Raw genomic sequence first — 57,671 nt, forward strand, 5'->3', positions numbered from 1 at the left:
AATATGAATTGACCTATTTTGCGTTAAGTTCAAAAATTTCTACAGCAAAAAGCATTCTTTTTCTGTATGAAAACCTATTAAAAAATACAGAAGAACTTCCTGTATTGTCAAAAATTATCAATCCGTATACTAGAGAACGTAAAATAGCCATTACTGATCATGGTTTCTTAAATTATAATCATTTGCATTTAGGACAGATGTCTAACGAGTTTCCTTTATCTGTCAGTCAACGTAAAACATTGTTGTCGTATTTAGTTTCTGAAGAAAATGCAGTTACTGCTGTAAACGGACCTCCTGGAACAGGGAAAACTACCCTTTTGCAAAGCTTAGTTGCTACCGAATTTGTAAGAGCTGCCATTCAAGGAGAAGAGGCTCCTATCATTCTCGCTTGCTCTAACAACAATCAGGCTGTAACAAATATTATTGATAGTTTTATCAATTCTGAAAGCTCTATGGAAGGATTATCAGACCGTTGGATTCCTAATTTCAATGGATACGCAACCTATCTTCCATCCAACTCCAAGAGTGATAAAAACTTAGCTGACATTAATTTTTTAAAAGGAAATTTGTTTGGTCATGAGGGTACTTTGTGTAATTTAGAAGATGAAAAATATGTTTCAGAAGCAGAGTATTACTTTCTAACCAATTATTGTCATTACTTTCATACAGAAACAAACTCGCTAGAAGATGTATGCTATCATTTACAGGAGGAAATCATAGCTATTCAGAATATTTTAGCAGATGGTGTTGAGTTTTCTGGCAATTATATCAACTCGATAAACAACATCAACAACATACTTGCACGCGAAGAAGATTACATTCAAAAAAACACGTTTGAAATCTCTAAACTACAAGAATGGAGAACCATTTTAAACGATTTAAAATCGGCTTCAAAAGATGTAGACTTTATTGATAAAGTGAAACATTATTGTGTTTCAGAATCACAAATTTCAACTACTAACAATCCTTCTGAATATATTTTTAAAGTTGATACCTCTGTACTTTCAGACAATAAAAAAGCAATTGCTTTCATCAAAGAAAGCATTGCGTATATGAATTTATTACTTCAGTCTAATTTAAAACTGAAAAACTGGAAGTTTGAAAATGATATTCAAGGGTTCCCTTTTGTTTCTGAAGAAGAAATGTGGAATAATGAATATGAGAAACTCAAATCTAACGATGCTTCACAACGCTTCTTTTATGATGAGTTAGATATTAATTTACGTCATAAAGCCTTTTTGTTAGCAACTCACTATTGGGAGGCTCGTTGGTTGCTTGAGACCAAAGAAATGCTAGAATATTACACCGAAAAAGGAACAGGTGAAAATGCTATAAAAGCAAGGTGGAAACGAAGAGCGATGCTAACTCCTTGTTTTGTGGCTACTTTTTATATGGCGCCTAGTCATTTTTTATACAGTCAGTTTCAAGGAGAGAACGAAAACGGAAAACCTATTTTCGAATACTTACCACTGTACAACTTTTTAGATTTGTTAATTATTGATGAAGCTGGTCAGGTAACTCCAGAAGTTAGCATTCCTGTATTCTCTCTAGCTCAAAAAGCTTTTGTGATAGGCGATTTAAAACAAATTGAACCTATTTGGTCTATTCCTAAAAAAATTGACCAAGGAAACCTAACAAGCTTAAACATTCTTGAAAACCAAAACGATGAATATCTAGAAGACCTAGGTTTTTTAGCCTCTAGTGGAAGCATTATGAGAATGGCACAAAACGCCTGCGAATTTGAAACTCCGCTGCCTAACAACAACGAACAAGGATTGGTTTTGTTAGAACATAGACGATGTAATGATGAAATTATTAGTTTTTGTAATGAATTGGCATACGATGGTATTTTAAAACCGATGAAAGGAAAAGCTAAAGAAGACCAAGCATTTCCTTCAATGATGGCATACCATATCGAAGGCATTAGTGAGCGTAAGTATAACAGTCGTTGCAATATTACGGAAGTAAAAGCCATTGTATCGTGGCTCCAACAAAACAAAGAAACTATTCAAGAAGCCTATGATGTAACTTCTATTGAAAGTGTATTAGGAATTATCACTCCTTTTGCAAGTCAAAAAGGAGAATTATCTAAAGCCTTAACCGACGCTGGTTATAAAGTAAACGACATCAAACTAGGTACTGTACATGCATTACAAGGTGCAGAACGAAACATCATTTTATTCAGTTCTGTATATTCAAATGAAGATGAAGGCACTTTGTTTTTTGAAAAAGATAACAAACCCAATATGCTAAATGTAGCAGTTTCTAGAGCCAAGGAAAGTTTTATTCTTTTTGGAGACACCCGAATTTTTGATGAAACTAAAAACACACCCTCTGGAATCTTAAAAAAGCATTTGAATATTTATGAAATGGCCAACTAATAAAAAAAGGAGCAATAAATTGCTCCTTTTTTTATCTATTTTTTGAGTTTACTTTTTAAACTCTGTAATCGTTTTCTTAATGATTTCAATACAATCTCTTAATTGCTCTTCGTTCATTACTAATGGTGGCGCAAAACGAATAATATTTCCGTGCGTTGGTTTTGCTAACAATCCATTGTCGCGTAATTTTAAACAGATATTCCAAGCTGTTTCACTTTCTTCAGAATCATTAATTACAACTGCATTTAACAACCCTTTCCCACGAACTAAGGTTACTAACTCATTCTCCCTAGCGAACTCAGATAATTCTTCTCTAAATATCTTACCTAAACGCTCAGCATTCTCTGCTAATTTTTCTTCTTTAACTACCTCTAAAGCTGCAATAGCTACTGCTGCTGCCACTGGATTCCCTCCAAAAGTAGAACCATGATTTCCAGGTCTAATAACATTCATAATGCTATCATTTGCTAATACTGCAGATACTGGATATGCTCCTCCACTTAATGCTTTTCCTAAAATTAAAATATCTGGTTGTACATCTTCATGATTTACCGCTAATAATTTTCCTGTACGAGCAATTCCTGTTTGTACTTCATCTGCAATGAACAATACATTATGCTTTTCACATAAAGCTTTTGCTGCTGCTAAATATCCTTCAGAAGGCACATACACTCCAGCTTCCCCTTGAATTGGCTCCGCCATAAAACCAGCTACATTGTCATTATTCTCTAAAGCCTCTTCTAAAGCCTGTAAGTTATCATACTCAACTTTGATAAATCCTTCAGTAAATGGTCCAAAGTTCTTACGAGCCACTGGATCATTTGAAAATGAAATAATTGTAGTAGTTCTTCCGTGGAAATTGTTTTTACATACAATTATTTGCGCTTTATTCTCATCAATACCTTTTACTTCGTATGCCCATTTTCTACAGATTTTTAAAGCTGTTTCAACAGCTTCTGCCCCAGTATTCATGGGTAACAATTTATCAAAACCAAAGTATTCAGTTGCAAACTTTTCATACTTACCTAACATGTCGTTATAAAAGGCACGAGAAGTTAGCGTTAAAGTTTGCGCTTGATTCACCATTGCACCAACAATTTTTGGGTGACAATGCCCTTGGTTTACTGCAGAATATGCTGATAAAAAGTCATAATACTTTTTACCCTCTACATCCCATACATATACTCCCTCCCCTCTACTCAGTACTACTGGCAATGGATGATAGTTATGTGCTCCGTATTTGTTTTCTAAGTCAATCGCTTGTTGCGAAGTTAATTGGTCTAAAACAGCCATTTTTCTTAATTTTTTAAAATTTATAAAATAACCATTCCTTATCTACCTTTATCCTTTCGAAAAAGAAGTTTCGAAAATTCAGCGTGGGAAAGAAATCATCCCTAAAAACAAAATTATTAAAATTAAGTGACTTTAGCAGAATTAAGGTGTCCAAAAAGTAAACTACTTAACTTTCTCAATCAGTTTTGAAATAAAAACATAGTTAAGTAGTTTTTTTTATCTTTAAAAGAAATTAACTAAATATCATTTTTATGAAAAGAATCTTTTTTTTACTACTGCTTTCAATAGCTGTAATTGGATGTAAATCTACATCTGTTACTAACACTAAACTTGACAACAAAACTGAGAGAATGTTAAAAGGTAATTGGACTATTGCTTCTGTAGATTTTCCTGGATCAGATTACTTAAAAGTAAATTCATTTAATTTAGAGGATTCTAGCTGCTTTATTGGTAGCGATTGGAGTTTTATTTCAAACAATAATAAAGGAGAAATGAGTTTAAACAACCCTAACACTGATTGTAAAGGTTTTAGCTCTCCTATAACTTGGTATGTTAACAAAGATGGAAATTTTGTTTTAAAAATCATTAACAATCATAAAGCAAAAAACGTTAATACTGGGTATATTTTAAAATTAAACAACGTAACCGAAACTAGCTTTGAGTTAATTGACAAAATTAACGTTGCTGGACAAGTTAAAGACATTACATATACATTTCAAAGACAATAAATCAATAAAATATTATGAAAAAAGCAATTATTTATAGTGTATCAATTCTATTTTTAACAGGTACAACTTTATTTACCTCTTGTAAATCTGTTCAAAATGCAAACAACACTCAAAAAGGGGCTGTAATTGGTACAGCAGCTGGGGCTGTGATTGGGGCTGTGATTGGTAACAACGTTGGAAACAAGAAAAACTCAGAATTAGGTGCTGTTTTAGGTGGTGTTATTGGTGGTGTTGCTGGTGGTGTTATTGGTCACCAAATGGATAAGCAAGCACGTGAAATTGAAGAAGCATTACCTGGAGCAGAAGTAGAAAGAGTTGGGGAAGGTATAAAGCTTACTTTAGGTGAAAATGCGGTAAGATTTGACACCAACAAAGCATCTTTAACTTCTACAGCTAAAGCTAATTTAGATAAATTAGTTCCTGTATTCAAAGATTATCAAAACACAGATATTGTAATTTACGGATATACAGATAGCACCGGTAGTGTGGAGTACAACCAATCTCTTTCAGAAAAAAGAGCGAACTCAGTAAAAAACTACTTAGCTAGTAAAGGATTAGATAATGGTCGTTTTGAAACTAAAGGATTAGGTGTTAATGATCCTATAGCTACTAACGAAACTGCTGAAGGTAGAAGTAAAAACAGACGTGTTGAATTTGCAATTGTTGCTAACGAACAAATGATTCAAGAAGCTAAAAAAGAAGCAGGCCAATAGTCAAAAAGCATATAACAATAATCAAAAAAGACTACTCTAAATGAGTGGTCTTTTTTTTATCACTAAACCATATCTTTTCCTAATTTTGCATACCATAAATTTTTAGTAGAAAATGCCAAGAAGAGAGCGAAATAAGTTTGTAAAAAGAGGACAAATCATTGAAATTTTAATTGAAGATTATGCCTTCGGAGGAAAAGGAATTGGAAGAATACGTTCTGAGGAAGGTGTTTTTGTGGTTTTTGTACCAAATACATTACCAGGACAATTGGTAAAAGCACGTGTAGAAAAATCAAAAAAGAAATACGCAGAATGTAAATTAATTGATGTTGTACAACACTCAAAAGATGAAGTTGAAGTTCCTTTTCAAGACATTCCTGGAGCTCCTTACATTCAATTACCTATCGAATTACAACATCAATACAAACAAGAAAGCACCTTATCACTATTTAAACGTATTGGTAAAGTTGAAAATATAGAAGACTTATTTGATGAATTTATTTCTTCTCCAAATGTATTTCACTACCGAAATAAAATGGAATACGGATTTTCTGCCATAGGTTATGATCGTGAAAATAAAACTGATGTTGACGAATTTACCCTAGGATTTAAACGTCGTGGTGTTTGGTGGATGGGTGATAATCTAGAAAAAGATTCTGGGTTATTTGATAAGCAAGTAGAAGACAATATCAAAAACATTAGAGAATATTGTAAAAAAACTGGGTTACAACCTTGGCACGGGCCTAAAAAAGAAGGTTTTTTTAGGTACTTTGTAGTACGTAAATCATACAAAACTGATGAGTTATTATTCAACTTGGTTACTACATCAACTGGCTTATCTGATTTTAATCTAGAAGATTTTGCTAACTACTTAGTAGAATTATTTGGTAATAGAGTTGCTGGTTTACTACATACCATAAATGATGAAACTGGTGACAGAACTATCGCAACTTCTGGAAGCATCAAATTAATATACGGTAAAGATAAAATTGTGGAAGAATTATTAGGCTTAAACTTTGAAATTAGTATGAAAAGCTTTTTTCAAACCAACCCTAAATCTGCCGAAAAACTATATACCAAAGTAGTTGATTATGCGTTAGAAAACAAAGAAGCTATAGACAATACAGTCGTAATGGATTTATTCTGTGGAACGGGAACTATTGGGCAAATCATCGCTTCTAAATCTAATAACACTAAAATTGTTGGAGTAGATATCGTAGCATCAGCTATTGAAGATGCTAAGAAAAATGCTGAGAGAAACAACATTGAAGGGTTACAATTTTATGCTGCTGATGTTGGTAAGTTTTTAAATGAACATCCACAGTATAAAAACAAAATTAGAACGCTGATTTTAGATCCTGCTCGAGCTGGTATTGCACCTAAAACGCTTAAAAAAATCATACATTTAAATGCAGATAGAATGGTTTACGTATCTTGTAACCCAGCAACACAGGCTCGTGATACGGAAGAGTTAATCAAAAACGGATATCAATTAAAAAAGATTAGTTTGGTAGATCAATTTCCGCATACATCACATATAGAAACGGTTGTTTTATTTGAAAAATAAAAAATTAATGAAAAAATACATTGCGCTATTCATACTTCTAGCAGGTTTAAGCTCTTGTGAAAAAGATGATTTTTGTACACAAAACCCAGTAACTCCTAACTTAGTCCTACGTTTTTACGATAAAGACAACACTAATGATCTTAAAAATGTAGAACGTCTATCAGTAATTGCTGAAGGAAAAGCTGATAGTCTTTTTACAAATGCCAACAATGATAGTATTGCTATTCCTTTAAATAGTCTGTCACAAAAAACAGTTTATACTTTAAAAATGAATGATGTAGATGGTAATGTAGCCAATAATCAAACCGCTACACTTACCATTGAATACAATCCAGAAGAAGAGTATGTATCTCGTTCATGTGGTTTTAGAATCATTTTTGAAAATGTTACCTTAGATCATACAGGTTGGATAGACAGTTTATCTACCAAAGAAATTCCTTTAATCGATAATCAAGCTAGTGCCCATGTACAAGTATTTCATTAGTCTATGTTTTCTATTTGTGTTTGTAAACGGATATTCTCAACAAAACACATCTAAAGAAAAATCCGAAGAAAAAAAAGATACGGTAACTTATAAAACTGGGTACGGTTTACGATTGGGAATAGATATTAGCAAACCTGGTCTTGCTATTATTGACAAAAGCTATAGCGGGCTAGAACTTGTGGGAGATTATCGTGTTTCTGAAAAGTGGTATGTTGCTGCTGAATTAGGACATGAAGAAGAAATAACTTTTGAAGACTTTACTTCTTCAACCTCAAAAGGAAATTATATTAGACTTGGTGCTAATTACAATGCTTACGAGAATTGGTTAGACATGAATAACGAAATTTATGTTGGTATGCGCTATGGCTTTGCTATGTTTGATCATACTTTAAATAGCTACACTCCTAATGTGTCTTCTGGTACAGCTGGCTCACCACCCTATTTTCCTTCAATTCCTTCTGTTGAAGTTCCAAAATCAGACAACGGTTTAACCGCCCATTGGACTGAATTACAGCTAGGTCTCAAAGCAGAAACTTTTAAAAACTTATTTGTTGGGTTTAGCTTTTCTTATAAAATAATGCTGAGTGTTGATGATCAAAAAGGATTTAAAACCTTATATGCTCCTGGTTTTAATCGTGTATTTGACAGCAGTACAGGCTTCGGATTTAATTATACAATATCGTACTTAATCCCTTTTGTTAATAAATAAATTATCAGCATACGCTTGATTTCACTAACTTTACAGTCTGAATAATAAAACTTATTAACAATGAATAAAATTCCAAGCGTAAACTTAGCAGATTTTTTATCAGACGATGCTGAAAGAAAACAAAAATTCATCAACGAAATTGGTGACGCTTATGAGAATATAGGATTTGTAGCATTAAAAGGACACTTTTTAGACGATGAATTAGTAGAAAATTTATATGCTGAAATCAAAAAGTTTTTTGATTTACCAACTGAAGTTAAAGAGAAATATGAAATTCCTGGTATTGGAGGACAAAGAGGCTATGTTTCTTTTGGTAAAGAAAGTGCTAAAGGAAAAAAAGAAGGTGATTTAAAAGAATTTTGGCATTTCGGTCAATACGTAGATGCTGATTCAAAATATGCTAAAGAATACCCTGAGAATGTAGTTGTTGAAGAATTACCTAAATTTAATGAAGTAGGTAAAGAAGCCTATCAAATGTTAGAAAAAACAGCTAAATATGTATTACGTTCGTTAGCACTACATTTAGGTTTAGAAGAAACTTATTTTGATAACTATATCAAAAACGGAAATAGTATTTTACGTCCAATTCACTACCCGCCTATTACTACAGAACCTAAAGGAGCTGTAAGAGCTGCTGCCCATGGTGATATTAACTTAATTACCTTATTAATGGGGGCTCAAGGTAAAGGGTTACAAGTTCAAAATCATAAAGGCGAATGGATTGACGCTATTGCAGAACCAGACGAATTAATGATTAATGTTGGTGATATGTTATCACGTCACAGTAACAACAAATTAAAATCTACTATACATAGAGTAACAAACCCTCCTAGAGAATTATGGGGAACCTCACGTTACTCAATCCCATTTTTTATGCACCCAGTTTCAGACATGAAATTAAATGTGTTAGAAAATTGTATTGATGAAAACAACCCAAAACAATTTGAAGACATTACTGCTGGTGAATTTTTAGATGAGCGTTTACGTGAGTTAGGATTGAAAAAATAAATCTAATGGATTTACAAGATCAACTAAAAAATTTATTTCCAGACCATCAGTTTGAAGAAAAACCAGTTGAAGAAAAACCGGATATTTGGTTACAGGAAGACCCTATTTTATGTAAATACGAAAAAAGAAAAGGGAAACCTGTTACGATTATAGATGGGTACAACGGAGCTACTCAAGATTTTAAAAAGCTTGCTAAAGAAATTAAAACCAAACTAAGTGTTGGCGGTAGTTTTAAAGATGATAAAATCATTATTCAAGGAGATTATCGAGATGATATAATGCAACTTTTAAAAGACAAAGGATTCAACGTAAAACGCGTTGGTGGATAAACAAAAAAATGTCGAAGAACTATGTTCTCGACATTTTTTTTATATTTACAACTTTTGTAAAATGTTAAATATCAACTAATAAATAATAACGTATAAAATAAAACGTTTATTTTATACAAATAAAGAAATCACTAATTCCCCAAAAGATTATGAAACATTCTTTATTACATATAACTAATGGAGACAGTACAACTCATAGATTACAAAAGTTAAATGTAGCAGGTGACATCATTACATGGCGTGAAATGTTATGCGAGGGTAAAACTTCGGTAGATATAGGTAGCGAGAGCTTTTGGAAAATGCGTTTCGACTTCTTAAAGGATTCCTACAAAGTTACCAAGAAAAAATTCATCGACTATACTTTAAAAGAATATCGTAATCTATGTAACCACAAACAAGAGGACGAAATTGTTTTATGGTTTGAATACGACTTATTTTGCCAAATAAACATGGTTGCTGTAATTAGCTGGTTAAAACGATACCGTAAAGGACACAAAGTTTCTTTGGTTTCAAGTGGAAAAATCTCTGGAAGTGATAAAATGTTTGGCTTGGGAGAGCTAACTACAGAACAGTTACAGCAGCATTATGAAAATAGAATTGAGTTAACCGACGACGACATTGAATATGCTGATTATATTTGGCAATTGTATTGCTCGGATAGTCCACTACCTCTTGAAAATGCTCATAAGTTTAACCCAAAATCGCCTTTTGTTTATTTAGAAAAAGCTTTAAGATCACATTTACTTCGCTTTCCTTCTTTAGAAAATGGTTTAAACCATATTGAAAATAACATTTTAACAGCTATTAACGACAACGAATTTACTAATCAAGATCAACTAGTTGGTTACTTATTAAAACACCAAGAAAATTACGGATTTGGTGATAGTCAATACTTTAACAAACTAGAAAGTTTAAAAAAGTTATTCAGCCCTTTTGATCCTATTAAATTAAACAAAACAGGAAAAAAAGTATTGCAAAACCAAACCAATTATTACGCTAAAATTCGTTCTGATTTTTCGTATCTTGGTGGCGCAAAAAAATACAGCTATTTATATGTAAATTCTACCAATAAGCTGTTAAAAATTACATCGTAAATGAGTATACAACATTCTGAACTCATCTTAAATCCAGATGGCAGTATTTACCACCTGAATTTAAGACCTGAGCATATAGCCACTGATATTATCTTTGTTGGAGACCAATATCGTGTAGATAAAGTTACCCAACATTTTGATACTATTGAATTTAGTACGCAAAAGCGAGAATTTAAAACCACTACAGGAACTTACAAAGGCAAACGACTTACAGTAATTTCTACAGGTATAGGTCCTGATAATATTGATATTGTTCTAAACGAACTAGATGCTTTAGTAAATATCGATTTTGACACTCGTAAGATTAAAGACAACTTTACAAAGCTACATATTACTAGAATTGGAACTTCTGGTTCTTTGCAATCTGATATTCCTGTTGATAGCTTTCTATTAAGCACACACGCTTTAGACCTAAATGGGATGCTACAAGCATATCAAGTAGAAGAAATTTCTCATCCTGAACTTGAACAAGCTTTTATTGAACATACGGGTTGGAGTTCAAAAAAATCGTACCCACTAGTTATTTCAAATGGAAAATCTTTAGAAGAAAAATTAAGCTCTGATAAAGTTTACAAAGGAATAACAGCTACGGCAGGTGGTTTTTATGGTCCTCAAGGAAGAGTATTACGCCTACCTTTACAAGACGCTAACCTAAATAGTAAAATAGATAGCTTTAACCATAATAACAATAGAATTACCAACTTAGAAATGGAAACTTCAGCTATTTATGGATTAGCAAAGCTATTAGGACACGATGCCGCTTCTATGAATGCCATTATAGCCAATAGAGCTAATGGAACATTTAGTGAAGATCCATACAAAGTAGTAAATGATTTAATTCTTTATACTTTAGAAAAATTAATTGAATAAATGCTTGATTTAAAAATAGGTGGTGTTCCAGAACATTTTAATTACCCTTGGTACATCACACTAAAAAATAAAGAATACACAAAAGAAGGTGTTAATTTACGCTGGAAAGATTACCCAGGAGGTACTGGAGCTATGTCAAAAGCACTACGTTCTGGCGAAGTAGATATTGCTTTAGTACTTACTGAAGGAATTATTAAGGATATCATTAACGGGAATCCTTCTAAAATTACACAGACCTTTGTAAAAAGTCCACTTATTTGGGGAATTCATGTGGGTGCAGATTCTAAATTTAAAACCATTGCTGATTTAGAACATGCAACAGTAGCCATAAGCCGATTTGGCTCAGGGTCACATCTAATGGCTATAGTAAACGCTCATAATAACGGTTGGGATGTAAACAAACTTCAATATAAAGTAGTAGGAGATTTACAAGGCGGAATTGATGCCTTAACCAATGGAGATGCCGATTATTTTATGTGGGAACATTTTACCACCAAGCCTTTGGTTGATAATGGTACTTTTAGACGTGTTGGCGACTGCCCTACTCCTTGGCCTTGTTTCGTAATTGCCGTTCGAAATGAAATATTAGAAAACCATTTTGAAGAAGTTAAAAAAGTACACGATATTATTAATAGTTGTACGAAAGACTTTAAAGACTTTGATAATATCGATGGTATACTTTCTGACAGATACGAACAACAATTAGGAGACATTCAAGAATGGTTGTCTATTACAGAGTGGAATGATGGTGAACCCATTACTGAAAATTTAGTTTCTAGCATACAAAATAAAATGGTAGAGTTCAACGTTATTGAAAGGAAGGAAAATTCTGGTGACTTAATCAGAAATATGTATATTTGATTATTTAAAACTAAAAAAATGAAAAAAGTAGTATTTATTGCAATTTGTACTGTTAGTTTGTTAGGTTTTTCTTCTTGTGGAAGTACAAGCCCATGTGGTTTAGCAAAAACTAATCAAAATAAACAAGAACAACATCAACAACAAGAGGTAGTAGTTGCTGATGCAACAGAAATAGCGATTGCTGAATAAGTTGATGTATCTTTATTCAAATTCAATAAATCCGCTTTTTTAGGCGGATTTTTTTATTTAGCAATGATTTCTCCTAATACTTCACCTTTTTCAAAAACTATCTTTATCATAAACAGCAATAAAATTGCAAATCCAGTAATCAGATAATACTTTGTCCTACTTTCTTTTTTCATATTATTTTTCTTTTAATTCTTCTTCTTTAACATCGGTACAAATCTAAAAGCACCTAATTCGTGCTTTTCAAACTCTTTTGGTGATTTTCTAATAAACAAAGTCATAACCTGTTCTTTATCACCTACAGGGATTAACAATCTACCTCCCACTTTAATTTGTGCTAGCAATGCCTTTGGCACATACGGAGCTCCAGCAGTCACAATAATTTTATCAAAAGGTGCTTCTTCAGGCAATCCTTTATAACCATCACCAAAAATAAAACGCTTAGGTTTATACCCTAACTTAGGTAAAAACATCGATGTTTTCTTAAACAATTCATGCTGACGCTCAATCGAGTATACTTCAGCATTTAATTCTAACAATACTGCTGTCTGATACCCAGAACCTGTACCAATTTCCAACACCTTATCTCCAGGTTGTATTTCTAAAACTTCCGTTTGAAAAGCTACTGTATAAGGCTGAGAAATGGTTTGCTCTGCAGCAATAGGAAATGCCTTGTCTTGATATGCATGTGCTTCAAAACTACTATCCATAAACAAATGCCTAGGGATTTTACGAATGGCATCTAACACTCTATTATCAGTAATTCCTTTCGCTTGTAAAACATTTACTAATTGATTTCTAAGTCCTTGATGTTTGGTAGTATCTTTCATTTATATATCTCTATATAAGCAGTAATTTGTTTTTTTACTCTATCCTTCTTTAATTTAAAACAACTCTATGACTTATGCAAATCATAAAATTTCGGCAGGCTAAAAGTAGTAATAAATATGTTTAAAAGTGTATCTTTGTTAGCGTTGTTTAAAACGGTTGACCGTTAATTTATGTAACCATTTATTAACCATCTTAATAAAAATATTTTAACCTTTAAACAAACACACTTTTTCAATAACTAAACAAATAAGAATGTTAAAAGCTGGAGTTTTAGGCGCGGGTCATTTAGGAAAAATCCACTTGCGTTTGTTACAACAATCTGAAAAATATGAACTAGTTGGGTTTTATGATCCGTTTACTGAAAATGCACAAAAAGTAGCTGATGAATTTGGTTACAAGTTGTTTAATTCAGTAGAAGAATTAATTGATGCTGTAGATGTCGTAGATATTGTTACCCCAACACTTTCTCACTTTGACTGCGCTAAGCAAGCCATTGAAAAAGGAAAACATATTTTTATTGAAAAACCAATCACTAACACAGTACAAGAAGCTGAAGCTATCAGAACACTTGCTAGCCAACATCATGTTCGTGGGCAAGTAGGTCACGTAGAGCGTTTCAATCCTGCTTTTATGGCTGTAAAAGATTTGATTGACACGCCAATGTTTATTGAAACACACCGTTTAGCTGAATTCAACCCTAGAGGAACAGATGTACCTGTAGTATTGGATTTAATGATTCATGATATTGACATCATCTTATCGGTAGTTAAATCTAAAGTAAAAAGCATACATGCTAGCGGCGTTTCTGTAATTTCTGAAACTCCTGATATCGCCAACGCTCGTATCGAGTTTGAAAATGGATGTGTAGCCAACTTAACATCGAGTAGGATTTCGATGAAAAACATGCGTAAAAGCCGTTTCTTCCAAAAAGACGCCTACATCTCTGTTGATTTCTTAGAAAAAAAAGCAGAAGTCGTAAAAATGAAGGACGCCCCTAAAAGACCGGATGAATTTGCAATGATTTTGCAAAACGCTGAAGGTGTTAAAAAGCAAATTTATTATGATAACCCTAAAATTGTTGCTAACAATGCTATTCTAGATGAATTAGAATCATTTGCTGATGCAATAAATAATGATACAACTCCAATAGTTTCATTACGTCAAGGTACTGAAGCTTTACGTGTGGCACATCTAATTATAGAATGCTTTAAACGTTAAAAAAATACAATCAACTAATGAGTTAAGAATTAAACTTACTTGTTCATATCAGGTAAGAAATTTTCTCAAATAGAAATATTAAAACACAACAAACATGAAAAATATTGCCGTAATTGGAGCTGGAACTATGGGTAACGGAATTGCACATACTTTCGCTCAATTTGGATACAATGTACAACTTATCGACATTTCTCAAGCCGCTCTAGATAGAGGTTTAGCAACCATTACTAAGAACTTAGATAGAATGGTAGCAAAAGAGAAAATCACCGAAGAAGATAAAAACAACACCTTAAAAAATATTACTACTTATACTTCTATTAAAGATGGAGTTCAGAATACTAGTTTAGTAGTAGAAGCAGCTACTGAAAATGTAGATTTGAAATTAAAGATTTTTAAAGATTTGGATGAAGTTTGTGCCGAAGAAACCATTTTAGCAACCAACACCTCATCAATTTCAATTACTCAAATTGCTGCGGTAACAAATCGCCCAGAAAAGGTAATTGGAATGCACTTTATGAACCCTGTACCTATCATGAAATTGGTTGAAATTATTAGAGGTTACAATACGTCTGATGAAGTAATGAATTTCACGGTTGATTTAACTAAAAAAATCAATAAAGTTCCCGTAGAAGTAAATGACTATCCTGGGTTTGTTGCAAACCGTATTTTAATGCCAATGATTAACGAAAGTATCGAAACTTTATACAATGGTGTTGCTGGAGTAGCTGAGATTGATACCGTTATGAAATTAGGGATGGCACATCCAATGGGTCCATTACAATTAGCTGATTTTATTGGATTAGATGTTTGTTTATCTATTTTAAATGTAATGTACGACGGATTTAAAAATCCTAAATATGCACCTTGCCCATTATTAGTTAACATGGTAATGGCTGGAAAATTAGGAGTAAAATCTGGTGAAGGCTTTTATGATTATTCAGAAAGCAAAAAAGCTGAGAAAGTAGCAAAAATGTTTTCTTAGGTTTTAAATTTATAACAATACAAAAAAAGGGGAGTTTCAGTTAGAAACTCCCTTTTTTTTAGGGAAAAACACACTCAAAATTTACGGATTATACTTCATTAAAACCAGTTATTTGCATACAGAAAACTAGCATATAGGAACTTAACTTTGGACCAATATTAACCCCCAAACAAAATATGTTATGATTGTTTCTATGCAAGGAGACTGGTCAATTGGTGTAAAAACCAAGCAAGCAGCTTACCCTCAACGATTTGTTATTAACGGTGCCACAGAAGGCAATGGTATATACAATGCCGTAACAAATATGAATCCAATAAAAGTTATTGGAGATCAATGGACTATTTCTATAGAACATAATCCAGGTAATGGATTTATACTTTCAGATACAAGAATAAAATTCCCCAGAAAAATAGACGATAAATATGTATTTGAAATAGAATCTAATGACTCTGGTGGAGATCAAGATTTTAATGATTTAATCTTAGAATGTACTAGTGAAGCTAGGATTAGTGACTATTTAATTTATGGAAATGTTACCTTATATAGTGGCTATTGCCTAATTAATCCATGCTATAGAAGGTGGTTTGTTATTGACACCTATGAACAACTTTTAGATGCTCTAAAAATAGACCGCATAAAGGATATCATTACTAAATACTATCCGAAGCAAATTCCAGAATGGATTACCCCTCCCTTCCCTCCTGATCCAGTTCCAGATTTTAAGCCTATTGTTATTAATGTAGTAGATGAAATTCAAATACCACAACAAGAGCTCAATGTTTTTACTAGAATAGACAGAACTTCAAAAACTAAAAAGACTACTACCAAATCAGAATCATTACTATCAAATTACCAAGTAAAAAGTAACTTTTTAAATGCTAATACAAGTGTCTTTGACTCTAATATTATCGATATTAAGGATCGTTTAGATTTGGCAAAAATTATAGACTTACCTACAGTAAGATGTCATACTGAAGTAGGTAATAACCTTACTTTAAGTTTTGAAGAATACGATCGTACTACAAGTGAGCTATCAGGTGGAGTTTATACTGGAGAGGGAGATAGAAAAAGATTAGGAGATGCTATAACCGATATGCACGGGAACTATATTTTTAAATTCAATCATGGTTTTTGGGATGGTTTAAAAGATATCGTATTAGATACAGCTGAAGGAGAAGACTATTTAGTTCAACGAAGGCCAGATATAATTGTCAAAATTCAAGACTCTTTCAATCCTTCTAAAACTATATTTGAAACCGCTCCACGTTTCAATATCCAAAATTTACAGCGTATCAATTTATGTTTACCTAAAAGTAAAGTACCCCCAACAAGACCCCTATGTTTCAATGGTAACCTTATTGGAAGTTTAGGTAATGTATTTATTGGAGGAAATCAAAATACAATCGCTAGCACCACTTTATTAGACAGAAATGGTTACAACAATCACCTGCATTCTGATGGAAAAATCACTGTAAAAAATAGCCAAGCAGGATTTAAAATAGATTGTGCTTCTTGGGCAGGAACTGTTGATTTTCATGGATGTATGTATAATGCCAATCGTGAAGAGAACGACCCTATAGTTAGATTTTATACTATCAAGTATAGAAAACCAAGTAATTCATGGCAATTTGTAAGCCAGGTATACCGACATCCACAGTTTTCTAAAAGAGGAACACCAGGGTATAATGGAGATCTAGTAGGACCTATTCCTACAATGTTGCAGGTTACTGGAAGCTCCAAACAAGAAGTACCAGCTTATAAATGTATTCAATCAGAAGTTTTTTTAGGTGATGTTGATGGAAACCGTATTGACTGGGAATTTAGTAGATTAGATAGATATATTCGTCTAAACACCAATATTTACGACGAGGATTCTCCTGGAACTATTTACTTTTTAATTGAAGGCTATGATGCTGATGGAAACTTAATTCCGGATGCTCGCGATATGATTGCCTTATATGTTCATAATAAACCTCTTGGCTTCGGTTTAAATAGTATTAATTTTTCCGAAACTGTCGAAAAAATCCCTTGTGGACTGTATAGGTTAACAAACTCTCAAATGAAAACTCCTTTAAATATTTCCTTCAAAGCAAATGATCCTCATGGCTTTGTTAACAACTACAAACTAACTATGAATAAATGTCCAACTCCCAATATTGAAGTAAATATAATGAGTCCTTCAGCTATATCAGGAGACACTACAGGTATAATAGATTCCGGAGAAAATATTTTAAACACAGACCTTAATAATTGCTCTGGATATAGAGGTACTATAGATGAACATGGAACAAATGATTTTGTAAACATTCAACTAAGACCTTCTGATAATGAATCTGGTTGGATGCGTCCATCTGAAAAATTCGTTGTTATTTCTGGCTCTTTAACTGCTGAAAAGAGAGTTACCAATGGTTATAATTCTGGTATTGATCCTAATTATAAGAGACACTATAGCTTTTATATTGAGCGAAAATCATAAATTTTTAATATGGTCTTCTTCGATTTCATATTAGTTGTATTAGCTGTATGGCGTATTACTCATCTTTTCAGTTATGAAGATGGTCCATATAATTTAGTTATTAAGTTTAGAATGCAATTAGGGCAAAGCTTCTTTGGAAGCTTGCTCGATTGCTTTTACTGTCTAAGTATGTGGATTGCACTTCCTTTTGCTATATGGAAAGCTAGCTCGGTGTTAGAGTTACTCTTATATTGGCTAGCCTTATCTGGTGCTTCATGCATTATCCAAAAAATTATTGAAAAACCAACTTCTTAAAAAATTAAAATTATGTCTTGTTGTGGTCAAAAAAGAACAACTCTTAAAGAGTATTATAATTCTAAAACTAGTAATAAAACTCAGCAATCAGCTGAAACACAAAAATTTTTAACCTTTAAATATATAGGCAAAAGTATGTTGGAACTTACAGGTTCTGTTTCTGGAAAAACATATCAATTTTCAGCTAAAAAATCTTTAGTAAAAATTCCTGAATATGATGCTTCTTCAATGTTTGGTGAACCTCTTTTAAAAAAAGTTTAATCACCTAACAAGAAATTTCAATAGCAATTTTCCACTCACTATTCTTAAGAAAACAATAAATTTTTATAAAAAAGAAGCCTATTTGGGCTTCTTTTTAATTTATATGTGAATTATACCTTTATGCTTTATGATTCTTCTAAATTATTTATAAGCTTGAATGCTAAAGATGGGGCTATTCGTGCTAATCTGTAAAAAAATCGAACACCTCCTACTCTAACTTCAAGTTTTCCTTTTTCTACTCCTTTAAGCATTTCCTCTACTGCTTTCTGAGGCGTTATAGCTATTTTAGGTGCACTTCCTTTGTGCCAAGGTGTGTCAACTACAGGAAACATAACCTCAACTACCTTAATTGTTGATTTTTCAAGCTGTTTACGTATTACTTGTGTAAAAGAATGAAGCGCTGATTTTGTAGAATTATAAAAAGGGTAATCTGCCTTAGGCGCATATATTAAACCTGTTGTAATATTTATGATTGCAGGTCTATTATTACTAGCCAACTGACTAGCTAGCAAATGAATTAATCGTAACGGCCCCATAAAGTTTACCTCCATTTCTTGATTGGCTTTGCTTATAGCATCAGTAGTATTAAAAAAGCTTGTTTTGTGAACTATAGCCGCATTATTAATCAATACATTAATTTTAGGGTGATGTTCATTAATCCAATTAACCAATCGTAGGCAATCTTCTTCTTTAGCTACATCACATTGGATTATTTCTAGTGCTGGATACTGTTTTTTTGCCGTTGCTAATCGCTCTTTTGAACGCCCACAAATGATTACGGTATTCTTTCTTTTAAGAAGTTCTTTACTTAGCTCTAAACCTATTCCTGAGCTTCCTCCTGTTATTAAAACGGTATTTTGGGTAAGTTTCATATAATTACTTTTGTGTTTTTAACAAAAATAATTTTGATGATTACCTCACACATTGACCTATGTTAAGTCGCTATTTTTTTTCTAATTCTACTTAACGATTCTGGTTGAATTCCTAAATAAGAAGCTACAATTGTTTGGTGTATTCTGTATTCAATACTTGGATACTCTTTTAAAAAATTCACATACCTAGTCTCTGCATTTAACAAGAGTAATTCTCTTTCTCTTTTTTCTTTTGTTATAAAACCTTTTTCTACTAGTTTTAACAAAAACCTCATCCAAAAAGGATCTGCATCCACTAAACTTAACCATTTATTATATGGAATGGAAAATACTTCAGAGTCTTCTAACGCTTCAATAAAAAAAAAGGATGGTTCATTGGATATCATTGCTGAATATGAAGCTATAAATTGATTTTCTAATATGATACCTTTGGTAAATTGTTTTCCTAAGCTATTGATGTAAACATATCTGAAAAGTCCTTTTTTTATAAATCCTATTTTTTTAGGTGTTGCACCTGCTCGAACAAAATAATCACCCTTTTTCAAAGTCTCTATTTTCCCTATTGCTAATAACTCATTTGCTTTTTCATCAGGAAGTAATTCTTTAAAAACTGTGCTCATTAATTTTTAATTTAACACGAAGTATCAGCAATGATTTTCCACTCACCTTGTATCATCTTAAAGATAATCATAAAAACGCCGTCAGCATCTCCTACAGGTCTTTTTAAGTGATATTCTCCCATAACCAAATACGCTCCCTCTGTAATTTTTGAAATATCGTTGATTTTAAAAGTTAAATTACCTGAGTGTTCTTTCGTAGGATACCCTTTTTTGTAGTTGTCTAAGGTTTTTTGCCAACCGAAAGTAATTCCGTTGCGTCCGTAAAATTTTAAGGAATCACTTTTCCAATACCCTTGCATAAACCCTTCTAAATCATGATTAGACCACGCTTCTTCTTGGGCTTTCATCACTGATAAAATTTCTTGCTTTTCTACTTCTTCTGAAACAGTTTTAACTACTTCTTGTTTACATGAAACAAATAGTATGACTAACAAAAAAATGCTAAGTAATTTCTTCATTTTAAAATAGAGAGTTAATGATTTCTTTCATCGTAATTCCTTCTGCCTCCGCCTTGTAATTCTTTACTATTCTATGTGATAAAATTGGAATAGCTACTGCTTGTACATCTTCAATATCTGGAGAATACTTTCCATTGACTGCTGCATGCGCTTTTGCTGCTAAAATTAAGTTTTGTGAGGCTCTTGGACCCGCGCCCCAATCAATGTATTTTTGGATTAATTCTGTAGCTTTATCTGATTTTGGACGTGTTTTACCAACTAAGTTAACCGCATATTCAATCACATTATCTGCCACTGGAATTTTACGAATCAATTTTTGAATGGCTATAATCTCTTCCGAAGAAAAAATAGCATCCACCCTTTGTTCCTCTATAGAAGTAGTATTCTTTACCACCTGTACTTCTTCTTCAAAACTTGGATATTCTAAATTGATAGAAAACATAAAACGATCTAACTGCGCTTCTGGTAATGGATATGTTCCTTCTTGCTCTATCGGGTTTTGTGTTGCTAGCACAAAAAATGGCAAATCTAGTTTATAGTGATGTCCCGCTACAGTTACAGACTTTTCTTGCATCGCTTCTAATAAAGCCGCTTGTGTTTTAGGTGGCGTGCGGTTAATCTCATCCGCTAAAATGATATTTGAAAAAATAGGACCTTTTATAAATTTAAAATGGCGTGTTTCATCTAATATTTCACTCCCTAATATATCAGAAGGCATTAAATCTGGAGTAAATTGAATACGATTAAAATTTAACCCTAGAGCATTTGAAATAGTATTTACTAACAAAGTTTTTGCTAAACCTGGCACACCTATTAACAATGAGTGTCCTCCACAAAAAACAGAAAGCAAAGTATAATTTACAGCCTCTTGCTGCCCAACTATTATTTTTCCTATTTCTTTTTGTAATTGACTGTACTTCTCTACTAAAGTGTTAACTGCGGTTACATCAGACATACATTAAGTTTTAAATCTTCTTTATTCAAAAATTTTAATTACACGTTTTTATAAAAACGAAATTCCCGCTTTCGCGGGAATCACAATATACTAATTTTATTACTTCTTATTTATTTTCTTTTTTCCAATCTTTTTTAAAGGTACACTTCTTATAATCATTCCCTAATTTTATATAGGTTTCTTCTATTTTCTGTTTGGTCCATTTTGTTACTTGCTCTTCTTTTTTCTTAGCTAAAGCAAATTGTTGCATTCTAACATAATCTTCTACCAAATCAGCTGTATGATTCTCTGTCTTGTCTTTTAAGAAGATTACTTTATACATCTTTTCCCCTTCACGTGTTTCATCATAAAAAATATCAGATAAATCACCTTTCTTTAATTCACTAATTCTAGCAAATAAATCTGGAGGCATTCTTGTTAACTCAAAAGTAGTTTCTTGTGTATAAGGATTTACTAACAATCCTCCATTATTTTTTGTTTCTTCTTCTTCAGAATATTTTTTTGCTGCTTCTTCAAAAGTTATTTTTCCTTCCTTTATATCAGCTACTATTTTCTCTATTTCTTCTTTTGTCTCTTTCAATTTTTCATCAGAAATTTCAGGTTGTATCAAAATATGAGATACTTCACGTCCATTTCCTCTAATCTTGCTTAAGTAAACAATATGATAACCAAAAGGTGATTTAAAAGGTTCTGATATCTGCCCTTCATCTAATGAAAAAGCTGCCTCTTTAAATTCTTTAACAAATCCTGTTTCTTTTGTTATGATTCCCATGTTACCTCCATTTTGAGCTACACTTGGATCATCTGAATTAATAATTGCTTTAAGCTTAAAACTTGCTCCGTTTTCTACTTCTTTTTTTATTTCTTTAAGCTTATTAATAACGCGGTCTTCTTCTTCTTTGGTTGGTTCCGCTTTTAATACGATTTGCTCTAATTGAACTTCTGCTGGAATTTCTGGAAGCTCCTCTTTATCTTGTAACCCTTTAAAATATACACGTATTTCTTCAGGTGTTACATCAATATCTTCTGTAATTTTCTGTTGCTCTTTTTCTATTAAAAGATTTTCTTTTTGAACATTACCTAGTTCTTTTTTCAAATCTTCAATATCATTAAAACCGTAAGCTGCAACTACCTTATCTTCACTTCCATATTCATTGGTAAAAAAGGCAATACTTCTTTCCACTCTACTATCTATTTCAGATTGAGCTACTGTAACACTATCAATAACTGCATGATGAGCTAATAATTTTTGCTGCATTAATTCCTCAAGCATTTCACAATCAGAAATTTTTACTTTCCCTTCACTTCTTAACTCAACCTCTTGCTTAAATTTATCGATATCAGAGTTTAAAACAATATTTTTACCCACAACTACAGCAACACCATCTATTTTGCTTTGTTCTGAGTTTTGTGCATTTAAGGTTGTTAAACTTGCTAGAAAGAAAGTAAATACTACACTAGTATTCTTTAAAATTTTTGTTTTGAATGGCATCATTTATCAGCTTTTTTTCAATATCTCGTATTAATTCTAGTTTTCTTTTATGTAAAATAATTTGCTTAATTCTAAGGCTTACATAGCTTAATGGAGCCGTAGCATTTTTCGGCAACACATCTTTTACAGCGACCAAATATACTCCTAAACTATCTTCTTTTTGTATGAATTTTGATATTTTTAACAAACTTTCCTTAGTTTCTGTACGTAAAGGCGGTATTTTTTTCTTTAAATAATCAAAAGTTACCCATGTTGAATCTTGTAAACGATACGATTTAAAGTTTAATAAATGTCTTTCTAAATCTTCTTTATCTTCTTCCTTATCTGACTTGAATTGCGCAATGGTCTCTTTTTTATCTAAAAAATTTTTACCATAATGTACATATTCAAATTGTAGTAATTCTTCACTTACTTTGAAGTTTTCTTTATTCTCTTCATAATACGAAGCTATTTCTTCTTCGGTTACAATCGTATCTAGTTGCTGCTTTATCAAACGCTCTTTGTAACCGTTGATATACAAGCTCTTTCGATAATCATTCACCAAGTTTTGAATCTCTTCGCTATTAACTTCTGAAATATTCTCTTCTGCCTTTATGTATAATAACTCTTGTTTAGCCCAAGAATTGATAAGTCCTTTAACAATAACCAAACTATCTTTTGGAGAAAGATTTTTCGGTAACAATACCTTTATATCTTTCATATACAAATGCTTGTTATATACCGTTGCAATAGGTTTGTCTTCTACCGTTTTTTTAGTTTTCAAACTAACTAAATCACATGAAGCTACAATTAACAATACTATTAAAAAACTATATTTTTTCACTTTAAATTATTGGTTATATATTTTTTTTAACTTTTTCAACACTCTTTCCTTAACTACAACAGTATTATTTTTTCTTAGATCTTTGACCCATTCTTTTTCTAATTGATCTTGATAATCACTCATCACCTTACCTCTTATTTTATCAAATTCTTTACCATATTTTGATTGATTTGAAAAATAGTATGCTTTTAATCCTAAAGTGTCTTGTGACGCTTTATTCCATATTTTTTCTTGCATCAAATCAAATAACAATAAACCTTCTTTGTATTCTAACAATGTATTTTTAAAAACTGGATCAGTTTTTACCAATTCCTCTTTAAAATAGTTTATAAGCTCTTTATTTTTAAACTCTTCAAATAAACTTTGAATACTTGTCTGCTTTTTTAACTTAATATACTTTAAAAAGTCTTTTTGTAATAGTTTTTTTTCATTGATAGAAAACACAGTAGCATTCAATTCATTTTCCTTTAATACTCCTTTTTTATTCTTTGTAAAAATTGCCAATGCTTTAGGGTATTCTTTAACTTGATATTTCCCCTTTAGCTTTTTATATACTGCTAAACTTGAGATATTTGCTCTTTTAGAATTTTTTACTTTTCGTGTCAATTCATCTTTTATCTCTTCAAATGATGCCACGGGATAGTTTTTTAATAGCTTAACAATATGCCATCCATATTTAGTTTTAAAAGGTTTACTATATGCTCCCTCTTTAGTTAAAGATCTAACATTATTTTCAAACTCTTCTACCATTTTCCCAGTACCAAACCTTGGTAATTTACCTCCAGCTTTAGCTGAACCAAAATCATCTGAACACTTCATAGCCATTTTTTCAAAAGAAGCACCTGATTGTAATTTTTGATATATTGAATCTATTTTCGATTGGCTCTTTGCTGAATTCTTAACTAAAATATGCGCTACCTCAAACTCACCTTTTGAAGGTCTTGTTCCTGTAACTTTTAAAATATGAAGTCCAAATTTTGTTTTAAATGGCTTTGATATTTCTCCAAATTTTGTATTGTAAGCCGCTTCTTCAAACGGATATACCATAGTAAAAGCTGAAAAAAACCCTAAATCACCTCCATTAACTCTTGCAGAAGGATCTTCTGACACTTCCCTAGCCACTACAGCAAAATCTTCTCCCGATACAATACGGTTTCTAATCCGATTAATTTTTTCTAGTAAGAACAAAGTATCAACTGCAATTCCATTACTAGGATATTGGATTAAAATATGGCTCGCTTTAACTTCATTTTTAGTACGATTATAGGCTTGTCGTACTAGCTTGTTTAAAGTTTCTTTATCATACAAATACGGAGCTGTTAATTGTTGCTTATACCCTTCAAATTCTTGTTGATAAGCTTTAACCGTATCTAACTTTAAATCGTATGCTTCTTTTACCTTTAGTTTATAATTGATAAACAATTCTAGATAGTTATCAATATCTTTTGATTCTTTATCTTCAACTATCGGTAAATTCTTTTCATATACTTGCCTAAACTCCGAAACCATAATAGGAACATCGTTTATGCTAAATAATTCTTGATCTTTCTGCGAAAAAGCGGGTAGTACACTACAACAGACAAATAATATAAAAAGAAGTTTGTTCATGCTATAAATTTACAAAGAAATAATTCCTTTTATAGCCTCTGCTTTTTTATAATATGAAATAACCTCGTCTGAACTTTTAACTGTTAAGTGTATAGATACACTCACATACTTTCCTGTTTTAGATTTTTTAGTATCAATAACCGCTCCCCCATCATTAAACAAATCTTGTACTTCTTGTACCTGGTTTCCATCAGTTGGAACAATAAATTTATATAAATACTTCGCAGGAAAAGTAGTCGTGTCTTCTAATTGTGATTTTAACTTTGCGTAAAAAGCTTCTCTATCTTGCATAACTCAATAATTACTATTTTTATTAAAACTCATCAAGAAAATGCCGAATACATTAATGATGAAGCACAAAATTACACTATATTATTATATTTATAACTTGAAACTTCTATTTTTGCCCCATGCAACAAAAAATAGTTTTAATAGGTGGTCCAGGCACAGGTAAATCCTCTATTTTAAGAGAATTTATCAAACGTGGATATGAATGTATGCCAGAGATTTCGAGAGAGGTTACCCTAAAAGCTCAAAAAGAAGGAATTGATCAACTTTTTCTAGAGCAACCTTTACTATTTAGTCAACTCTTATTAGAAGGAAGAGAACAACAATATATAGACGCGCATGAAAGTGACGCTGAAATTATCTTTTTTGACAGGGGTATTCCAGATGTACATGCTTATATGAATTACCTAGGGTCTGATTACCCTGATATTTTCATAGAAAAAAGCAACCAATACTTATATACAAAAGTATTTATGTGTTCACCTTGGGAAGCCATTTATAGATCTGATAACGAACGTTACGAGACGTTTGAACAATCAGTAAGAATTGACACTTTTTTAAAAGAAGCTTACGTAGAAATAGGTTATAATATAATTGATGTTCCTTTTGGGACGGTACATGAACGTTGCGATTTTATTTTACATGCATTAAAACACAATGTATGATACTGCACTTCAAATACTAAAACAATACTGGGGGTTCAACTCGTTTAGAGAGTCTCAACAAGAAATAATCACCGAAGTTTTAGGAGGAAACAATGTAGTTGCTCTACTTCCTACAGGAGGGGGTAAATCCATCTGTTTTCAAGTACCTGCATTAGTAACAAAAGGTGTTTGCATCGTTATTTCGCCTTTAATTGCTTTGATGCAAGATCAAGTAACCAATCTTACTAATAAAGGAATCAAAGCAACCTTAATTCCTTCAGGAAGTACACAAGATGAGATTATTACGCTTTTTGATAATGTTCGATTTGGAAACACTAAATTTTTATACCTTTCTCCTGAACGATTACAATCTCGTTTTATTCAAGAGAAAATTAAGCAATTAGACGTTAATTCGATTGCTATTGATGAAGCGCATTGTATTTCTGAATGGGGTCATGATTTTCGTCCGTCGTATCAAAATATTACTATTCTAAAAGAATTGCAACCTTTAGCTCCCATAATTGCTTTAACAGCTACTGCTACAAAGAAAGTAATTTCAGATATTGCAAGTTCACTTGAGTTGGAAAACCCAACTGTTTTTAAACAATCGTTTTATCGTAAAAATTTGGCGTATCAAATTTTTAAGACAGAAGACAAGCTTGGTAAACTGAATCAAATTTTCACAAAAACAAAAGCTCCTGCAATTGTATATGTGAATACACGCAGCAAAACAAAAGAAATCAGCAGTTACCTAAATGCACAAGGTTTTAAAAGTTCATTTTATCATGGCGGATTGTCTTCTGTAGAAAAAAAACTCGCTTTTGATAATTGGACGACAGAAAAAACACCAATTATTGTTGCTACCAACGCTTTTGGAATGGGAATTGACAAACCAAATGTTCGAGTAGTTGTACATATCAATTTGCCTTCTTCAATTGAAAATTACATTCAGGAAGCAGGTCGTGGTGGTCGTGACGGAAATAAATCTTTTTCTGTAGTATTGACAAATAACAGTGATATTACTCTAAGTAGTGAATTACTTAAAAAATCACTTCCTAGTGTTGATGAAATAAAAACTGTTCATCAAAAATTATATCAACACTTTCAAATTGCCAAAGGGGAATTAATTGAATCGGCTTTTGACTTCAACTTTTTGGATTTTTGTAGCAAATACAGTTTTATACCCAACAAAACCTTTAATGCGCTTCAAATACTAGCTAATAATGGAGTTATAGAACTCAATCATAATTTTCAACAAAAGTCTACCGTTCAGTTTTTAGCATCAAGTAAACAAGTAATTTCTCAAACTCATAAAAATACACAGCTTAAAAATTTTATTCAGCAAATTTTACGCTTGTATGGAGGAATTTTTGAAAATCCTGTGAAAATTGATGAATTCTATATCGCTAAAAAACTAGGCTCAACTTCTTGGTCTGTTATTACTATGCTAGAAAAATTAGCCCAAGAAGAACTGATTACATATGCAAAATCAACCAACAATGCTGAGCTTTTCTTTTTGCATCCGAGAGAAGATAATAAAACCATTAATCGCATTTCAATAACCATTCAGCAATACATCAAACAAAAAGAACAAAAAAACAACGATATACTTCAGTTTATCCAAAACGACGCAGTTTGTAGAAGTGTACAACTTCTCTCCTATTTTGATGAACACAATATTAAAAACTGTGGAATTTGTGATGTTTGTTTACAGAAAAAAACAAGAACTAGTGTAAATCAACAAGATCTATTATCTCTATTCAAAGATGGAAAAAGCTATACAGTTATCGAAATCTGCTCAGTTCTAAACGAAAAAGAAGCGAACATTTTAATACTTTTGCGTGAGCTACTTGCTGAAGAAAAAATACACACGAATAACAATAAATATTATTTGATATAAATGAGAGATTTACGCATAGTTTTTATGGGAACCCCAGATTTTGCTGCTACTATTTTACAACACTTAGTAGAGAATGGCTATAATGTTGTAGGAGTTATTACTGCAGCAGACAAACCTGCTGGTAGAGGGCGTAAACTTAATCAGTCTGCAGTTAAAAAGTATGCGTTATCTCAAAACTTACCTATTCTTCAACCAACAAATTTAAAAAGTGAAGAATTTCAAGAAGAATTAAAAAAATGGAACGCCAACTTACAAATAGTAGTGGCATTTAGAATGTTACCTAAATCGATTTGGGCAATGCCTGAATATGGCACTTTTAATTTACACGCTTCTTTATTACCGGAGTATCGTGGGGCTGCTCCTATTAACTGGGCTATTATAAATGGCGAAACCAAAACAGGTGTTACTACTTTCTTTATTGATGATAAGATTGACACAGGTGAAATCATCTTACAAAGTGAAGTAGACATTAAAGAAGATGAAGTTGTAGGTGAGTTACATGACAAACTTATGTATTTAGGAGCTAATCTAGTAGCTGAAACTGTCGATTTAATTGCTAAAGGTGATGTGGCAACCACCAAACAACCAGAATTAGAAGAAAAATCAGCTCCAAAACTGTACCCTGACAACTGTAAAATTGATTGGTCTAAACCATTACAAGATATTTATAATCATATTCGTGGATTAAACCCGTATCCTGCTGCTTGGACAACTATTATAAATGGAGAAGAGGAAGTTTCAGCTAAAATTTATGGAGTATCAAAAGAAAATACTGTACACTCTTTAGAATATGGAACAATCATTGCCTCTAAAAAAGAGTTAAAAGTAGCAGTTACAGATGGTTGCTTAAATATCCGTCAAATTAAAATTTCGGGTAAAAAATTAATGGATACTCAAAGTTTATTAAATGGTTACCAATTTGAAAAAGGTGCTAAAATGCTGTAGCCCTTTATTTATAAGGTTTTAACGTTTTCAACGAAAAAATAATTAAGGTTATTAACAATTCAGAGTAACTTATTAACAAAAGAGTGTTTTTTTAGGGGCAAATCTTGCACAATACCGCATTCCGTCTATATTTGTTGAGCTATTGAAGCAAAAAATATTAATTAATTTTTAAAATCTATTAAAATTATGAACAAATCAGATTTAATCGATGCGATGGCTGCTGATGCAGGAATTTCAAAAGCTGCTGCTAAAGCTGCATTAGATTCTTTAACTGCTAACGTAACTAAAACTTTAAAGAAAGGTGATAAAGTTGCTTTAGTTGGATGGGGAACTTGGTCTGTTTCTAAGAGAGCTGCTAGAACTGGTAGAAACCCTCAAACTGGAAAAGAAATCAAAATTGCTGCTAAAAACGTAGTTAAGTTTAAAGCTGGTGCTGGTTTAAGCGATTCAGTGAACTAATATTCTCCTCGAAACATATTAAAAACAGCATTTAGGCAACTAAATGCTGTTTTTTTATTCTTAAGTGTCACAAAAAATAGATGCCCATTGTCTATTAAATAGAACTTAAAACCTTTAAAAATGAAAAATATAATTACAGTTATCGGACTTCTATTTTGCTTCTCAACTGCTTTTGCACAAAAAACCGTTAACGCTTCTGACATTATGAGAGATGTAAAAAACGGAAAAGCAGTAGAAATTTCAAATGCAACCATTAAAGGAACATTAGACTTTACTTTCATGGAAGAAGCTCTACCTAAATTACCTACAAGAAAAAAATGGTGGAACGATGGCGGATCTAATACTATTGAGAAGCAAATCACAAATAAAGTTTCCTTTGTAAACTGTACTTTTGATGATGATGTATTAGCTTACATTCCTGATGAAAAAAGTGGATATACTTTTGTAGCTAATTTTGAAGATATGGTAGTATTTAGAGATTGTACTTTTGAACAAAAAGCTATGTTTAAATACTCTGATTTCGAAAAAAACACCGACTTTTCTGGCACAAAATTTAAAGGGGACTCTACTTTTAAGTATGCTAAATTCGATAGAGATATTTCATTTAAAAACACTTTATTTGAAGAGCCTTCAACTTTTAAATACGCCAATTTTAAGCGTTTTGTAAGTTTCGAAAATTCAGTTTTTAATGAGAGTGCTATTTTTAAGTATACCGAATTCAAAGACGGTGTGTCGTTTAGAAATGTAAAATTTGAAGAAGACTTAAATATTAAATATACTAAAGTATCTGGTGAGTTTGACATTACTGGTATGGAAGTAGCCTTTGATATTGACTCAAAATACACCAAAATAAACGGAAAAAGCTTTAATAAACACTTACTTAAAAAATAACTGTAAAAAACTTTTCTCTTAAACTATAAAGAACAAAACTCGGAATATTCATTCCGAGTTTTTGCTTATTCAATTTTTAAGTTGACTCTTGTTTTTAATTATACTAACTTAGCAATCAACTTCTTGCCCTCAAAAACAACTACAAATGGAGTCCAGAAACCATTTAAAAACGGGGTATATCCGAAAAACCAAACGAGTAGGAATTAAATTTTAAGATTATGCCAAAGTACGTTATTGAGCGAGAAATGTCAGGAGCTGGTGATTTAACTTCTGACCAATTAAAAGAAATTTCACAAACTTCTTGTGATGTTTTAGATGAACTAGGTCCAAAAATACAATGGGTACAAAGCTATGTAACTGATAATAAAATATACTGTATTTATAATGCTCCTAGCGAGTCAAAGATTCGTGAACATGCCGAAAAAGGTGGGTTCCCCATAAGTAAAATCAGTAAAGTTTCAACTATTATTGATCCTATTACCGCGGAATAAATTAAGTATATTAATTAAAATATTGTCCTTTTAATTTTATAAAAAAACTTTTCTAATAAAACTCGCAATAGTTATTGCGAGTTTTGTTTTTTAAGGTTTACTATATTTTTTAATACATTAGCTATCAAGTAAATAAAACTACAAATATTATCTTTCAACATACTATTTAAAAAATTTAATAATGAATTATTAATTCCTAAAAAATGAACACAAAACAAGTAAAAAAGACTATTGTAATTGTTGTATTGATAGTTATTGTTGTAGGTGGTAAACTTTATAAAAAACACCACCGTCAACAAATAATAGATGCTAAAATTACTGAACAAAATGAATGGGTTGTACAAACAGCTAAAGAGGTAAAGGAAAAAGAGTATAAAATGGTTGTTGAAAAAGCAAATAAAGAGCAAGATTCTATTGCAAAGAGTAAACAAGAAGCCCTTAAAGCCAAACAAAAACAATTACAAGAGACTTTAAAAAAAATAGAACAAGAACAAAACTCTAAATAAAAAACTCCGCTTTCAAGCGGAGTTTTTTTTATTATTCTTCCTCATCATTAAAAGAGGAATTCTTTTTTTCTTTCTTACTACCTTCGTACAATTCGTATTTTACAAAACGACAATCTAAATCGGCATTCTTTAATGGTATTCTTTTAGAAGTTCGTAATCCTACATGCTTTAACGCCTCAATATCTGACGTGATTAACCATGCTGTTGAATTCGGATAATTGTTCTTTAAGGTGTCTCCTATTTTTCTATAAAATTCCTCTACATCAATATTTAAACGTTCTCCATAAGGAGGGTTGAATAAAATTGTCGTTTTTCCAAAAACTTCTTTTTTAGAGTTGAAAAAATTTACATGATGCACCCCTATAAACTCATCTAAATTCGCATTGATAATATTCTGTTGTGCCTTTCTAACTGCTGACGGTGCCTTATCGAAACCCATAATTTTAAAGTGTGAGCTACGTATTTTCTTTAACAACGAATCTTGAATAATGAAATATAAATCTTCATCGTAATCGTTCCAATTTTCAAAGGCAAAGTGCTTACGGTTAATATTTGCAGGAATTTGATTTGCAATCATTGCTGCTTCAATCAAAATGGTTCCCGAACCACACATCGGATCAATAAAATTCTCTTCTCCTTTATAACCTGATAGTAAAATTAACCCTGCTGCCAATACCTCATTAATCGGCGCAATATTCGTAGCACTACGATATCCACGCTTGTGTAACGACTCACCAGAAGAATCCAACGAAATAGTTAACCATTCTTTATGAATGTGAACATGAATTTTTACATCTGGATATTTTAAATCTACATTCGGACGCTTTTTATACTTGTGCATAAAATAATCAGCAATAGCATCCTTCGATTTTAAACTGATATAATGTGAATTTGACGTAAAGTTTTTAGAATTCACGACAGCTCCAATAGCAAAAGTTCCATCTACATCTAAAAAACGTTCCCACTTTACACGTTGAATCGCTTCATATAAATCCTCTTCATCAAAAACTTTACTGCGTTTAATTGGTTTTAAGATACGAATAGCGGTACGCAATGCAATATTGGCTTTGTACATAAAACCTTTATCACCTTTAAAAGCAACACTTCTCACTCCTTCTTTCACTTCCATCGCTCCTAACTGACGTAATTCGTCTGCTAAAACACCTTCTAAACCTGCCATGGTAATGGCAGTCATTTTAAAATCTTTTTCCATGTAACTGTAAAATTTCACTGCAAAAGTACAGCTAATTTTGGGTTGTTATGAATCTTTTCCACTTTGAATATAAAAAACGTAAGTTTTACGTATTTTTGCAGACCTTAGAGTTATGAATACAAATACAGATTGGTTTACTTCTTGGTTTAATACGCCATACTATCATATTTTATATAAGCATAGAAATGATGCGGATGCACAGTTTTTTATGCGAAATATCACTTCTTTTTTACAATTACCAAAATTAAGCCGTATTGCTGATTTGCCATGCGGAAAAGGACGTCATGCAGTTTATCTAAACTTATTAGGCTATGATGTTGTGGGAGGGGATTTAAGTGAAAATAGTATCGCTTTTGCGAAACAATTTGAAAACGAAACATTGCATTTTGAAGTTTGGGATATGAGAAAACCCATTGAAAACAAATACGATGCTGTTTTCAACCTATTTACTAGTTTTGGTTATTTTGAAGATGACAATGAAGATATTGCTGTTTTAAAAAGTATTCAAAACGGGTTAAAAGAAAACGGAGTTTTTGTCTTGGATTTTTTAAATGTTGAAAAGGTAAAAAACACACTAATTAAAGAAGAAGTAAAAACTATTGACGATATTGAATTCCATATTCAAAAAGAAATTAAAGATGGTTTTATTTTAAAACACATTTCTTTTACTGCTGAAGGAAAATTACATTCCTATACTGAGCGCGTAAAATTTTTAACTTTAGAAAAGTTACAATCGTATTTTAAACAGGCAAACTTAACTATTGCACATGTTTTTGGCGATTATAACCTAAATGAATTCAATTCACAGTCATCTGACCGCTTAATTATAGTTGCTAAATGAGTTACATCTTATTGATTTTATCAGTTTTAATAGGTGCTATTTTAGTTTTTGTACTAAAGCCTAGTAATACCTTTGTTCGCTTATTATTAGCTTTTAGTGGTTCGTATTTACTTTCGGTAACCATTTTACATTTATTACCTGAAGTATATCATCATACTGATAACACAAAACAAGTAGGTATTTTAATATTGGTAGGAATTATTATTCAATCGATATTAGAATCGTTTTCTAAAGGAGCAGAACACGGGCATATTCACATACATTCAGATGCCTCTAAATTTCCTTGGTTATTGTTTGTAAGTTTGTGTATTCATGCTTTTTCTGAAGGATTGCCAATTCATCATGCTAATGACAATTTATTATGGGCTATTATTGTTCATAAAATTCCGATTGCTATCGTTTTGACTACATTTTTACTATTTGCAAAGTACTCAAAACAACATATCTTTTTGTTTTTAACCGTGTTTGCTTTGATGAGTCCTCTAGGAATTTTAGTTTCAGATAAAGCTCCAATCATTTCACAATATCACACAGAAATTACCGCATTGATTATTGGAGTGTTTTTACACATCTCAACTATTATTCTTTTTGAAAGTACCGAAAATCACAAGTTCAATTACAAAAAATTTGCAGCTATTATTTTAGGAGTGTTGTTAACTATCTTCTCTATGCACTAAATCTATCGAAAAGGCAGGTAAACAAACAGCTAAATATTCACAAGGTTCTGTAAACGGGTTAGAATATTGAATTCGAGTATTCTTTTCAATCTTGATAGATTGACCAGCTTCTAACACTACGATTTCACCATCAATATTGAATTGCTTTTTTCCTTTAATAATGTAAGTATACTCTTCAAATTTTGGGGTTTGAAAAGGCTCGCTCCATCCTGGAGGTGCAATCATATGGGCAATACTTACTTTTGAATTCCCATCCGTAGCATTTCCAAAATGCTCTTCTATCAATTTTCCATCTGTAGTTGGTACTACAAATGGAGCTTTTTGTATTGTATATTTTTTACTCATAATAATTATTCTTCATTTAGTAATTTATAATACTTTTCCCTATAAGCTTTATTATAATCTTGAATTATCACTTTCCCTGTTTTAAAATAAAAATAGATAGAATCACTCCCTTTCCCTTTCACTACAGAATCACCTACAGATATTTTTTTATATATAAAATTATCTACCTGCTCTTCATGATAACTATCTAAAACAACATATTTTCTTGCTCTACGGTAGTCTCCTTCCTTTCTTTTATCAATTACAATTCCTTTAAAATAAAGTTCTCTATTATTTTCATACCTTCTCTTATTACAATCTAAAGAATTAACTTGAAAATATCCTAAAAGCCCACATATAATGAATATTGGTATAAAAACTAAATATAGTTTACTACTAACTTGAATTTCTTGTTCTTTTAATTCTTCTTCAGAATAAAACATTTTTTACAAAAAAGCCGAAACAAATGTTTCGGCTTCGTATGTTTTAGTTAAACCAAATGGTAAATGATTTTATTTTTGCTAAGTCAGGAATTTGCTCTTTAGTAACTTTTTGTGTACTAAAATCTTTTAAACCTAAGTCTTCATTATCAATCGTAATGGTAGCGTTTAAATCATCGATAAATAAAGTTGCCGATGAAAACGATGATTCTACTTTACTTACTTTTGCATTTGCATTAATTTCTTGAAACGTAGATTTGATGTTTAATCCTGTTTTTGTTTTAAAACGATCATCAAAAACCTCAATACTTTTAATTGTTGAAGTAGAATCTAACTGTTCTTTTGGAGTTATCGTTAATAAGTGCTTACCTCCCTTTTCATATACTAAATACTGATCGTCTTCTTGAAAAAGGTTATTTCCCTTAGCTCCTTCACTTAAAATTTTAACAACTGAATCTTGCTTGAAAATATTATCAATCTCTTTTACGGTTGTTTTGGTTGTCAACTGTCCAACTTTTCCTTTCGCAATATCAAATTTACTGTTTCCACATTGCACAAACATTATTGACATTACAGCAATTGCTAAAGGTTTCATTAATTTTCTCATTGATCTTCTTTTATATTTAAAACGTCTATTCTTTCTATTTGTTATTTTATTACTTTTTTTAAGATTCCAAAGGCTGCTCTAATAAAAGTAGCGCTCGTTAATACTTTTACAACTGGATTCATACGAGTACTAGTGCGTGATGAAGAAGATTTTCTTCGTGTTTTCTCTTCTTCTTTTCTCTCTTCCTCTTTTTCTTGCTCCTTGTTGAGTTTTTCAATCTTTTCATTCAATAACTCATAAGCACTCTCTCTATCTATTGTATCATTATACTTCGGAATCAACCTCGAATTATCCAATACTTGCTTTATTTCTTTTTCTGTCAACACATCCATTCTACTCATTGGAGCTCGCAACATGGTTCTTGCCAATGGAGTTGGAATTCCTTTTTCATTCAATACAGAAACTAAAGCCTCTCCTATTCCTAACTGCGTTAATTCTTCTTTAGTATCGTAATATTCAGAATCTGGATAATTTTCTGCAGCTAATTTAATTGCTTTCCTGTCTTTCGCAGTAAATGCTCGTAAAGCATGCTGAATTTTCATTCCTAATTGTGCCAACACATCTTCTGGAACATCCTTTGGATTTTGAGTAACAAAATATAATCCTATTCCTTTTGAACGAATCAACTTCACGATACTTTCTATTTGGCTTAATAAAGCTTTTGATGCCTCGTCAAAAACCAAATGAGCTTCATCTATAAAAATGATTAATTCTGGTCGACCGCTATCACCTTGCTCAGGAAATGTTTCATATACCTCAGCTAATAACTGTAACATGAAGGTTGAAAATAACTTGGGTCTGTCTTGAATATCTGTTAAACGTAGTACAGAAATCACTCCACGTCCATTTTCATCGATGCGAGTTAAATCATCTACATCAAACGATTTTTCTCCAAAAAACAAATCTCCACCTTGCTGCTCTATTTCAACTACTTTTCTTAAAATAGCTCCTGTACTCGCTGTTGAAATTCGTCCGTATTCTTCTTGAACCTCTTCTTTACCTTCGTTCGTTATGTATTGAAGAATCTTTTTAAAATCTTTTAAATCCAGTAACGGTAACTGATGATCATCACAATACTTAAAAATGATTGCAACAATGCCCGATTGCGTTTCTGTCAAATCTAAAATTCGAGATAATAACACAGGTCCAAACTCAGAAACAGTAGCGCGTAAACGTACTCCATCTTGTTCTGAAATTGATAAGATTTCAATAGGAAATTTTGTTGGTGCAAACGGTATTCCAATTTTTTCGTGACGTTCATTTATTTTAACATGTCCAGGGCTCGGTTGTGCCAATCCACTTAAATCTCCTTTTACATCCATCAACAATACAGGGATTCCTTTTTCAGACATGTTCTCTGCCAATACCTGTAAGGTTTTAGTTTTTCCTGTCCCTGTAGCCCCAGCAATTAATCCGTGGCGATTTAATGTTTTTAAAGGAATATTTACCAAAGCATTGGTTACTGTTTCTTCACCTAACATTCCTGCTCCCAACGTAATAAACTCTCCTTTAGTTGTATACCCTTCGTTAATGTAATTGAAAAACTCTTCCGTTTTACTCATTCTTTTCGAACTTTTTTGTGATAAAAACACGTAAAAGTAACAAAAATCATCCATTAAATTTTAATGTTGCCTATCTTTGCACCCTTATGTTGATAAAAGAAGTACAAGAGTTAATTAATACGGGAGAAATGCTTCCGTTGATGGAGGAATTTTACACAATTCAAGGAGAAGGTGCGCATACTGGTACTGCTGCATATTTTATTCGTATTGGTGGTTGCGATGTTGGATGTCATTGGTGTGATGTGAAGGAAAGCTGGGATGCTAATTTACACCCTCCAACAAAAACAGACCTCATTGTTGAAAATGCAAAAAAACATGCTGAAACAGTTGTTATTACAGGCGGTGAGCCCTTAATGTGGAGTTTGGATTATATTACTAATAAACTTCAAGAAGAAGGAATCAAAACGCATATTGAAACTTCAGGAGCCTATGATTTTTCAGGAGTTTGGGATTGGTTTTGTTTATCTCCTAAAAAAACAAAATTACCTTTAGAGCGTGCTTACCAAGAAGCGGATGAATTGAAAATGATTATTCACAATAAAAATGATTTTCAGTTTGCAGAAGAACAAGCTGCCAAGGTTGGTAAAAATTGTAAGTTGTTTTTACAACCTGAGTGGAGCAAAAAAGAAAAAATGACTCCATTAATTATTGATTATGTGATGGAAAACCCTAAATGGAAAATTTCCTTACAAACACATAAGTATTTAAATATACCATAAACAAAAAGCAACCTAGTTTAGGTTGCTTTTTGTTTATGATTATATATTACTCAATAACAAACTAATTAGTTTGAAATACTTATTGCCTCTTTTATACTCTTATTCTTATTGAGTACTTCAAGCATACAATAAGCTACATCTGCACGAGAAATTTTAAGATTCAGCTTTTTAAAACTTCCATCAAATCCTTTTTTATAATTTTGGGTTATGCCCCCGTCTGTAAAAGCACTCGGTCTAACTATAGTATAGTTTAAATCACTGTTTAAAATATGTTGCTCTTGTAATTTATGGTCATGAAATGCTTTTTTAAGTAAAAATCCAAACATTATATGCTTCCAAATAAAATTAAGATTGTTATAACTATCTCCCATTCCAAGTGTTGTTTGACAAATTAGTCTTTTTACATTGGTCTTTTCCATAGCTTCTACAATATTTTTAGTTCCTATATCTCTTATTTCGCCTACTTTCCCATCTCCAATGGCACATAATACCGCTTCTTGATTTTGTACCGCTTTTTTTACACTCTCAGCATTGGCTATATCACCTTTAAATAATTGAAGGTTTGAAGATTTTTCAACTTGTAATTTATTAGGGTTTCTTACAAATGCTGTTACTTCATGCCCTTGCTTTAAAGCTTGCTTTACTATTTCCATTCCAACACTACCTGTTGCACCAAAAACTATAATTTTCATATGATATCTTTTTTAAATTCTATAAGACAAATATCAAATTATAAAAGGCTTTAACATTGTACAAAACCGTCAATCGGTCGTTTGAAGAAAATTAGCAAGTGCCGGTAAATATTGAAATTCTGACGGCGTTACTCCTGCATATTTTTTAAATGTTTTGATAAAATGCGATTGGTCTGAAAACCCATTTTCATAAGCAACATCTATCATTCGATTATTTTCATTGTCGGATATTTGAATCAATGAATTTTGGAATTGAATAATCTTACAAAAGATTTTTGGAGTTACCCCAATTTCTTTTACAAACCTCCTTTCAAGCGTTCTTTCAGTTAAAAAAAGTTTTTTTCGTAGTTCAGTAACGGTAATTTTCCCTTTACATTGAAGTACAATATTAATTGCTAATACAATTGATTTATCAGTATTTAAAGTACTTTTTTCAATAATATGAGTTAAGTATTTAGAAACAATTTTCACTTGTTCTTTTGTGTTATTCGTTTTATTCAAACACTCAACACTTCTTTGATTAATAGTTTCGGATAACTGTGTTAAATCATAACAATCATCGTTAAGTATTTTTGGTTCAACACCCAAAAGAATTCGAACTGCAGAGGGTAACATTTGAAACACAATCATCTTATATGCGCCTTCAACATATAACTCAATAGGGTTTATGGTTTGTCCATATAAAAAGAATTCTGAGAGCCTTTTGTTTTTGTGTTTTAAAAAAAGTCCATTTGAAGAAACGCAAAAGATAATTCCGGGATAACCATCAGCAAAAAAAGGTAAAGAGGTTTTAATTTTGGAGTCTTTTTCTTCAAAAACAAATATATCTTTCACATATGGTTTTATATCGTCGCTATATTTCTCTTTTCCTTTAAACACTTTTTTCTTCTCTTTTTAATTTAGAATAAATTTAACCGAATTTTATGTAAGAATGAAACTGGAAGAGCTACAATATGCATATAGCTTACTAACACCTAATACTCATTAGGTTCTATATGAATTAAAACATGCCCCAGATCTGGGAGTTTTTCTCTTAAATAATCTTTTAGTTTGTGTGCGATTTCATGTCCTTCTTTTACTGTAATATCACTATCAACTATAGCGTGTAAATCTACATGATATCGCATCCCTGCTTTACGAACAAAACATTTTTCTGTTCCTAAAACACCTTCTACCTCTAACGATTTTTCTCTTATTTCTTCTATTAAATCATCATATACATGTTCATCCATTACCTCTCCTAAGGCTGGTCTAAAAATCAAATAGCTATTATATAAAATAAAAGCAGAAGCAAATAAAGCAGCCCAATCGTCAGCTGTTTCATAGCCTTCTTTAAAAATAAGTGCTATAGAAATTCCAATAAATGCCATTACGGATGTAATTGCATCGCTTCTATGATGCCATGCATCCGCTCTAAGAGATGAACTATTGGTTTCTTTACTTTTTTTGATTACGATTTGGAATGATATTTCTTTCCATATGATGATTCCGCCTAACACAAGTAAAGTCCATGGTTCAGGAATCTTATGTGGGGTTTGAATATGTAGAATACTTTCATAGGCTATAACTGTTGCTGAAGTCACCAAAAATGCCACAACAATAAAAGTGATTAAAGGCTCTATTTTTCCATGTCCGTACGGATGATTTTTATCTGCTGGTCGCTTCGCATATGTTAACCCTAATAACACTAAAATAGAAGAAAAAACATCGGTTGTTGATTCAATAGCATCTGCAATAAGCGCGTACGAATTTCCAAAAAAACCAGCTAGTCCTTTTATAATGGCTAAACTAGCATTGCTTAAAACACTAAAATAAGTAGTTCGTATGGCAGATTGCTCTTTACTCATTAAATATAAGATGTTATATAACTTTTGGGCTACAACGAAAATACTTGAAAACCTTTGTATAATCAAAAAAAACTCGCCTAATAGGCGAGTTTTTGGATAATACATAAAAGAACTATCACTTTGTTAACAACAATTAATCATATAATAATTAAAAAGTTTAATTCCATCCACCACCTAAGGCTTTATATACTTTCACATTAGCCATTAATTGATCTCTTTTAGTTTCTATGATTTCAATTTTTGACTCCAATGCTTCTCTTTGAGTTAATAATACTTCGGTATACTCTGCTCTGGCCGATTTAAATAAACGAATTGAGAGTTCGATAGACTCGTTTAATGCTTCAACTTGTTGCTCTTTCAAACTATAACTGTATTTTAAGTTATCTATTTTTGAAAGTTCATTAGCTACTTCCAAATACGCATTTAAAATAGTTTTTTCGTACTCATACACAGCTTGTAACTGTCTATCATTAGCTGTTTTATATTCAGATTTTATAGCGTTTCTGTTAATTAATGGTCCCACAATATCACCTGCCAAAGAATACACTAATGACTCTGGTGTAGAAGTCAGAAATTTAGGTTTGAATGCTTGTAAACCTACACCTGCTTTAATACCAATGGACGGAAAGAAATTCGCCTTAGCTATTTTAGTATTCAATTTTGCCGCTGAAAGTTCATACTCAGCTTTTCTTAAATCAGGTCTGTTAAACAATAATTGCGATGGAATTCCTGCATGCACAGCTGCGATTGGTTTATCGATAAAATTATCAGAATCTCTTTCTATATGCTGTGGATATCTACCTACTAAAAAGTTAATTTTATTCTCAGTCTCAATTACTTTTTGCTGAATTTCGTATAAATGACTTTGGTTTTTTAACACACTTGCTTCAAACCTACGTACAGCTAACTCAGTAGTTCTTGCTGCCTGCTTTTGCAGTTTTACCATTTCTAGTGCATTTTTCTGAATTTCTAAGTTTTGAGAAACCATAGACAATTCATTATCTAATGCTTCTAGTTCATAATATGAATCTGCTATTTCTGAAACCAAATTAGTTACCATGAAGTTTTTTCCTTCAACAGTAGCTAAATACTCAAGCACAGCAGCTTTCTTCTCGTTACGTAATTTCTTCCAAACATCTAATTCCCAAGAGGCAGAAAGCCCTAAAGAAAAATTAGTTAAAGGCTCAGGAAATTTCTCGTCTTCAGTAATATTAAGATTCTCTTCAACTGCACCATCTCTGGTATATTTTCCTGCTTTTTCTAATTCTGCTCCTGCATATGCATTCACAAAAGGTAAATACTCTCCTTTTTTAGCTTTAATATTGTTTTTAGAAACCGCTACTTGTTGTAGCATAATGTTCAATTCCTGATTATTCTTTAAAGCCAAATCTATCAATGAAACTAGATGTGGATCTGAGAAAAATTCACGCCATTGAACATTTGCTGTATTTAATGTGTCAGTAGGTTGGTTTTTAAAATTTTCTGGAACCTCTTTATTTTCTTCTCTCAAAACTTGAGTAGGCACACAAGAATAAAAAACCAAGATGGTGAGCACACCTAAAAGGTGTGCTTTGGTTATTTTTAATGAATTTCTTCGATTAATTTTCATCATTTTGTCTTTTAATTATTTTTTTTAGAAGCTTTTTAATTTCCGCCATTTTAGCTCTTGTTTTGCTACTTTCTACTTCATTTATTCTCATAAATTCTTCAGAAACTGGTTCAATAGCTTCATCTTTAATTAAACTCTTACCATCACTCATTTTAGCAAAGATGTAGTACAGTCCCGGAATAATCAATACTCCAAAAACAGTTCCTACAAGCATTCCTCCTAAAGCAGAACCTCCAATGGTTCTGTTACCTATTGCTCCAGCTCCATGAGCTATTACTAACGGAACCAAACCTGCTATAAATGCGAACGAGGTCATTAAAATAGGTCTGAATCGCTCTTTAGCACCTTCAATGGCTGCTTCAAAGATTGTTGCTCCTTGGCTGCGTTTTAATACTGCAAACTCCACAATTAATACCGCATTCTTACCCAATAAACCAACCAACATGATAATTCCAATTTGTGCATATACGTCGTTGGCTAATCCCATTAATTTTAAAAGGGTGAACGATCCATACACCCCTACAGGAAGTGAAAGAATTACTGCTAAAGGCAATAAAAAACTCTCATACTGAGCTGCTAATACAAAATACACAAAAGCTAAAACAATAATAAAAATGTAAACTGACTCGTTACCTCTACCAGCTTCATCATAAGTAAGTCCTTCCCAAGCTATATCATACCCTCTTGGTAACTCTTTAACTGCAACTTCTTTGATTGCATTAATAGCATCACCACTTGTGTATCCTGATGCTGGTAAACCTCTAATAGCTGCAGAGTTATATAAGTTATAACGCGTAATCTCATTAGGGCCTAACTTTTTCTCTAAACTCATAAAAGCAGAATAAGGTACCATTTCTCCTTCCTCATTCTTAACATAGAGTTTTTCTAAATCAGAAGGAATTCTTCTGTATTCAGGTGCCGCTTGTGTATACACTTTAAAGAATCTACCAAATCGAATAAAACCTTGTTCATAGGTACTACCTATTAAAACATTTAAGTTTTCCATCGCTTTACCAATAGTAACTCCTTTTTGCATGGCTTTTTTATTATCAATCTTCAATTCATATTGAGGATAATTAGCCGAATAAAAAGTAAACAACCCTGTTAACTCTTTTCGTTTAGATAATGCTTCCATGAATTTGTTATTGATTCGTTCAAACTCATGATAATCTGTTGAATTGGTTTTATCTAATAATCGCATAGAAAACCCTCCTGAAGAACCAAAACCAGGTACTGCAGGTGGTTCAAAATACTCTATAACTGCTCCTAGGTCTTTCGTCTCCTCCTCTAATTCTTCCATAATTTCATGAACTGAATGATGACGCTCTGACCATGGTTTCAAGTTAATTAAACAAGTACCTGCGTTTGAACCTCTACCTTCTGTCATGATTTCATATCCTGCCAACGATGAAACAGACTCAACTCCTTCGGTTTCTTCACATATTTGTTGTAGTTTTCTTGCTACTTCATTAGTACGTTCTAATGTAGCTCCAGGAGGTGTTTGAATAATTGCATAGATCATTCCTTGATCTTCGTTAGGTATAAAACCTGCAGGCAATGTTTTATTAGTTATAAATATACCTACACAGAAAGCTAATAAAATTCCAAATGTTAATACTCTTCGTGCTACAATTCTGTTCAACACTTTAATGTACTTTCCTGTAAGCTTTTCAAACCCTTTATTAAACCAGTCAATAAACTTATCTACTATTGATTTTTTTCTATCCTTTCCATGGTTATTTTTTAGCATCATGGCACACAACACTGGTGTTAATGTAAGTGCTACAACTGCTGAAATGATAATTGAACCTGCCATTGTTATAGAGAACTGTCGATAGAAAACCCCCACAGGTCCTGTCATAAAAGAAATAGGTATAAATACAGAAACCATTACTAAAGTAATTGCAAGAATAGCTCCTCCTATTTCTCCAAGTGCTGCTTTAGAAGCTTGATAAGGAGTAAGATGTTCTTGCTCCATCTTTAAATGGACGGCTTCTACTACAACAATTGCATCATCAACTACAATACCTATCGCCAATACTAATGCAAATAATGTGATTAAGTTAATAGAAAGTCCAAATAATTGCATTACAAAAAAAGCTCCAATCAATGAAACAGGTACTGCTATAATTGGTATTAACGTCGATCTCCAATCCCCTAAAAACAAAAACACTACTACAGCTACTAATATAAAAGCATCTCTAAGAGTATGTAACACTTGTTCTATAGAAGCATCTAAAAAGTTAGAAACATCATAACTAATTTGAAAATCAATTCCCGGTGGTAAATCAGCTTTTAACTCTTCTAATTTTTCTTTTACTGATTTTATTACATCACTACCATTACTTCCAAATGTTTGTTTTAAAACGATTGAGGCAGATGGATGACCGTCTAAGTTTGAGTAAATATCAAAAAACTCACTTCCTAACTCTACTTCTGCAATATCTCTTAGTCTTAAAATTTCTCCTTCTTCATTGGCTCGGATAATAATATCTTTATATTGATCTGGCTCATTGTATCTGTTTTGATACGTTAATACGTATTCTAATGACTGCGAGGTTATTCCAGAACTTCTACCCAATCTACCAGGTCTTGCAAGAATACTTTGGTCTTCCATCGCTTCTAAAACTTCTTCAGCAGAAATATTATAAGCTCTCATTCTATCTGGTTTTAACCAAACTCTCATTGCAAATTTTCTACTTCCTAAAATTTTAGCACTAGCAATACCATTAATACGTTGAATTTCTGGTATCATTTTGGTGTATGCATAATTGTAAAGGAATTTTTCATCATTATTCTTCTCTTTACTAAAAAGGTTTACATACATTAACATACTTGGTTGTACTGGAGTAATAATTACTCCCTCTCGCTGTACTAATTCAGGTAATAGAGGCATTACTTGATCTACCCTTGTTTTTACCCTTACAACTGCCTGGTTAGGATCTGTACCTGGTTCAAAGATTATACGTAAGGTTCCTTCTCCTGCACTTGTAGCATCAGATGCTATATATCGCATTCCTTGAACTCCATTTATTGAAGTTTCTAAAGGAATTAATGTAGAATTCACTAGTACATCCGCACTCGCTCCTGGGTAAGCGATAAAAATATTTACCGTTGTAGGTGCAATTTGTGGAAATTGTGAAATGGGTAACTGTTTTATCGCTAACAGTCCAGTAAAAACAATAATTATCGAAATAACAATTGCTAGTACAGGTCTTTTTATAAATTGACTAAACATGTTTGTTGAATTTAATTTTTATTTACTCTGCATATAAGTCTAGACCAGACATCACCGTACCTGGTTCTTCAAACTCAACATTTATTTTTTGCTGATCTTTTACCATTCGGATTCCTTCTAACAATATTCTATCGCTTTCCGTTAATCCTTTTCCTACTAAAAATAAATGTGGCAATTCTGCTTCTACTGTAATCTCTCTTTGAGTTACCTTATTATCTTTACCTACAACAAAAACATATTTTTTATCTAGTACTTCAAAAGTTGCTTTTTGAGGAATAATTAAAGCCCCTTCATAAGGAACTTTCATTAAAATACTTCCAGTCTCACCATGTCTTAATATTCCATCTGGATTAGGGAAAGTAGCTCTAAAGGCAATGTTTCCTGTTTCGTTATTAAACTCTCCTTCAATTGTTTCAACTATTCCTTTTTGGTTGAATTCTTTATTATTAGCCATTAAAAGGGTTACTTCTTTTTTCTTTCCTTTATCTTGGCTCATGATGTAATCTAAATACTCAGTTTCTGGAACATTAAAATACACCCACATTTTACTGTTATCTGACAAAGTTGTTAGTAACTCTCCTTCATCCAACAAACTACCATTTCTCACATGCAAATGGTCCATTATACCATCAAATGGAGCTCGTATACTTGTAAAACCTAAATGAGTTTTTGCTAACACAACTTCTGCTTTTGCTTTTTCGAAATTTGCTTTTGCCAAAGCCAATTCGTTTTCAGAAACTACATTACCTTCTGCCAATAATTGTGTATTCTTATACTCTATTTCAGCTGCATTAGCTTCTGCTGTAGCTTTTTGTAAATCGGCTTGGTAAACATTAGGAGAAATTTGGAACATTAACTGCCCTTTCTTTACATGTTGACCTTCATCAACAAATACTTTTTGTAAATATCCTTTTTCTAGAGCTCTTAATTCTATATGTTGAATAGAATGTATTTGACTCACATAATCTTTTGTAATTGATGTATCTTTTTTAATTGGGTTGGTTACAAGAAACTTTGTTTCGTCATGCTTAGTTTCTTTTTTTGTTTCGCAACTAATGTGAATTAATAGCGCACACATGCTCATGAAAATGAAGCTTTTTTTCATTTTTTGTATTTATTTAAAAAATTAGTGAAATGGATAATCGCTCCTTCAAAGGATGATTAACCAAAGGTTTAAATTAAAATTCTTAAAATTTTAGGATGTAAATAGACAGACCTAGGTAAGATAATTAGGTCTTAAGAGGTAAATCAAATTATAAAAACTTCAAACTTTACATGTAACTTTAAAGTTAAGCTTGAAGAAAGCTTTTTAATGCGTTGTGTTTTTTCTTTAATTAAACAACGTTGTTCTTCAAAAAACTGTGCATGTAAAAGTGCTGAAAAATATCCTCCTAATAGTGGTGAGTACATTTTATTTTCATCCTCATCTTGAGTCTTATCTTCAATTTCATTTACTTCAAGAAACTTCTCTGTATTAGACTCTGGATAAAATTTATTGTATACTCCTTCGCTTGTGTTTTGAGCAATAGTAGGAACTTCTATACAAGTAGATTCTGAAGTTAGCGTATAGATGTTCTTCTCAAAGGAGTTCTGATCTGCATACGTAAAAGTGACTCCTTTCAGTAAAAATATTAATAGAAAAAAATATTTATTAAATATATTACTCATTTCAGCTGGCAAAATTATGTATATATATTAACATAGCAAACAAATCTTTTATCTAAATATTTTTAACATAAAAAAACTCGCCAATTGGCGAGTTTTATACTTTTAACTTGGGCTGCTTATTTTCTAGTCTTTAAACACTCCCATGTTTGAAAACTTATCCATACGTTGAGCAACTAAATCTTCTTGAGATAAATCTTTCAACTCTTTATAAGCTTCTAAAATTTGTTTTTGTACTGCATTAAAAGCTCCTTCTCTATCAGAGTGTGCTCCTCCAATTGGCTCTTTTATAATGCCGTCAACTATCTTTAATTTTAAACCATCTTCTGCAGTTAATTTTAAAGCTTCTGCTGCTCTTTCTTTTTCTGACCAGCTACGCCATAAAATTGAAGAACAGTTTTCTGGTGATATAACCGAATACCAAGAGTTTTCTAACATATAAACTCTATCTCCTACTCCAATCCCTAAAGCTCCACCTGATGCTCCTTCTCCAATAATTATTGTAATTATTGGAGTTTTTAAATAGGTCATTTCAAAAATGTTTCGAGCAATAGCTTCACCTTGTCCACGCTCTTCGGCTTCTAAACCTGGATAAGCTCCTGGAGTGTCTACAAAAGTTACTACAGGAATTCCAAATTTTTCAGCCATACGCATTAAACGTAATGCTTTACGGTACCCTTCAGGATTTGCCATTCCAAAATTACGATACTGACGTGTTTTAGTGTTGTATCCTTTTTGTTGGCCAATAAACATAAATGATTGGTCTCCAATTTTACCTAAACCACCAATCATCGCCTTATCATCTTTTACACTACGATCACCGTGTAATTCCATAAAAGTATCTCCACAAAGTGCTTTGATATAATCTAATGTATACGGGCGGTTCGGATGACGAGATAACTGTACACGTTGCCATGCAGTTAAGTTTTTGTATATATCTTTTTTAGCTTTTTCTAGCTTTTCTTCAATTTTCTTACATGTTTCAGTAACATCAACTTCACTTTCCTTTCCTATATCAAAACATTTTGCCAATTGATCTTCTAATTCTTTAATTGGCATTTCAAAATCTAAATATTCCATTGTTGTATATAGTTTGATTTTCTAATTTTCTAGTTAGTCGTTTGTAAAGGCAAACATACTAAAAATTTATACAGCTTGCCTTGATACACTTTCTTAAAATACTATTTTTTCTTGATTTTATTTTTTATTGAAGTGGCGTTTTTTAAAATTCCATTAAGTAACACCACCAATAAAACTACAAGAGCTCCGTAATAAAACCCTGCATTCATTTGTTCTTTTTCTCCAAAAACTATTAATGCTAAAACGATAGCATATACAGGTTCTAAATTAATAGTTAACATTACCGTATAGGGGGTTAAATATCTCATTACATGTACAGATGCTATGAATGCATAGGCAGTACAAATACTACTTAATACAAACAGATATATCCAATCAGTTAATTGTAATTGAAAAAATTCTAATGAGAATTGTTGTGTAAATAGTAAGTAAAGTGTTACTCCTAATACCCCAAATAATAATTGATAAAATGAAATGACTTCTGCTTTATGTTTTTTTATGTATAATCCATTTAACACTGCAAATAAAGCAGACAAAAAAGCGGAAATTAAGGCATAGATAATTCCTAAAGTATATTGACTTTCAAAATTGAATATGATGTATAAGCCAACGATAACTAATAACCCTAGAATTATCTCGATCAACTTTATTCTTCTTTTAAAAAAGAAAGGTTCTATTAATGAAGCAAAAAATGCTCCTGTACTCATAGTAACTAAAGCTACAGAAACATTAGAAACTTTAATAGCTTTAAAAAAGGTAATCCAGTGTATAGCTATGATTATTCCTGAAATAGCAAACTTGATTAAAGACTTTTCTTCAACCTTAAAAGACTTCTTTTTGATGACAAAATAGAAAGCTATAAAAATTACAGCTAATAACATGCGGTACCAAACTAACGGAACTGCATCAATAGATATTAGCGCTCCAAGTATTGCTGTAAAACCCCAAATAAAAACGATTAAATGTAGGTGCAGGTAGTTTTTAAGTTTTTCTCCTTGCATTGATATATAGATAAATAGCATATAACCCAAAAACAATATTTGGTACCCAAACATTCAATAAGGCATTTGCACCAGCCACTGCTCCTAATACTTCTGCTACTTTTAAAAAGAATACATAAATAAACATTACAGAAATACCTATGGCCAAATTAACACCTATACCTCCTCTTGCTTTTTTATGAGCTAAACCTACAGCTATTAAGGTTAGTATATAACAAGCAATAGGTAAACTTGTGCGTTTGTATAGTTCAACTAAATAAGCATTTAGGTTTTTGATTCCTCTTTTTCTAGAAACCTCTATAAATTTAATTAACTCAGGGGAACTCATTTCCTGAGCCATAATATTTTTATAATTAAAGTCGCTAGGTGTAAAGGTAAAAGTAGTGTCTAAACTTTTACCTGAAGAAATACTATCCCTTTCTTTAAATATTTTACGTTTTTTCCAAGTATATAGCTTAAAAATACTGTCTTTTTCATTCCAGTTTATATTATCTGCTGTAAGCTTACTTTTTAGTTCAATACCATCATATAAGTCAATGGAAAAATTGTACCCTGAATTTCGTTTCAAATCAAAATTCTGAATATACATATAAGTACTATCATTTAGCTGTAAACTGAATTCTCTTATTGATGTGTCGGCGTATTTTTTCTTTTTTAAATATTCCTTTTCAAATGCCTTTCTTGTTTTGCTACTCGATGGCACAAAGAAATGATTCATCGATAGTGCCACCAAACATACAATTGATGCTCCTATAAAATATGGATACAAAAATCTAGTAAACGACACTTGTGCACTATTAATTGCTACAATTTCTGTATTACTGGCTAGTTTTGAGGTAAACAAAATAACAGCAATAAACAATGCTAATGGCATAAATGTATTAGCATAGTAAATGATAAAGTTTTTATAGTAATCGTTAGCGATTTCAAAAAAAGTTAAGTTTTCATGGCGTAAAAACTTATCTATTTTTTCAGCAATATCAATAGCTACTGCAATAGGTATTAAAATTAATAAGGTGAACAAAAAAGTTACCAAATAACGTTTTAATATGTACCAATCAAGAATTTTCAAAAAATCTTAGTTTTATATTAAAATTTACAAACGTTTGTCCATTTGTTTCACCATTTTGTCTTTCCATGTAGCAAAATCACCTGCTAAAATATGCTTACGTGCTTCACGTACTAACCATAAATAGAATCCTAAATTATGAATAGAGGCTATTTGTTTACCTAACATTTCTCTTGAGGCAAATAAATGACGTAAATAAGCTTTAGAATACATAGTATCTACCCATGTAATTCCCATTTCGTCAATTGGAGAAAAATCATTTTCCCACTTTTTATTTTTAATGTTAATGCTACCATGTGCCGTAAACAACATTCCATTTCGGGCATTACGTGTGGGCATTACACAGTCGAACATATCTACTCCTAAAGCAATATTCTCTAAAATATTAATAGGTGTTCCTACTCCCATTAAATAACGTGGCTTATCTTCTGGTAAAATTGCTGTTACCACTTCGGTCATTGCATACATTTCCTCAGCTGGCTCTCCAACAGACAAACCTCCAATAGCATTTCCTTCCGCTCCTACTGAAGCAATAAATTCAGCTGATTGCTTACGGAGATCGGTATATGTACTTCCTTGTACAATTGGAAATAATGTTTGATTATACCCATACTTTGGTGGAACTTTTTCTAGGTGATTTACACAACGTTTTAACCAACGATGTGTCATATGCATTGATTGTTTTGCATACGAATAATCACACGGATATGGTGTACATTCATCAAAAGCCATAATAATATCAGCCCCAATAGAACGTTGAATTTCCATTACATTTTCTGGCGTAAAGAAATGTAAAGAACCATCAATATGACTTTTAAACTTTACTCCTTCTTCATTAATCTTTCTTCTTCCTGATAACGAATACACTTGGTACCCTCCACTATCAGTTAAAATATTACGATCCCAGTTCATAAACTTATGTAATCCACCTGCTTGTTCTAAGATTGATGTCTGCGGACGCAAGTATAAATGGTATGTATTTCCTAAAATTATATCAGGATTAACTTCATCTTTTAATTCAGATTGATGTACTCCTTTAACAGTAGCTACTGTACCTACAGGCATAAAAATAGGAGTTTCGATAGTTCCGTGGTCAGTGGTAATAACACCTGCACGCGCTTTACTTTTGGGGTCGGTTATTTTTAAGTCAAATTGCATAAGTGGCAAAGATACACATGTAAGTTGAATGTTGAAATGTAGAAAGTTAAAAGTTTCTTATTACTGGTTTTTTAATACTTTCTTCTTCTTCCAAACTTATTTTTAAAATCTCTTTTTTTCTTTGATGATGTACTCTTCTTTGAAGTTGAAGTTGATTTTGAGCTCGTTGTAACATCCTTTTTTGAAGCTTCTTCTGTTTTTGATGAACTGGCTACCAGCTTATTAATTTCATCCATTTCTTTGGATGTTAATTCACGCCACTCACCTACTTTTAAATTTCCTAAAGTTACATTCATAATTCTTGTGCGCTTGAGTTTTATTACTTCGTAGCCTAAATACTCACACATACGGCGTATTTGACGGTTTAAGCCTTGCACTAAAGTTATCTTAAAAGTAATATTATTTATACGTTCTACTTTACACTTCTTGGTCATGGTTCCTAAAATTGGAATACCATTACTCATTTTTTGTATAAAACGTTCATCAAAAGGTTTATCAACCGATACAATATATTCTTTTTCATGGTTGTTTCCTGCTCTCAGAATTTTATTAACGATATCACCATCATTGGTTAAGAAAATTAGTCCTTCCGATGGTTTATCCAATCGTCCGATAGGAAATAATCTTTGAGGATGCCCTACAAACTTTACTATATTTTTTCGCTCTTTACTATCTGTAGTACAAACAATACCAACAGGTTTATTTAATGCAATGTAAATTGTTTTGGGTTTCGCTTTTAATGGCTTTCCATCAATTTTAACTACATCTCCTTGATGTACCCTATTTCCTAATTCTGTAGGTTTCCCATTAATGGTAACTCTTCCTTCGGTAATAAAGCGTTCTGCTTCACGACGTGAACAAATACCTGTACTACTAATGTACTTATTAAGGTTAATTGATGTATCGTTATTATTTTCCATTAATGCAAAGAAAAAGAAAATCCTCAAGCTAACACTTGAGGATTTAATAATTTATGCTTTTTAACTTTTAAAAGATAACCATTTTTTGCGTACAACGTGCTAAACTTGGTCTCCTTTCATAATCAAACCCAAGAGTAATCATATGCGTACCATAGTTAAAATCTTGCGTTTTATTCATATTGATACTAAATCCATACGACACATATAAGTTGTTCTTTTTTAAACCAAATAATGGTGCTATAGCATTAGGCTGAAAGAACTGATCATTTAAGAACGTATAACTTAAACCTGCCCAAACATACCCATCTCTGACACCTTTTCTAGCTTTAATGTTCATATCGGTTCTAGAACGTTTATCTGCCTCTCTATACTCTACCAACATTGATGGCTCTAACTCAAAGTCTCTACTGATTCTTGCCAAAGTATATGAGGCAAAAAAGTTATACTTTCTTAATATCTCTGGTTCTCCTGTTTGAAAATTTTCGATCTCTTTGTTTAAGATATTTACCACATTTGCAGTAATACTAAATCGTTCATAACGATATAAAATTCCCACATCAAAGTTTGAGTTGTTTAATGTTCTGTTTGGAACAATCTGTCCAGAATTATTTTCTGAAGTATCGATTCCAAATTGAATAAAACTATAACTTAAAGCAAATGATAAAAAACTATCATGAAAGTCACTTAATGTTAAGTGACTTGCAAATGATAATTTAGCTCCTTTATGTGATGTATACCCATTTTTATCGTTAAAAACGGTAATACCTCCACCAAAAGTATCAGCAATACGTGCTTCGACAGTTAACGATTGTGTATCGGGTGCATCTTTAACACCTATCCACTGACTTACTCCATTTAATCGAATTTGTAATCCTGTACCAATACCTGCATAAGTAGGTGATATTAAAAATGGGTTATCCGCTAAATGACTTACATACTGTGGTAATTCAACTTCTTGTGCAGAAAGTTTTACACTACAAAATACTACACTTAAAATTATTAATATTTTTCTCATTTCTTATTTTATCTATATAGTGTAAAATGTCCCATGATCTTCTTCTCTTGTCCTGATAACTCTTTGAAATTAATTGTATACCAGTAATCACCTGATGGTAACGGTGTACCTTCATAAGTACCATCCCATCCTTCTATTACACCTTTAAAATCTGCAATATTACGTGCATATCTATCATAGATATATACTCTAATTTCGTGATAATCTTCAACCTCTCTTGGGTACCAGTAATCATTTATTCCGTCTCCATCTGGAGTAAATAGATTTGGCACAAAGATACTTATATACTCACCTCTAACCGTTAACGTAACCTCACATCCTCTTGCATCTCTTACTGTAATGGTATAGTCTTTTGTTTGTAAGATTAAGAACTCATTATCTGGTCCAAAAGCTCCTCCATCTACACTATACTCATATGGTGGTAATCCAAAATCTGCATTCGCTATTAATGTATTCTTAACCGAATCGTCAATAGTCATTGTTAATGGTTGATAATCCACTACACTAATTGGACTACTAGTAGAACTTTCAGAACACGAAGTTATTGTGTGAGTAGCTGTAACTGTGTAACCATTTCCTGCTGGCACATCAATAAATTCTCCTGTCGCATTTGTTGTTACTGGGCTTCCATTACCATCGTATAAGGTATATGACACATCATTTCTATAAGCTTCATCAACTATCGCCATAATAACATTACCTGTAGGACAAGTGTATTCTAAATCAACTGTTAACTGTAAATCTACAGGCTCAGCAGTAGTTAAAGTTATTGGTGCTGCTGGGTTACAACCTGCCTCATCTCTAACCGTAATATAATAGAATGTACCTCCTTGGATATTTTCACCAGCTCCTAATACGATTGTATTCGATGTGTAAGGAGTAGACAACTCAACATTATTAATACTTACATAATAAGGTTGTGTTCCTCCTTGTACATCTAAAGTAATTGTTGGAGTTGGATTATATATACATGTTTGTTCATTTACTCCTGTTAACGCAGCTGTAAATTCCTCTGGTTGAGTAACTTCAACTCTTATAGGAGCCAAAATACAACCTACCACATCTTTTACTGTAATCCAGTAAACACCTGCGCTTAAGTTTTCGAACACATTATTCTTCACAAACTTAGTTTCTGGGAATTCTGGGCTACTAGGATCAGATACAATATTAAATTCGTAATCATTATTTCCTCCTTGTGCATTAACTGTAATAGTTCCATCATTACCTCCAAAACATGTTACAGCTGTTGGTATTACATCAGCTTGTAATGGTAACGGCTCTGTTATAGTATATGCTCCCGTAACAGCAGTACATACAACACCAAATCTATTGGTACTTCTTACACTAATTTTATAGGTACCAACATCTAAACCACTAAAGATATTTGATGCTTGCCAAGTTCCATCTATTGGAGTATCATTTCCATCTAATAATTGGTATTCATAGTTTGCAAAACCTCCTTGTACTTCAGCCGATAATACTGCATTACTGTCACCATTACAAGTAATGAAAGCTGACTCTGTATTTAATGTTGCTACAAGTGGCACATATGCTCCAACTGTAACTGTAGTAGGTTCTGACACACATAACTCAGTATCTCTTGCGTAGAATAGATAAGTTCCTGCATCGACATTGAATGTATAACTAGCAGCTGGCGTTGTAGTATACGTTATTCCGTCCATACTGAAAGTATAAGGACCTGCACCTCCTGCTCCTGTAACTTCTACAGCAGCTTGAGGGTCATTACAAGTAATATCTCCAATAATTTCTGCAGAAGCCGCTACTTTAATAGGGTCTACAATATCAATTGGACCAATAAGACCATCACAAGAATATCCGTCTGCCACAATTATAGAATAACCATTACCTGCTGGTAAATTTGCAAAAATTGGAGACGATTGACTTGCTGTTCTTGTTCCGTTAGGATACTCTAATATATAGGTATATGCTAAATTAGGATCTTGTGTTTGACCTCCTGCTACACCTATAGCTTCAATCGTTGCTGAGTATTCACCTTCACACACGTTTGGTGTTACTTGATAGTTGCCTGTTATAGTTATTCCTGGTGTTAATGAGAATGTTGTTGTCTCAATACATCCATTAATATCTCTAACTGTAGCTGTATAATCACCAGCAACTAAACCTGTAATTATTGCATTGTTATTAAATGATTGTACTGTTGTACCTGTTGTATTATTTACCAATTCATACTGGTAACCACTCCAACCTCCATTAGCCGTCAAGTTAACCGCTCCTGAATTTGCAGGAGTACACTTTAAGTAAGTTAACTGACTAGATAAGGTTAGATCATTATCTGGTTGAGCAATCTCAAAGTTTACTGTTTGAACCGTACAGAATGGTGTATTTGGCATTGTTACTACTACATAGTACTCACCTGGTACTAAACCTGTAATTGTTGTTGGTGTACCTCCAGTTCCTGAACCTGTTCCTACAGATACTCCAGCTAAAGTAAATACTTCATAATTGTATATATCAGTATAAGGGTTTACTGGATCAAAGCTTATATCAACACCTCCAGTTCCTCCAAAACATGCTCTTTGGATATTAGTTACCAATATGTCAAATACTGGTGCTGGATCTACAGTATGATATGCTTTTAAAATACAGCCTGTTACTGGATTTAAAATTTCAATTGTATAATTATCAGCTGGTAAATTTGTAAATACTGCTGAATCAGTTGCTACTGCAACTGTTTGAGTGCTTGTTGTTCCTGTTGTAGCTCCCGTAATTGTATATACTGCATTTGCTATATCTGGATTTACTTTTACAGTAATATTTTCACCTGTACTACAGTCAATGGCTTTATTTACAGTTATAGTAGCATCCGTCATTGGTGTAAATGGATTAATAGTAACTACTCGAGATACAAAGCAATCTGTGTTTTCATCATATACTTTTACAGTATAATCTCCTCCTGCTAAATCAGTCGATATATAAGTAAAGTTACTATCATCTTGTAATACATTACCTGTAGAATCTTCAAAAACAACTCGTACATATTTTCCTGTACCTCCTGTAATCGCTCCTTTATCTACTACTATTATTGCAGTATCAACGGTATTACCTGTTGTACAAGCAAACTGCGTTACTGTAATAGCGTTTGAGATATCTATTACTGGATTCTCATCTATTGTTACAGATACATCTGTTGTACATCCATTTGTTCCTTGCGCTGTAATAGTATACGTCGCTGCTACTAAATTCTCATAGGTTTGGTTTGTAGCATTAAATGTAGCTCCTGCCGCTGCTCCTGCAGGAGCAGAAGTTATTGAGTACGTCAATGGTACAATTCCATTATCAGTTGCATTTAACTGAATTACGCCATCTGAACTTCCATTACAAATATTATTTACTGTTGCAATAGCTGTAAATACAGGTCTAATTTCTGGTTGAATAACAATATCTCTCGACACATCACATACTGGTGTAGCATCTAAATCACGTACCGAAACTGTATACGTTTGCGGTGTTGTATACGTACTAGGAATTGTAATTGTGAATGGGTCACTAGTCACTGTTCCTCCAGTTACTAAAACTCCATCTACAGAACCTACTACATCATATTGGTAAGTACTAGTTCCAGAAGTCCAGTTAACCAAATCAACCGTTACAATACCATCTGGTGAAGCAGAACAATCTACTTTCTTCGTTTCAACTAACGAGAAGTTTACATCTGGATTGATTGTAACATCTGTTGGTGTACCTGCATCACATCCGTTAGAATCTACCACATTAACAGTATAATCATCAGCTGATAAATTCGTAAATGTATAGGTAGTTGCATTTAAAATTTGAGTTTCTACAACTCCACCTGCATTTGATAAGGTATATGTATATGTGCCCGTACCTCCAGCAGCATTCACTGTAATACTACCTCCTACAGAGGTATCACACACATTATCATTCTCAATTACACTAAATGTTACTGGTGTTGGATTCGCAACAGTTACAGTAGTAGAACGAGGACATCCATTTCCATCTCTTACACGTACTCTATAATCACCTGAAGCAATTCCTGTAAAAATATTACTAGCGTTATATGTAACCAATACCGTTCCTACAAGATCTTCTAATTGATACTCGTAATTACCCCAACCTCCTGTAGCAGTGGCTGTAATTGTAGCATCAGAAGCATTTGTACAACTTACTAATGGGGCAACTACAGCAGAAACCAATAATGATTGAGCTGGTTGGTAAACAGTAAAGTTAGGAGTTCTAGCTTGACAATTTGGTGTATTTGTCATTGTAACAATAACATAATACGTACGAGAAGTTCCAGGGTTTGCATCTAAATTAGCAATTGGAGAATCTCCTGTTTGTCCAGTTACAGTTCTGTAAATTGAATCATCACTTGCATCATAAACAACATAGTCATATTGTCCTAAATATGGCGTTGAAGAACTAAAGCTCATTAACACACTAGCATCATCGTTCTCTCTACAAGATTCATTCATTACATCAGTAATTAACAAATCAAACACAGGCTCTTCATCAACTGTATAATAAGTCACTAATTCACACCCTGTAGTTGGGTTTGCAATTGTTATTTGATAATCTCCTGTTGGTAAATTATCAAAGTCTCCTGCTGTAACTCCATTCTGTGTTACAGCTGCATAAGCATTACCATTGATTCCTTCAATTGTAATATTTGTTGCAGAAGCTAAAGTTGAAGTATAAGTAACTGTAATATCTGCACCTGCACTACAAGTAATTGCGGTATCTAATGTTACAATAGGATT

At 32.3% G+C, this 57,671-nt stretch carries 56 protein-coding genes (2 of these 56 cut by a window edge); 27 read left to right on the forward strand and 29 right to left on the reverse strand.

Features of this window, described 5'->3' with window-relative positions; translation table 11 throughout:
• Nucleotides 1-2,381, forward strand: the 3' portion of a protein-coding gene (locus ACQY6M_RS00505) for an AAA domain-containing protein (protein ID WP_428742739.1). The gene continues 601 nt to the left of window position 1, outside the view; 2,381 of the gene's 2,982 nt are visible here — the last part of the coding sequence; its start codon lies beyond the left edge, outside the window; its stop codon occupies nucleotides 2,379-2,381.
• A gap of 48 nt (nucleotides 2,382-2,429) precedes the next feature.
• On the opposite strand, the gene rocD is transcribed toward ACQY6M_RS00505, so the two are convergent.
• The gene (rocD, locus tag ACQY6M_RS00510; RefSeq protein WP_428742740.1) at nucleotides 2,430-3,674 is read right to left on the reverse strand and encodes an ornithine--oxo-acid transaminase; all 1,245 of its coding nucleotides are present in this window, start codon (nucleotides 3,672-3,674) and stop codon (nucleotides 2,430-2,432) included.
• Between the two features lie 251 nt (nucleotides 3,675-3,925).
• Between rocD and ACQY6M_RS00515 the strand changes: the two genes are divergently transcribed.
• The 11 genes from ACQY6M_RS00515 to ACQY6M_RS00565 all read left to right on the forward strand — a co-directional run bounded on the left by ACQY6M_RS00515 (nucleotide 3,926) and on the right by ACQY6M_RS00565 (nucleotide 12,223).
• Nucleotides 3,926-4,402: a hypothetical protein gene (locus ACQY6M_RS00515; protein WP_428742741.1), complete on the forward strand. Its 477-nt coding sequence runs from the start codon at nucleotides 3,926-3,928 to the stop codon at nucleotides 4,400-4,402.
• Between the two features lie 14 nt (nucleotides 4,403-4,416).
• Nucleotides 4,417-5,115, forward strand: a complete 699-nt coding sequence (locus tag ACQY6M_RS00520; protein WP_428742742.1) for an OmpA family protein — start codon at nucleotides 4,417-4,419, stop codon at nucleotides 5,113-5,115.
• Nucleotides 5,116-5,227: 112 nt separating this feature from the next.
• The gene (rlmD, locus tag ACQY6M_RS00525; protein ID WP_428742743.1) at nucleotides 5,228-6,679 is read left to right on the forward strand and encodes a 23S rRNA (uracil(1939)-C(5))-methyltransferase RlmD; all 1,452 of its coding nucleotides are present in this window, start codon (nucleotides 5,228-5,230) and stop codon (nucleotides 6,677-6,679) included.
• Between the two features lie 7 nt (nucleotides 6,680-6,686).
• Nucleotides 6,687-7,163: a DUF6452 family protein gene (locus ACQY6M_RS00530; RefSeq protein WP_428742744.1), complete on the forward strand. Its 477-nt coding sequence runs from the start codon at nucleotides 6,687-6,689 to the stop codon at nucleotides 7,161-7,163.
• Nucleotides 7,144-7,872, forward strand: coding sequence for a DUF6048 family protein (locus tag ACQY6M_RS00535; RefSeq protein ID WP_428742745.1), 729 nt, complete (start codon nucleotides 7,144-7,146; stop codon nucleotides 7,870-7,872). Before ACQY6M_RS00530 ends, ACQY6M_RS00535 begins: the two co-directional genes overlap by 20 nt.
• 60 nt (nucleotides 7,873-7,932) lie before the next feature.
• Nucleotides 7,933-8,880: an isopenicillin N synthase family dioxygenase gene (locus ACQY6M_RS00540; RefSeq protein ID WP_428742746.1), complete on the forward strand. Its 948-nt coding sequence runs from the start codon at nucleotides 7,933-7,935 to the stop codon at nucleotides 8,878-8,880.
• Between the two features lie 5 nt (nucleotides 8,881-8,885).
• Nucleotides 8,886-9,209: a translation initiation factor gene (locus tag ACQY6M_RS00545; RefSeq protein WP_428742747.1), complete on the forward strand. Its 324-nt coding sequence runs from the start codon at nucleotides 8,886-8,888 to the stop codon at nucleotides 9,207-9,209.
• A 149-nt stretch (nucleotides 9,210-9,358) separates the two neighbouring features.
• Nucleotides 9,359-10,303: a DUF1835 domain-containing protein gene (locus ACQY6M_RS00550; RefSeq protein WP_428742748.1), complete on the forward strand. Its 945-nt coding sequence runs from the start codon at nucleotides 9,359-9,361 to the stop codon at nucleotides 10,301-10,303.
• Complete coding sequence (locus tag ACQY6M_RS00555) at nucleotides 10,304-11,173, forward strand: nucleoside phosphorylase (protein WP_428742749.1); 870 nt, start codon at nucleotides 10,304-10,306, stop codon at nucleotides 11,171-11,173.
• The gene (locus ACQY6M_RS00560; RefSeq protein ID WP_428742750.1) at nucleotides 11,174-12,034 is read left to right on the forward strand and encodes a substrate-binding domain-containing protein; all 861 of its coding nucleotides are present in this window, start codon (nucleotides 11,174-11,176) and stop codon (nucleotides 12,032-12,034) included.
• An 18-nt stretch (nucleotides 12,035-12,052) separates the two neighbouring features.
• On the forward strand, nucleotides 12,053-12,223 hold the full coding sequence (locus ACQY6M_RS00565) for a hypothetical protein (RefSeq protein ID WP_166627688.1): 171 nt from the start codon (nucleotides 12,053-12,055) through the stop codon (nucleotides 12,221-12,223).
• Nucleotides 12,224-12,408: 185 nt separating this feature from the next.
• On the opposite strand, the gene ACQY6M_RS00570 is transcribed toward ACQY6M_RS00565, so the two are convergent.
• Complete coding sequence (locus tag ACQY6M_RS00570; RefSeq protein WP_428742751.1) at nucleotides 12,409-13,050, reverse strand: protein-L-isoaspartate(D-aspartate) O-methyltransferase; 642 nt, start codon at nucleotides 13,048-13,050, stop codon at nucleotides 12,409-12,411.
• A gap of 253 nt (nucleotides 13,051-13,303) precedes the next feature.
• Here ACQY6M_RS00570 and ACQY6M_RS00575 point away from each other — a divergent pair, with 253 nt between their 5' ends.
• From ACQY6M_RS00575 to ACQY6M_RS00595, 5 genes are all read left to right on the forward strand, one after another.
• A complete protein-coding gene (locus tag ACQY6M_RS00575) occupies nucleotides 13,304-14,269 on the forward strand; it encodes a Gfo/Idh/MocA family protein (RefSeq protein WP_428742752.1) in 966 nt (321 codons plus the stop codon).
• A 94-nt stretch (nucleotides 14,270-14,363) separates the two neighbouring features.
• Entirely contained in the window at nucleotides 14,364-15,251 is an 888-nt protein-coding gene (locus ACQY6M_RS00580; protein ID WP_428742753.1) for a 3-hydroxybutyryl-CoA dehydrogenase, read from the forward strand.
• Between the two features lie 181 nt (nucleotides 15,252-15,432).
• On the forward strand, nucleotides 15,433-17,727 hold the full coding sequence (locus ACQY6M_RS00585; RefSeq protein WP_428742754.1) for a hypothetical protein: 2,295 nt from the start codon (nucleotides 15,433-15,435) through the stop codon (nucleotides 17,725-17,727).
• A gap of 9 nt (nucleotides 17,728-17,736) precedes the next feature.
• Complete coding sequence (locus ACQY6M_RS00590; protein WP_428742755.1) at nucleotides 17,737-18,021, forward strand: DUF1360 domain-containing protein; 285 nt, start codon at nucleotides 17,737-17,739, stop codon at nucleotides 18,019-18,021.
• A 12-nt stretch (nucleotides 18,022-18,033) separates the two neighbouring features.
• Nucleotides 18,034-18,282: a hypothetical protein gene (locus ACQY6M_RS00595; RefSeq protein WP_428742756.1), complete on the forward strand. Its 249-nt coding sequence runs from the start codon at nucleotides 18,034-18,036 to the stop codon at nucleotides 18,280-18,282.
• A 125-nt stretch (nucleotides 18,283-18,407) separates the two neighbouring features.
• Here the strand turns inward: ACQY6M_RS00595 and ACQY6M_RS00600 are convergent, their stop codons facing one another.
• The 8 genes from ACQY6M_RS00600 to ACQY6M_RS00635 all read right to left on the reverse strand — a co-directional run bounded on the left by ACQY6M_RS00600 (nucleotide 18,408) and on the right by ACQY6M_RS00635 (nucleotide 25,401).
• The gene (locus ACQY6M_RS00600) at nucleotides 18,408-19,154 is read right to left on the reverse strand and encodes an SDR family oxidoreductase (protein ID WP_428742757.1); all 747 of its coding nucleotides are present in this window, start codon (nucleotides 19,152-19,154) and stop codon (nucleotides 18,408-18,410) included.
• Between the two features lie 62 nt (nucleotides 19,155-19,216).
• Nucleotides 19,217-19,774 (reverse strand): Crp/Fnr family transcriptional regulator, encoded by a 558-nt coding sequence (locus ACQY6M_RS00605; protein WP_428742758.1) that lies wholly within the window; start codon nucleotides 19,772-19,774, stop codon nucleotides 19,217-19,219.
• An 11-nt stretch (nucleotides 19,775-19,785) separates the two neighbouring features.
• The gene (locus tag ACQY6M_RS00610) at nucleotides 19,786-20,232 is read right to left on the reverse strand and encodes a YybH family protein (RefSeq protein ID WP_428742759.1); all 447 of its coding nucleotides are present in this window, start codon (nucleotides 20,230-20,232) and stop codon (nucleotides 19,786-19,788) included.
• 1 nt (nucleotide 20,233) lies between these two features.
• Nucleotides 20,234-21,187: an AAA family ATPase gene (locus tag ACQY6M_RS00615; protein WP_428742760.1), complete on the reverse strand. Its 954-nt coding sequence runs from the start codon at nucleotides 21,185-21,187 to the stop codon at nucleotides 20,234-20,236.
• A 106-nt stretch (nucleotides 21,188-21,293) separates the two neighbouring features.
• On the reverse strand, nucleotides 21,294-22,682 hold the full coding sequence (locus ACQY6M_RS00620) for a peptidylprolyl isomerase (protein ID WP_428742761.1): 1,389 nt from the start codon (nucleotides 22,680-22,682) through the stop codon (nucleotides 21,294-21,296).
• Entirely contained in the window at nucleotides 22,645-23,502 is an 858-nt protein-coding gene (locus ACQY6M_RS00625; protein ID WP_428742762.1) for a hypothetical protein, read from the reverse strand. The genes ACQY6M_RS00620 and ACQY6M_RS00625 overlap by 38 nt, the downstream gene beginning before the upstream one ends.
• Before the next feature lie 6 nt (nucleotides 23,503-23,508).
• On the reverse strand, nucleotides 23,509-25,110 hold the full coding sequence (locus ACQY6M_RS00630; protein WP_428742763.1) for a peptidylprolyl isomerase: 1,602 nt from the start codon (nucleotides 25,108-25,110) through the stop codon (nucleotides 23,509-23,511).
• Between the two features lie 9 nt (nucleotides 25,111-25,119).
• The gene (locus ACQY6M_RS00635; protein ID WP_428742764.1) at nucleotides 25,120-25,401 is read right to left on the reverse strand and encodes a DUF493 family protein; all 282 of its coding nucleotides are present in this window, start codon (nucleotides 25,399-25,401) and stop codon (nucleotides 25,120-25,122) included.
• Nucleotides 25,402-25,520: 119 nt separating this feature from the next.
• Here ACQY6M_RS00635 and ACQY6M_RS00640 point away from each other — a divergent pair, with 119 nt between their 5' ends.
• The 7 genes from ACQY6M_RS00640 (at nucleotide 25,521) to ACQY6M_RS00670 (ending at nucleotide 31,234) form a co-directional block, all read left to right on the forward strand.
• Nucleotides 25,521-26,063, forward strand: coding sequence for an AAA family ATPase (locus tag ACQY6M_RS00640; RefSeq protein ID WP_428742765.1), 543 nt, complete (start codon nucleotides 25,521-25,523; stop codon nucleotides 26,061-26,063).
• The gene (locus ACQY6M_RS00645) at nucleotides 26,056-27,942 is read left to right on the forward strand and encodes a RecQ family ATP-dependent DNA helicase (RefSeq protein WP_428742766.1); all 1,887 of its coding nucleotides are present in this window, start codon (nucleotides 26,056-26,058) and stop codon (nucleotides 27,940-27,942) included. The genes ACQY6M_RS00640 and ACQY6M_RS00645 overlap by 8 nt, the downstream gene beginning before the upstream one ends.
• A complete protein-coding gene (gene fmt, locus ACQY6M_RS00650; RefSeq protein WP_428742767.1) occupies nucleotides 27,943-28,887 on the forward strand; it encodes a methionyl-tRNA formyltransferase in 945 nt (314 codons plus the stop codon). It abuts the gene before it with no gap.
• Nucleotides 28,888-29,073: 186 nt separating this feature from the next.
• The gene (locus ACQY6M_RS00655) at nucleotides 29,074-29,346 is read left to right on the forward strand and encodes an HU family DNA-binding protein (RefSeq protein ID WP_133534361.1); all 273 of its coding nucleotides are present in this window, start codon (nucleotides 29,074-29,076) and stop codon (nucleotides 29,344-29,346) included.
• 120 nt (nucleotides 29,347-29,466) lie between these two features.
• Nucleotides 29,467-30,237 carry a pentapeptide repeat-containing protein gene (locus ACQY6M_RS00660; RefSeq protein WP_428742768.1) on the forward strand — a complete coding sequence of 257 codons (771 nt, stop codon included), beginning with the start codon at nucleotides 29,467-29,469 and terminating at the stop codon, nucleotides 30,235-30,237.
• A gap of 218 nt (nucleotides 30,238-30,455) precedes the next feature.
• On the forward strand, nucleotides 30,456-30,728 hold the full coding sequence (locus ACQY6M_RS00665) for a DUF4242 domain-containing protein (protein WP_428742769.1): 273 nt from the start codon (nucleotides 30,456-30,458) through the stop codon (nucleotides 30,726-30,728).
• 203 nt (nucleotides 30,729-30,931) lie between these two features.
• Nucleotides 30,932-31,234, forward strand: a complete 303-nt coding sequence (locus ACQY6M_RS00670) for a hypothetical protein (protein WP_428742770.1) — start codon at nucleotides 30,932-30,934, stop codon at nucleotides 31,232-31,234.
• Between the two features lie 31 nt (nucleotides 31,235-31,265).
• Here the strand turns inward: ACQY6M_RS00670 and ACQY6M_RS00675 are convergent, their stop codons facing one another.
• Nucleotides 31,266-32,447, reverse strand: a complete 1,182-nt coding sequence (locus ACQY6M_RS00675) for a THUMP domain-containing class I SAM-dependent RNA methyltransferase (protein WP_428742771.1) — start codon at nucleotides 32,445-32,447, stop codon at nucleotides 31,266-31,268.
• A gap of 112 nt (nucleotides 32,448-32,559) precedes the next feature.
• Between ACQY6M_RS00675 and ACQY6M_RS00680 the strand changes: the two genes are divergently transcribed.
• Together ACQY6M_RS00680 and ACQY6M_RS00685 are read left to right on the forward strand one after the other, a co-directional pair.
• Entirely contained in the window at nucleotides 32,560-33,288 is a 729-nt protein-coding gene (locus ACQY6M_RS00680; RefSeq protein ID WP_428742772.1) for a class I SAM-dependent methyltransferase, read from the forward strand.
• Nucleotides 33,285-33,965: a ZIP family metal transporter gene (locus tag ACQY6M_RS00685; protein WP_428742773.1), complete on the forward strand. Its 681-nt coding sequence runs from the start codon at nucleotides 33,285-33,287 to the stop codon at nucleotides 33,963-33,965. The genes ACQY6M_RS00680 and ACQY6M_RS00685 overlap by 4 nt, the downstream gene beginning before the upstream one ends.
• On the opposite strand, the gene ACQY6M_RS00690 is transcribed toward ACQY6M_RS00685, so the two are convergent.
• Genes ACQY6M_RS00690 through ACQY6M_RS00705 form a run of 4 tightly spaced genes read right to left on the reverse strand, consistent with a single transcriptional unit; the run spans nucleotide 33,942 to nucleotide 36,898 of the window.
• Nucleotides 33,942-34,310, reverse strand: coding sequence for a cupin domain-containing protein (locus ACQY6M_RS00690; RefSeq protein ID WP_428742774.1), 369 nt, complete (start codon nucleotides 34,308-34,310; stop codon nucleotides 33,942-33,944). The genes ACQY6M_RS00685 and ACQY6M_RS00690 overlap by 24 nt on opposite strands.
• A gap of 5 nt (nucleotides 34,311-34,315) precedes the next feature.
• Nucleotides 34,316-34,732, reverse strand: coding sequence for a hypothetical protein (locus ACQY6M_RS00695; RefSeq protein ID WP_428742775.1), 417 nt, complete (start codon nucleotides 34,730-34,732; stop codon nucleotides 34,316-34,318).
• Nucleotides 34,733-34,775: 43 nt separating this feature from the next.
• Nucleotides 34,776-35,336, reverse strand: coding sequence for a hypothetical protein (locus tag ACQY6M_RS00700; protein WP_428742776.1), 561 nt, complete (start codon nucleotides 35,334-35,336; stop codon nucleotides 34,776-34,778).
• Between the two features lie 41 nt (nucleotides 35,337-35,377).
• Complete coding sequence (locus tag ACQY6M_RS00705) at nucleotides 35,378-36,898, reverse strand: helicase HerA-like domain-containing protein (RefSeq protein WP_428742777.1); 1,521 nt, start codon at nucleotides 36,896-36,898, stop codon at nucleotides 35,378-35,380.
• An 86-nt stretch (nucleotides 36,899-36,984) separates the two neighbouring features.
• Here ACQY6M_RS00705 and ACQY6M_RS00710 point away from each other — a divergent pair, with 86 nt between their 5' ends.
• On the forward strand, nucleotides 36,985-37,617 hold the full coding sequence (locus ACQY6M_RS00710) for a 7-carboxy-7-deazaguanine synthase QueE (protein WP_428742778.1): 633 nt from the start codon (nucleotides 36,985-36,987) through the stop codon (nucleotides 37,615-37,617).
• Nucleotides 37,618-37,682: 65 nt separating this feature from the next.
• On the opposite strand, the gene ACQY6M_RS00715 is transcribed toward ACQY6M_RS00710, so the two are convergent.
• The 14 genes from ACQY6M_RS00715 to ACQY6M_RS00780 all read right to left on the reverse strand — a co-directional run.
• Nucleotides 37,683-38,309: an NAD(P)-dependent oxidoreductase gene (locus tag ACQY6M_RS00715; protein ID WP_428742779.1), complete on the reverse strand. Its 627-nt coding sequence runs from the start codon at nucleotides 38,307-38,309 to the stop codon at nucleotides 37,683-37,685.
• A gap of 69 nt (nucleotides 38,310-38,378) precedes the next feature.
• Complete coding sequence (locus ACQY6M_RS00720; RefSeq protein ID WP_428742780.1) at nucleotides 38,379-39,188, reverse strand: helix-turn-helix domain-containing protein; 810 nt, start codon at nucleotides 39,186-39,188, stop codon at nucleotides 38,379-38,381.
• 95 nt (nucleotides 39,189-39,283) lie between these two features.
• Nucleotides 39,284-40,156: a cation diffusion facilitator family transporter gene (locus tag ACQY6M_RS00725; RefSeq protein ID WP_428742781.1), complete on the reverse strand. Its 873-nt coding sequence runs from the start codon at nucleotides 40,154-40,156 to the stop codon at nucleotides 39,284-39,286.
• Between the two features lie 157 nt (nucleotides 40,157-40,313).
• Nucleotides 40,314-41,768 carry a TolC family protein gene (locus ACQY6M_RS00730; RefSeq protein ID WP_428742782.1) on the reverse strand — a complete coding sequence of 485 codons (1,455 nt, stop codon included), beginning with the start codon at nucleotides 41,766-41,768 and terminating at the stop codon, nucleotides 40,314-40,316.
• Nucleotides 41,755-45,003 carry an efflux RND transporter permease subunit gene (locus ACQY6M_RS00735; RefSeq protein ID WP_428742783.1) on the reverse strand — a complete coding sequence of 1,083 codons (3,249 nt, stop codon included), beginning with the start codon at nucleotides 45,001-45,003 and terminating at the stop codon, nucleotides 41,755-41,757. Before ACQY6M_RS00735 ends, ACQY6M_RS00730 begins: the two co-directional genes overlap by 14 nt.
• A gap of 22 nt (nucleotides 45,004-45,025) precedes the next feature.
• Complete coding sequence (locus ACQY6M_RS00740) at nucleotides 45,026-46,108, reverse strand: efflux RND transporter periplasmic adaptor subunit (protein WP_428742784.1); 1,083 nt, start codon at nucleotides 46,106-46,108, stop codon at nucleotides 45,026-45,028.
• Between the two features lie 143 nt (nucleotides 46,109-46,251).
• A complete protein-coding gene (locus tag ACQY6M_RS00745; RefSeq protein WP_428742785.1) occupies nucleotides 46,252-46,671 on the reverse strand; it encodes a hypothetical protein in 420 nt (139 codons plus the stop codon).
• 123 nt (nucleotides 46,672-46,794) lie between these two features.
• Nucleotides 46,795-47,748, reverse strand: a complete 954-nt coding sequence (locus ACQY6M_RS00750; RefSeq protein WP_428742786.1) for an acetyl-CoA carboxylase carboxyltransferase subunit alpha — start codon at nucleotides 47,746-47,748, stop codon at nucleotides 46,795-46,797.
• 101 nt (nucleotides 47,749-47,849) lie between these two features.
• Nucleotides 47,850-48,749 carry a DMT family transporter gene (locus ACQY6M_RS00755; protein ID WP_428742787.1) on the reverse strand — a complete coding sequence of 300 codons (900 nt, stop codon included), beginning with the start codon at nucleotides 48,747-48,749 and terminating at the stop codon, nucleotides 47,850-47,852.
• Nucleotides 48,730-49,821: an LptF/LptG family permease gene (locus tag ACQY6M_RS00760; RefSeq protein ID WP_428742788.1), complete on the reverse strand. Its 1,092-nt coding sequence runs from the start codon at nucleotides 49,819-49,821 to the stop codon at nucleotides 48,730-48,732. The genes ACQY6M_RS00755 and ACQY6M_RS00760 overlap by 20 nt, the downstream gene beginning before the upstream one ends.
• Nucleotides 49,822-49,845: 24 nt before the next feature.
• On the reverse strand, nucleotides 49,846-50,976 hold the full coding sequence (tgt, locus tag ACQY6M_RS00765) for a tRNA guanosine(34) transglycosylase Tgt (protein ID WP_428742999.1): 1,131 nt from the start codon (nucleotides 50,974-50,976) through the stop codon (nucleotides 49,846-49,848).
• A 71-nt stretch (nucleotides 50,977-51,047) separates the two neighbouring features.
• Entirely contained in the window at nucleotides 51,048-51,896 is an 849-nt protein-coding gene (rluF, locus tag ACQY6M_RS00770) for a 23S rRNA pseudouridine(2604) synthase RluF (RefSeq protein ID WP_428742789.1), read from the reverse strand.
• A gap of 67 nt (nucleotides 51,897-51,963) precedes the next feature.
• The gene (locus tag ACQY6M_RS00775) at nucleotides 51,964-52,911 is read right to left on the reverse strand and encodes a PorP/SprF family type IX secretion system membrane protein (RefSeq protein ID WP_428742790.1); all 948 of its coding nucleotides are present in this window, start codon (nucleotides 52,909-52,911) and stop codon (nucleotides 51,964-51,966) included.
• An 8-nt stretch (nucleotides 52,912-52,919) separates the two neighbouring features.
• On the reverse strand, nucleotides 52,920-57,671 hold the end of the coding sequence (locus ACQY6M_RS00780; RefSeq protein WP_428742791.1) for a T9SS type B sorting domain-containing protein. It continues 9,621 nt past the right edge of the window; the window shows 4,752 of its 14,373 coding nt (coding positions 9,622-14,373); its start codon lies off the right edge, out of view; it ends in the stop codon at nucleotides 52,920-52,922.

Origin of the sequence: Tenacibaculum sp. (genome assembly GCF_050290165.1) — a bacterium.
GTDB lineage: Bacteria > Bacteroidota > Bacteroidia > Flavobacteriales > Flavobacteriaceae > Polaribacter.

Excerpts from the sequence above, each read along its gene's own strand:
- rocD (WP_428742740.1), bottom strand. The coding sequence starts at position 3,674 with ATGGCTGTTTTAGACCAATTAACTTCGCAACAAGCGATTGACTTAGAA.
- ACQY6M_RS00515 (WP_428742741.1), top strand. The coding sequence starts at position 3,926 with ATGAAAAGAATCTTTTTTTTACTACTGCTTTCAATAGCTGTAATTGGA.
- ACQY6M_RS00520 (WP_428742742.1), top strand. The coding sequence starts at position 4,417 with ATGAAAAAAGCAATTATTTATAGTGTATCAATTCTATTTTTAACAGGT.
- rlmD (WP_428742743.1), top strand. The coding sequence starts at position 5,228 with ATGCCAAGAAGAGAGCGAAATAAGTTTGTAAAAAGAGGACAAATCATT.
- ACQY6M_RS00530 (WP_428742744.1), top strand. The coding sequence starts at position 6,687 with ATGAAAAAATACATTGCGCTATTCATACTTCTAGCAGGTTTAAGCTCT.
- ACQY6M_RS00535 (WP_428742745.1), top strand. The coding sequence starts at position 7,144 with ATGTACAAGTATTTCATTAGTCTATGTTTTCTATTTGTGTTTGTAAAC.
- ACQY6M_RS00540 (WP_428742746.1), top strand. The coding sequence starts at position 7,933 with ATGAATAAAATTCCAAGCGTAAACTTAGCAGATTTTTTATCAGACGAT.
- ACQY6M_RS00545 (WP_428742747.1), top strand. The coding sequence starts at position 8,886 with ATGGATTTACAAGATCAACTAAAAAATTTATTTCCAGACCATCAGTTT.
- ACQY6M_RS00550 (WP_428742748.1), top strand. The coding sequence starts at position 9,359 with ATGAAACATTCTTTATTACATATAACTAATGGAGACAGTACAACTCAT.
- ACQY6M_RS00555 (WP_428742749.1), top strand. The coding sequence starts at position 10,304 with ATGAGTATACAACATTCTGAACTCATCTTAAATCCAGATGGCAGTATT.
- ACQY6M_RS00560 (WP_428742750.1), top strand. The coding sequence starts at position 11,174 with ATGCTTGATTTAAAAATAGGTGGTGTTCCAGAACATTTTAATTACCCT.
- ACQY6M_RS00565 (WP_166627688.1), top strand. The coding sequence starts at position 12,053 with ATGAAAAAAGTAGTATTTATTGCAATTTGTACTGTTAGTTTGTTAGGT.
- ACQY6M_RS00570 (WP_428742751.1), bottom strand. The coding sequence starts at position 13,050 with ATGAAAGATACTACCAAACATCAAGGACTTAGAAATCAATTAGTAAAT.
- ACQY6M_RS00575 (WP_428742752.1), top strand. The coding sequence starts at position 13,304 with ATGTTAAAAGCTGGAGTTTTAGGCGCGGGTCATTTAGGAAAAATCCAC.
- ACQY6M_RS00580 (WP_428742753.1), top strand. The coding sequence starts at position 14,364 with ATGAAAAATATTGCCGTAATTGGAGCTGGAACTATGGGTAACGGAATT.
- ACQY6M_RS00585 (WP_428742754.1), top strand. The coding sequence starts at position 15,433 with ATGATTGTTTCTATGCAAGGAGACTGGTCAATTGGTGTAAAAACCAAG.
- ACQY6M_RS00590 (WP_428742755.1), top strand. The coding sequence starts at position 17,737 with ATGGTCTTCTTCGATTTCATATTAGTTGTATTAGCTGTATGGCGTATT.
- ACQY6M_RS00595 (WP_428742756.1), top strand. The coding sequence starts at position 18,034 with ATGTCTTGTTGTGGTCAAAAAAGAACAACTCTTAAAGAGTATTATAAT.
- ACQY6M_RS00600 (WP_428742757.1), bottom strand. The coding sequence starts at position 19,154 with ATGAAACTTACCCAAAATACCGTTTTAATAACAGGAGGAAGCTCAGGA.
- ACQY6M_RS00605 (WP_428742758.1), bottom strand. The coding sequence starts at position 19,774 with ATGAGCACAGTTTTTAAAGAATTACTTCCTGATGAAAAAGCAAATGAG.
- ACQY6M_RS00610 (WP_428742759.1), bottom strand. The coding sequence starts at position 20,232 with ATGAAGAAATTACTTAGCATTTTTTTGTTAGTCATACTATTTGTTTCA.
- ACQY6M_RS00615 (WP_428742760.1), bottom strand. The coding sequence starts at position 21,187 with ATGTCTGATGTAACCGCAGTTAACACTTTAGTAGAGAAGTACAGTCAA.
- ACQY6M_RS00620 (WP_428742761.1), bottom strand. The coding sequence starts at position 22,682 with ATGATGCCATTCAAAACAAAAATTTTAAAGAATACTAGTGTAGTATTT.
- ACQY6M_RS00630 (WP_428742763.1), bottom strand. The coding sequence starts at position 25,110 with ATGAACAAACTTCTTTTTATATTATTTGTCTGTTGTAGTGTACTACCC.
- ACQY6M_RS00635 (WP_428742764.1), bottom strand. The coding sequence starts at position 25,401 with ATGCAAGATAGAGAAGCTTTTTACGCAAAGTTAAAATCACAATTAGAA.
- ACQY6M_RS00640 (WP_428742765.1), top strand. The coding sequence starts at position 25,521 with ATGCAACAAAAAATAGTTTTAATAGGTGGTCCAGGCACAGGTAAATCC.
- ACQY6M_RS00645 (WP_428742766.1), top strand. The coding sequence starts at position 26,056 with ATGTATGATACTGCACTTCAAATACTAAAACAATACTGGGGGTTCAAC.
- fmt (WP_428742767.1), top strand. The coding sequence starts at position 27,943 with ATGAGAGATTTACGCATAGTTTTTATGGGAACCCCAGATTTTGCTGCT.
- ACQY6M_RS00655 (WP_133534361.1), top strand. The coding sequence starts at position 29,074 with ATGAACAAATCAGATTTAATCGATGCGATGGCTGCTGATGCAGGAATT.
- ACQY6M_RS00660 (WP_428742768.1), top strand. The coding sequence starts at position 29,467 with ATGAAAAATATAATTACAGTTATCGGACTTCTATTTTGCTTCTCAACT.
- ACQY6M_RS00665 (WP_428742769.1), top strand. The coding sequence starts at position 30,456 with ATGCCAAAGTACGTTATTGAGCGAGAAATGTCAGGAGCTGGTGATTTA.
- ACQY6M_RS00670 (WP_428742770.1), top strand. The coding sequence starts at position 30,932 with ATGAACACAAAACAAGTAAAAAAGACTATTGTAATTGTTGTATTGATA.
- ACQY6M_RS00675 (WP_428742771.1), bottom strand. The coding sequence starts at position 32,447 with ATGGAAAAAGATTTTAAAATGACTGCCATTACCATGGCAGGTTTAGAA.
- ACQY6M_RS00680 (WP_428742772.1), top strand. The coding sequence starts at position 32,560 with ATGAATACAAATACAGATTGGTTTACTTCTTGGTTTAATACGCCATAC.
- ACQY6M_RS00685 (WP_428742773.1), top strand. The coding sequence starts at position 33,285 with ATGAGTTACATCTTATTGATTTTATCAGTTTTAATAGGTGCTATTTTA.
- ACQY6M_RS00690 (WP_428742774.1), bottom strand. The coding sequence starts at position 34,310 with ATGAGTAAAAAATATACAATACAAAAAGCTCCATTTGTAGTACCAACT.
- ACQY6M_RS00695 (WP_428742775.1), bottom strand. The coding sequence starts at position 34,732 with ATGTTTTATTCTGAAGAAGAATTAAAAGAACAAGAAATTCAAGTTAGT.
- ACQY6M_RS00700 (WP_428742776.1), bottom strand. The coding sequence starts at position 35,336 with ATGAGAAAATTAATGAAACCTTTAGCAATTGCTGTAATGTCAATAATG.
- ACQY6M_RS00705 (WP_428742777.1), bottom strand. The coding sequence starts at position 36,898 with ATGAGTAAAACGGAAGAGTTTTTCAATTACATTAACGAAGGGTATACA.
- ACQY6M_RS00710 (WP_428742778.1), top strand. The coding sequence starts at position 36,985 with ATGTTGATAAAAGAAGTACAAGAGTTAATTAATACGGGAGAAATGCTT.
- ACQY6M_RS00715 (WP_428742779.1), bottom strand. The coding sequence starts at position 38,309 with ATGAAAATTATAGTTTTTGGTGCAACAGGTAGTGTTGGAATGGAAATA.
- ACQY6M_RS00725 (WP_428742781.1), bottom strand. The coding sequence starts at position 40,156 with ATGAGTAAAGAGCAATCTGCCATACGAACTACTTATTTTAGTGTTTTA.
- ACQY6M_RS00730 (WP_428742782.1), bottom strand. The coding sequence starts at position 41,768 with ATGATGAAAATTAATCGAAGAAATTCATTAAAAATAACCAAAGCACAC.
- ACQY6M_RS00735 (WP_428742783.1), bottom strand. The coding sequence starts at position 45,003 with ATGTTTAGTCAATTTATAAAAAGACCTGTACTAGCAATTGTTATTTCG.
- ACQY6M_RS00740 (WP_428742784.1), bottom strand. The coding sequence starts at position 46,108 with ATGAAAAAAAGCTTCATTTTCATGAGCATGTGTGCGCTATTAATTCAC.
- ACQY6M_RS00745 (WP_428742785.1), bottom strand. The coding sequence starts at position 46,671 with ATGAGTAATATATTTAATAAATATTTTTTTCTATTAATATTTTTACTG.
- ACQY6M_RS00750 (WP_428742786.1), bottom strand. The coding sequence starts at position 47,748 with ATGGAATATTTAGATTTTGAAATGCCAATTAAAGAATTAGAAGATCAA.
- ACQY6M_RS00755 (WP_428742787.1), bottom strand. The coding sequence starts at position 48,749 with ATGCAAGGAGAAAAACTTAAAAACTACCTGCACCTACATTTAATCGTT.
- tgt (WP_428742999.1), bottom strand. The coding sequence starts at position 50,976 with ATGCAATTTGACTTAAAAATAACCGACCCCAAAAGTAAAGCGCGTGCA.
- rluF (WP_428742789.1), bottom strand. The coding sequence starts at position 51,896 with ATGGAAAATAATAACGATACATCAATTAACCTTAATAAGTACATTAGT.
- ACQY6M_RS00775 (WP_428742790.1), bottom strand. The coding sequence starts at position 52,911 with ATGAGAAAAATATTAATAATTTTAAGTGTAGTATTTTGTAGTGTAAAA.